The sequence below is a fragment of the Amycolatopsis sp. NPDC050768 genome (assembly GCF_040654155.1).
Classification (GTDB): domain Bacteria; phylum Actinomycetota; class Actinomycetes; order Mycobacteriales; family Pseudonocardiaceae; genus Amycolatopsis.
On sequence record NZ_JBFAHL010000013.1, the window covers coordinates 166,769 to 221,097 of the forward strand.

General features: G+C 70.4%; 56 protein-coding genes (1 of these 56 cut by a window edge). 31 read left to right on the plus strand and 25 right to left on the minus strand.

Annotation, left to right across the window (positions count from 1 at the left end; translation table 11 throughout):
• Window positions 1–123: 123 nt before the first annotated feature.
• The 7 genes from AB0H62_RS33230 to AB0H62_RS33260 all read left to right on the plus strand — a co-directional run bounded on the left by AB0H62_RS33230 (window position 124) and on the right by AB0H62_RS33260 (window position 6,753).
• Window positions 124–804 carry a transcriptional regulator gene (locus AB0H62_RS33230; RefSeq protein ID WP_360590496.1) on the plus strand — a complete coding sequence of 227 codons (681 nt, stop codon included), beginning with the start codon at window positions 124–126 and terminating at the stop codon, window positions 802–804.
• The gene (gene kynU, locus AB0H62_RS33235) at window positions 801–1,967 is read left to right on the plus strand and encodes a kynureninase (protein WP_360590498.1); all 1,167 of its coding nucleotides are present in this window, start codon (window positions 801–803) and stop codon (window positions 1,965–1,967) included. Before AB0H62_RS33230 ends, kynU begins: the two co-directional genes overlap by 4 nt.
• 218 nt (window positions 1,968–2,185) lie before the next feature.
• Complete coding sequence (locus AB0H62_RS33240; protein ID WP_360590500.1) at window positions 2,186–2,509, plus strand: hypothetical protein; 324 nt, start codon at window positions 2,186–2,188, stop codon at window positions 2,507–2,509.
• A gap of 462 nt (window positions 2,510–2,971) precedes the next feature.
• Entirely contained in the window at window positions 2,972–5,392 is a 2,421-nt protein-coding gene (locus tag AB0H62_RS33245; RefSeq protein WP_360590502.1) for a nitrate- and nitrite sensing domain-containing protein, read from the plus strand.
• On the plus strand, window positions 5,392–5,808 hold the full coding sequence (locus tag AB0H62_RS33250) for a roadblock/LC7 domain-containing protein (RefSeq protein ID WP_220243702.1): 417 nt from the start codon (window positions 5,392–5,394) through the stop codon (window positions 5,806–5,808). Before AB0H62_RS33245 ends, AB0H62_RS33250 begins: the two co-directional genes overlap by 1 nt.
• Window positions 5,805–6,176: a DUF742 domain-containing protein gene (locus AB0H62_RS33255; protein WP_220243701.1), complete on the plus strand. Its 372-nt coding sequence runs from the start codon at window positions 5,805–5,807 to the stop codon at window positions 6,174–6,176. Before AB0H62_RS33250 ends, AB0H62_RS33255 begins: the two co-directional genes overlap by 4 nt.
• Window positions 6,157–6,753, plus strand: a complete 597-nt coding sequence (locus AB0H62_RS33260; RefSeq protein ID WP_220243700.1) for an ATP/GTP-binding protein — start codon at window positions 6,157–6,159, stop codon at window positions 6,751–6,753. The genes AB0H62_RS33255 and AB0H62_RS33260 overlap by 20 nt, the downstream gene beginning before the upstream one ends.
• On the opposite strand, the gene AB0H62_RS33265 is transcribed toward AB0H62_RS33260, so the two are convergent.
• Window positions 6,747–7,214 carry a DoxX family protein gene (locus AB0H62_RS33265; RefSeq protein ID WP_220243699.1) on the minus strand — a complete coding sequence of 156 codons (468 nt, stop codon included), beginning with the start codon at window positions 7,212–7,214 and terminating at the stop codon, window positions 6,747–6,749. The genes AB0H62_RS33260 and AB0H62_RS33265 overlap by 7 nt on opposite strands.
• Before the next feature lie 112 nt (window positions 7,215–7,326).
• On the opposite strand from AB0H62_RS33265, the gene AB0H62_RS33270 reads away from it, so the two are divergent.
• Complete coding sequence (locus tag AB0H62_RS33270; RefSeq protein ID WP_360590505.1) at window positions 7,327–7,782, plus strand: NUDIX domain-containing protein; 456 nt, start codon at window positions 7,327–7,329, stop codon at window positions 7,780–7,782.
• Here AB0H62_RS33270 and AB0H62_RS33275 read toward each other — a convergent pair.
• The 3 genes from AB0H62_RS33275 to AB0H62_RS33285 all read right to left on the minus strand — a co-directional run bounded on the left by AB0H62_RS33275 (window position 7,779) and on the right by AB0H62_RS33285 (window position 10,945).
• Complete coding sequence (locus tag AB0H62_RS33275; RefSeq protein WP_354872339.1) at window positions 7,779–8,432, minus strand: HAD-IA family hydrolase; 654 nt, start codon at window positions 8,430–8,432, stop codon at window positions 7,779–7,781. The genes AB0H62_RS33270 and AB0H62_RS33275 overlap by 4 nt on opposite strands.
• A 32-nt stretch (window positions 8,433–8,464) precedes the next feature.
• Window positions 8,465–9,265, minus strand: coding sequence for an alpha/beta hydrolase (locus AB0H62_RS33280; protein ID WP_360590507.1), 801 nt, complete (start codon window positions 9,263–9,265; stop codon window positions 8,465–8,467).
• A gap of 543 nt (window positions 9,266–9,808) precedes the next feature.
• The gene (locus tag AB0H62_RS33285) at window positions 9,809–10,945 is read right to left on the minus strand and encodes a metallophosphoesterase (protein WP_220243695.1); all 1,137 of its coding nucleotides are present in this window, start codon (window positions 10,943–10,945) and stop codon (window positions 9,809–9,811) included.
• A gap of 562 nt (window positions 10,946–11,507) precedes the next feature.
• Between AB0H62_RS33285 and AB0H62_RS33290 the strand changes: the two genes are divergently transcribed.
• Window positions 11,508–11,840 carry a hypothetical protein gene (locus AB0H62_RS33290; protein WP_220243694.1) on the plus strand — a complete coding sequence of 111 codons (333 nt, stop codon included), beginning with the start codon at window positions 11,508–11,510 and terminating at the stop codon, window positions 11,838–11,840.
• 148 nt (window positions 11,841–11,988) lie between these two features.
• Here the strand turns inward: AB0H62_RS33290 and AB0H62_RS33295 are convergent, their stop codons facing one another.
• Genes AB0H62_RS33295 through AB0H62_RS33320 form a run of 6 tightly spaced genes read right to left on the minus strand, consistent with a single transcriptional unit; the run spans window position 11,989 to window position 18,394 of the window.
• Window positions 11,989–13,347 carry an FAD-dependent oxidoreductase gene (locus AB0H62_RS33295; protein WP_360590510.1) on the minus strand — a complete coding sequence of 453 codons (1,359 nt, stop codon included), beginning with the start codon at window positions 13,345–13,347 and terminating at the stop codon, window positions 11,989–11,991.
• Window positions 13,344–14,033, minus strand: a complete 690-nt coding sequence (locus AB0H62_RS33300; protein ID WP_220243692.1) for an isochorismatase family protein — start codon at window positions 14,031–14,033, stop codon at window positions 13,344–13,346. Before AB0H62_RS33300 ends, AB0H62_RS33295 begins: the two co-directional genes overlap by 4 nt.
• Entirely contained in the window at window positions 14,030–15,442 is a 1,413-nt protein-coding gene (locus AB0H62_RS33305; protein ID WP_360590512.1) for an amidohydrolase family protein, read from the minus strand. Before AB0H62_RS33305 ends, AB0H62_RS33300 begins: the two co-directional genes overlap by 4 nt.
• Window positions 15,439–16,326 carry an oxaloacetate decarboxylase gene (locus tag AB0H62_RS33310; protein ID WP_220243690.1) on the minus strand — a complete coding sequence of 296 codons (888 nt, stop codon included), beginning with the start codon at window positions 16,324–16,326 and terminating at the stop codon, window positions 15,439–15,441. Before AB0H62_RS33310 ends, AB0H62_RS33305 begins: the two co-directional genes overlap by 4 nt.
• A gap of 5 nt (window positions 16,327–16,331) precedes the next feature.
• Complete coding sequence (locus AB0H62_RS33315; RefSeq protein ID WP_220243689.1) at window positions 16,332–17,048, minus strand: GntR family transcriptional regulator; 717 nt, start codon at window positions 17,046–17,048, stop codon at window positions 16,332–16,334.
• Between the two features lie 26 nt (window positions 17,049–17,074).
• Window positions 17,075–18,394: an MFS transporter gene (locus AB0H62_RS33320; RefSeq protein ID WP_220243688.1), complete on the minus strand. Its 1,320-nt coding sequence runs from the start codon at window positions 18,392–18,394 to the stop codon at window positions 17,075–17,077.
• 274 nt (window positions 18,395–18,668) lie between these two features.
• Between AB0H62_RS33320 and AB0H62_RS33325 the strand changes: the two genes are divergently transcribed.
• A complete protein-coding gene (locus AB0H62_RS33325) occupies window positions 18,669–20,531 on the plus strand; it encodes a CocE/NonD family hydrolase (RefSeq protein WP_220243687.1) in 1,863 nt (620 codons plus the stop codon).
• On the opposite strand, the gene AB0H62_RS33330 is transcribed toward AB0H62_RS33325, so the two are convergent.
• Entirely contained in the window at window positions 20,521–20,925 is a 405-nt protein-coding gene (locus AB0H62_RS33330; protein WP_220243686.1) for a DUF1992 domain-containing protein, read from the minus strand. The two genes, AB0H62_RS33325 and AB0H62_RS33330, sit on opposite strands and share 11 nt — an antisense overlap.
• 128 nt (window positions 20,926–21,053) lie before the next feature.
• Between AB0H62_RS33330 and AB0H62_RS33335 the strand changes: the two genes are divergently transcribed.
• A complete protein-coding gene (locus AB0H62_RS33335) occupies window positions 21,054–21,872 on the plus strand; it encodes a TetR/AcrR family transcriptional regulator (RefSeq protein ID WP_220243685.1) in 819 nt (272 codons plus the stop codon).
• Here AB0H62_RS33335 and AB0H62_RS33340 read toward each other — a convergent pair.
• Complete coding sequence (locus AB0H62_RS33340; RefSeq protein ID WP_220243684.1) at window positions 21,838–22,995, minus strand: acyl-CoA dehydrogenase family protein; 1,158 nt, start codon at window positions 22,993–22,995, stop codon at window positions 21,838–21,840. The genes AB0H62_RS33335 and AB0H62_RS33340 overlap by 35 nt on opposite strands.
• Window positions 22,995–24,053, minus strand: a complete 1,059-nt coding sequence (locus tag AB0H62_RS33345; RefSeq protein ID WP_220243683.1) for an alcohol dehydrogenase catalytic domain-containing protein — start codon at window positions 24,051–24,053, stop codon at window positions 22,995–22,997. Before AB0H62_RS33345 ends, AB0H62_RS33340 begins: the two co-directional genes overlap by 1 nt.
• A gap of 115 nt (window positions 24,054–24,168) precedes the next feature.
• On the opposite strand from AB0H62_RS33345, the gene AB0H62_RS33350 reads away from it, so the two are divergent.
• Entirely contained in the window at window positions 24,169–26,157 is a 1,989-nt protein-coding gene (locus AB0H62_RS33350; RefSeq protein WP_360590516.1) for a dehydrogenase E1 component subunit alpha/beta, read from the plus strand.
• Window positions 26,158–26,170: 13 nt separating this feature from the next.
• Window positions 26,171–26,731: a hypothetical protein gene (locus tag AB0H62_RS33355; RefSeq protein WP_220243681.1), complete on the plus strand. Its 561-nt coding sequence runs from the start codon at window positions 26,171–26,173 to the stop codon at window positions 26,729–26,731.
• An 18-nt stretch (window positions 26,732–26,749) separates the two neighbouring features.
• On the opposite strand, the gene AB0H62_RS33360 is transcribed toward AB0H62_RS33355, so the two are convergent.
• Window positions 26,750–27,409 (minus strand): TetR/AcrR family transcriptional regulator, encoded by a 660-nt coding sequence (locus AB0H62_RS33360; protein ID WP_220243680.1) that lies wholly within the window; start codon window positions 27,407–27,409, stop codon window positions 26,750–26,752.
• 32 nt (window positions 27,410–27,441) lie between these two features.
• Entirely contained in the window at window positions 27,442–28,218 is a 777-nt protein-coding gene (locus tag AB0H62_RS33365) for an enoyl-CoA hydratase-related protein (RefSeq protein WP_360590519.1), read from the minus strand.
• Window positions 28,219–28,354: 136 nt separating this feature from the next.
• On the opposite strand from AB0H62_RS33365, the gene AB0H62_RS33370 reads away from it, so the two are divergent.
• The 8 genes from AB0H62_RS33370 to AB0H62_RS33405 are packed head-to-tail and all read left to right on the plus strand — an operon-like array spanning window position 28,355 to window position 36,830.
• Window positions 28,355–28,621, plus strand: coding sequence for a hypothetical protein (locus AB0H62_RS33370; protein WP_360590520.1), 267 nt, complete (start codon window positions 28,355–28,357; stop codon window positions 28,619–28,621).
• A 29-nt stretch (window positions 28,622–28,650) separates the two neighbouring features.
• Window positions 28,651–30,681 carry a hydantoinase/oxoprolinase family protein gene (locus AB0H62_RS33375; protein ID WP_220243677.1) on the plus strand — a complete coding sequence of 677 codons (2,031 nt, stop codon included), beginning with the start codon at window positions 28,651–28,653 and terminating at the stop codon, window positions 30,679–30,681.
• Window positions 30,682–30,684: 3 nt separating this feature from the next.
• On the plus strand, window positions 30,685–32,613 hold the full coding sequence (locus tag AB0H62_RS33380) for a hydantoinase B/oxoprolinase family protein (protein WP_360590521.1): 1,929 nt from the start codon (window positions 30,685–30,687) through the stop codon (window positions 32,611–32,613).
• A gap of 11 nt (window positions 32,614–32,624) precedes the next feature.
• Entirely contained in the window at window positions 32,625–33,020 is a 396-nt protein-coding gene (locus AB0H62_RS33385) for a carboxymuconolactone decarboxylase family protein (RefSeq protein ID WP_220243675.1), read from the plus strand.
• A complete protein-coding gene (locus tag AB0H62_RS33390) occupies window positions 33,017–33,775 on the plus strand; it encodes an SDR family oxidoreductase (protein ID WP_360590523.1) in 759 nt (252 codons plus the stop codon). Before AB0H62_RS33385 ends, AB0H62_RS33390 begins: the two co-directional genes overlap by 4 nt.
• A 24-nt stretch (window positions 33,776–33,799) precedes the next feature.
• Window positions 33,800–34,588 carry an SDR family NAD(P)-dependent oxidoreductase gene (locus AB0H62_RS33395; protein WP_360590525.1) on the plus strand — a complete coding sequence of 263 codons (789 nt, stop codon included), beginning with the start codon at window positions 33,800–33,802 and terminating at the stop codon, window positions 34,586–34,588.
• Complete coding sequence (locus AB0H62_RS33400; RefSeq protein ID WP_360590527.1) at window positions 34,588–36,093, plus strand: long-chain fatty acid--CoA ligase; 1,506 nt, start codon at window positions 34,588–34,590, stop codon at window positions 36,091–36,093. The genes AB0H62_RS33395 and AB0H62_RS33400 overlap by 1 nt, the downstream gene beginning before the upstream one ends.
• Complete coding sequence (locus AB0H62_RS33405; protein ID WP_360590529.1) at window positions 36,090–36,830, plus strand: SDR family oxidoreductase; 741 nt, start codon at window positions 36,090–36,092, stop codon at window positions 36,828–36,830. The genes AB0H62_RS33400 and AB0H62_RS33405 overlap by 4 nt, the downstream gene beginning before the upstream one ends.
• On the opposite strand, the gene AB0H62_RS33410 is transcribed toward AB0H62_RS33405, so the two are convergent.
• Window positions 36,802–38,136: a carboxypeptidase regulatory-like domain-containing protein gene (locus AB0H62_RS33410; RefSeq protein WP_360590531.1), complete on the minus strand. Its 1,335-nt coding sequence runs from the start codon at window positions 38,134–38,136 to the stop codon at window positions 36,802–36,804. The genes AB0H62_RS33405 and AB0H62_RS33410 overlap by 29 nt on opposite strands.
• A 50-nt stretch (window positions 38,137–38,186) precedes the next feature.
• Between AB0H62_RS33410 and AB0H62_RS33415 the strand changes: the two genes are divergently transcribed.
• On the plus strand, window positions 38,187–38,774 hold the full coding sequence (locus AB0H62_RS33415; protein WP_360590533.1) for a TetR/AcrR family transcriptional regulator: 588 nt from the start codon (window positions 38,187–38,189) through the stop codon (window positions 38,772–38,774).
• On the opposite strand, the gene AB0H62_RS33420 is transcribed toward AB0H62_RS33415, so the two are convergent.
• Window positions 38,775–39,683 carry an SDR family NAD(P)-dependent oxidoreductase gene (locus AB0H62_RS33420; protein ID WP_220243669.1) on the minus strand — a complete coding sequence of 303 codons (909 nt, stop codon included), beginning with the start codon at window positions 39,681–39,683 and terminating at the stop codon, window positions 38,775–38,777.
• Between the two features lie 82 nt (window positions 39,684–39,765).
• Window positions 39,766–40,617, minus strand: a complete 852-nt coding sequence (locus AB0H62_RS33425) for an SDR family oxidoreductase (RefSeq protein WP_266118150.1) — start codon at window positions 40,615–40,617, stop codon at window positions 39,766–39,768.
• A 114-nt stretch (window positions 40,618–40,731) separates the two neighbouring features.
• Here AB0H62_RS33425 and AB0H62_RS33430 point away from each other — a divergent pair, with 114 nt between their 5' ends.
• Window positions 40,732–41,112, plus strand: a complete 381-nt coding sequence (locus AB0H62_RS33430) for a helix-turn-helix domain-containing protein (RefSeq protein ID WP_220243667.1) — start codon at window positions 40,732–40,734, stop codon at window positions 41,110–41,112.
• 54 nt (window positions 41,113–41,166) lie between these two features.
• Here the strand turns inward: AB0H62_RS33430 and AB0H62_RS33435 are convergent, their stop codons facing one another.
• A complete protein-coding gene (locus AB0H62_RS33435) occupies window positions 41,167–42,453 on the minus strand; it encodes a lytic murein transglycosylase (RefSeq protein ID WP_360590535.1) in 1,287 nt (428 codons plus the stop codon).
• 145 nt (window positions 42,454–42,598) lie between these two features.
• Complete coding sequence (locus tag AB0H62_RS33440) at window positions 42,599–43,105, minus strand: GNAT family N-acetyltransferase (RefSeq protein WP_360590537.1); 507 nt, start codon at window positions 43,103–43,105, stop codon at window positions 42,599–42,601.
• A gap of 69 nt (window positions 43,106–43,174) precedes the next feature.
• On the opposite strand from AB0H62_RS33440, the gene AB0H62_RS33445 reads away from it, so the two are divergent.
• Window positions 43,175–43,759, plus strand: coding sequence for a TetR/AcrR family transcriptional regulator (locus tag AB0H62_RS33445; protein WP_220243664.1), 585 nt, complete (start codon window positions 43,175–43,177; stop codon window positions 43,757–43,759).
• On the opposite strand, the gene AB0H62_RS33450 is transcribed toward AB0H62_RS33445, so the two are convergent.
• Window positions 43,760–44,725 (minus strand): helix-turn-helix domain-containing protein, encoded by a 966-nt coding sequence (locus tag AB0H62_RS33450; RefSeq protein ID WP_360590539.1) that lies wholly within the window; start codon window positions 44,723–44,725, stop codon window positions 43,760–43,762.
• A gap of 52 nt (window positions 44,726–44,777) precedes the next feature.
• On the opposite strand from AB0H62_RS33450, the gene AB0H62_RS33455 reads away from it, so the two are divergent.
• The 5 genes from AB0H62_RS33455 to AB0H62_RS33475 all read left to right on the plus strand — a co-directional run bounded on the left by AB0H62_RS33455 (window position 44,778) and on the right by AB0H62_RS33475 (window position 47,998).
• Window positions 44,778–45,173: a cupin domain-containing protein gene (locus tag AB0H62_RS33455; RefSeq protein WP_220243662.1), complete on the plus strand. Its 396-nt coding sequence runs from the start codon at window positions 44,778–44,780 to the stop codon at window positions 45,171–45,173.
• Between the two features lie 52 nt (window positions 45,174–45,225).
• The gene (locus AB0H62_RS33460; protein WP_220243661.1) at window positions 45,226–45,738 is read left to right on the plus strand and encodes a helix-turn-helix domain-containing protein; all 513 of its coding nucleotides are present in this window, start codon (window positions 45,226–45,228) and stop codon (window positions 45,736–45,738) included.
• Between the two features lie 88 nt (window positions 45,739–45,826).
• A complete protein-coding gene (locus tag AB0H62_RS33465; protein ID WP_220243660.1) occupies window positions 45,827–46,339 on the plus strand; it encodes an SRPBCC family protein in 513 nt (170 codons plus the stop codon).
• The gene (locus AB0H62_RS33470; protein WP_220243659.1) at window positions 46,339–47,376 is read left to right on the plus strand and encodes an LLM class flavin-dependent oxidoreductase; all 1,038 of its coding nucleotides are present in this window, start codon (window positions 46,339–46,341) and stop codon (window positions 47,374–47,376) included. The genes AB0H62_RS33465 and AB0H62_RS33470 overlap by 1 nt, the downstream gene beginning before the upstream one ends.
• Before the next feature lie 70 nt (window positions 47,377–47,446).
• Window positions 47,447–47,998: a dihydrofolate reductase family protein gene (locus AB0H62_RS33475; protein WP_220243658.1), complete on the plus strand. Its 552-nt coding sequence runs from the start codon at window positions 47,447–47,449 to the stop codon at window positions 47,996–47,998.
• Between the two features lie 48 nt (window positions 47,999–48,046).
• Here the strand turns inward: AB0H62_RS33475 and AB0H62_RS33480 are convergent, their stop codons facing one another.
• Window positions 48,047–49,111: a pyridoxal-phosphate dependent enzyme gene (locus AB0H62_RS33480; protein WP_360590542.1), complete on the minus strand. Its 1,065-nt coding sequence runs from the start codon at window positions 49,109–49,111 to the stop codon at window positions 48,047–48,049.
• Window positions 49,112–49,217: 106 nt separating this feature from the next.
• Here AB0H62_RS33480 and AB0H62_RS33485 point away from each other — a divergent pair, with 106 nt between their 5' ends.
• On the plus strand, window positions 49,218–50,090 hold the full coding sequence (locus AB0H62_RS33485) for a LysR family transcriptional regulator (RefSeq protein WP_360590544.1): 873 nt from the start codon (window positions 49,218–49,220) through the stop codon (window positions 50,088–50,090).
• A 25-nt stretch (window positions 50,091–50,115) separates the two neighbouring features.
• Here the strand turns inward: AB0H62_RS33485 and AB0H62_RS33490 are convergent, their stop codons facing one another.
• Window positions 50,116–51,642, minus strand: a complete 1,527-nt coding sequence (locus tag AB0H62_RS33490) for an AMP-binding protein (RefSeq protein WP_360590546.1) — start codon at window positions 51,640–51,642, stop codon at window positions 50,116–50,118.
• Between the two features lie 91 nt (window positions 51,643–51,733).
• Entirely contained in the window at window positions 51,734–52,543 is an 810-nt protein-coding gene (locus AB0H62_RS33495; protein ID WP_220243654.1) for a helix-turn-helix transcriptional regulator, read from the minus strand.
• A gap of 110 nt (window positions 52,544–52,653) precedes the next feature.
• Between AB0H62_RS33495 and AB0H62_RS33500 the strand changes: the two genes are divergently transcribed.
• A complete protein-coding gene (locus AB0H62_RS33500; RefSeq protein ID WP_220243653.1) occupies window positions 52,654–53,526 on the plus strand; it encodes a hypothetical protein in 873 nt (290 codons plus the stop codon).
• Here AB0H62_RS33500 and AB0H62_RS33505 read toward each other — a convergent pair.
• Window positions 53,496–54,329, minus strand: partial view of an LLM class F420-dependent oxidoreductase gene (locus AB0H62_RS33505; protein WP_220243652.1) — the 3' portion only. It continues 6 nt past the right edge of the window; 834 of the gene's 840 nt are visible here — the last part of the coding sequence; its start codon lies off the right edge, out of view; it ends in the stop codon at window positions 53,496–53,498. The two genes, AB0H62_RS33500 and AB0H62_RS33505, sit on opposite strands and share 31 nt — an antisense overlap.

Here is a 54,329-nt window from a genome sequence, read left to right on the forward strand (position 1 = left end):
ACTCCGCGTGCCTGCGTGGACCTGACCGTGAACTACGCAAAACGGTCTATTCCTCACGCCTCGAGCAAAAGATCCACTTCGGCGGATCCTGCTTGAATGGAAGCCCCCGCCGAAGGAGAGCCTGTGCCCGCTCGTGATCAGTCCGCTCGTGAACTGCTGAGTGCGATCCAGCGCGAGCTCGCGCCGCGCGACGACGACAACCGGCTCGTGCCGCTCGTCGTGTCCGGCCGTGCACCGCGCGAGGTGTTCGCCGCGATCGCCGCCGAGGAGCGATGGATCGTGCGCAGCGACTGGCGCAGCTTCCACGCGCTGGCCGCCCGCGCCGACGAACCGCGGGCGCGCGAGTTCTTCGGTGGCCTCGCGCCGGGGGAGCAGCTCGCGCTGGGCAAGCTCGACGCGTTGGCGGCGGCGGCCGGAGATGATCCGGGGGCCGAGTTGCCGCGTGCGGGTTGTCAGGCATATCCGGCGTACTTCGCTTGGCTGGCGCTGAATGGCGAAGCGGCTGAAGTCGCCGTCGCGATCTTCGCGAACTTCACCGCGTGGAGCCGGTACTGCGCCGCCATCGCCGCGGGGATGCGTGAGCACTACTGTTTTGAGGACGGCGGCTTCTCCGACGACGCGTGCGCGTTCTTCGACTTCTTCGCCGCCGACGTCCCGGAAATCGAAGAGCAGGCGCTCGCCGCGATCCAGGCCGGGCTCGACGCCGGGCGGCTCGACGCGGATCGCGCGCGGACGTACGCCCGGCTGTTCCAGAGCTACGAGCTGATGTTCTGGGACACCCTCGCCGACGAGTTCCCGGCATGACCCTCGCCGAAGAAGCGGCCGAGCTCGACGCCGCCGACCCGCTGGCCGCCAAGCGCGCGGAGTTCGACCTGGACCCGGCCGTCGCGTACTTCGACGGCAACTCTCTCGGCGCACCGCCGAGGTACGTCGCGCAGCGGCTCGCCGACGTGGTCCGCGAGCAATGGGGCGGCCGGCTGATCCGGTCGTGGACCGACGGCTGGTGGGACGCGCCGGAGCGGGTCGGGATGCGCATCGCGCCGCTCGTCGGCGCGGCGCCCGGGCAGGTCGTGGTCGCCGACTCGACGAGTGTCGACCTGTTCAAGGTGCTCGTCGCCGCCGTGCGCGCGAACCCGGGCCGCAGCGAGATCCTGCTCGACGCCGCGACGTTCCCGACCGACGGTTACGTCACCGAGCAGGTCGGGCGCCTCACCGGACACGCCGTGCGGCGCGTGCCGGTCGCCGAGCTGCCCGCCGCGTGCGGTGGGGCGACGGCGGCGGTGCTCGTGAACCACGTCGACTACGTGTCGGGCCGGCTGCACGACATGGGCGCGATCACCGCCGCCGCGCACGCGGCCGGCGCCGCCGTCGTCTGGGACCTCTGCCACAGCGTCGGCGCGATCGAGGTGCGGCTCGACGAGCACGAGGTCGACTACGCGGTGGGCTGCACCTACAAGTTCCTCAACGGCGGGCCGGGCGCGCCCGCGTTCGTCTACGTCGCGAGCCGGCTCCAGGAGTCGTTCGACCAACCGCTCGCGGGCTGGGCCGGGCACGCCGACCCGTTCGCGATGGAGGCCGGCTACCGCGCGGGCGCGGGGATTTCGCGGGCGCGGGCAGGCACTCCGGACATCCTGTCGCTGCTCGCGCTCGACGCCGCGCTGGACGTGTGGGACGACGTCGATCTTGCCGTGTTGCGGGCGAAAGGCTTGGCACTGGGCGATTTCTTCCTGCGCTGCCTCGACGTACTGCTGCCCGGCGCCGACGTGCCGACGCCGCGCGACCACGCGCGCGGCCACCAGATTTCGGTGCGGGTGCCGGACGCGCCACGGACCATGGCGGCGTTGCACGAACGCGGCGTGCTCGGCGATTTCCGTCCGCCCGACGTGCTGAGGTTCGGGCTCGCGCCGCTCTACGCGAGGTACGAGGAAGTGCTGCGCGCAGTCACGGCGTTGCATGAGCTGAGCTGAACGAAAAGGCGAACTGAATTCACGGAAAATCGCGGTTTTCGTGGCTGAATGGATCCACGCATAGCCCCTTCGGGTGAGCGACCGGGACAGTTCCGCGTGGTTGCCCGCTATGATCGGACCCTGCTTTTCCGCTGGTGGGCGCACCGCGGACCGGCGCGATCCCGTGCTCGTGCGGCACGGGGAAACGTCGGCGCGGTTGCCGGGCGAAGGGGGCGGCGATGGCCGGTGCACGGGTTCGCGAGGTGCCGATTTCGTATGTCGGCACACTCCTGGTCGGGGTAATCATCGGAATTCTGCTCGCCGAATTCGGCGACCTGTTCGTGCGCTTCCCGGTGGAGTCGGTGCTCGTGCTGGTGCTGGTCTGCTCCGTGGCCGTGCTCGGCTGGGCGTGCCGGGAGATGCTGCACGACCTCCTCCGCCGGGGCCGGCGCGGCGGCTCCGCTCGCCGGGCCGACCACGAAGACGACCCCGACTGGCCCGACGTGCCGCGCTTGATCCTGCACCGCGACGGCGACTCGCATCCGAACGGCGTTCGGCGCTGAAAAGTGGTAATCGCGCCGGTGCGAACAGCGATTCCGCGGCCGGTGTAGTCCATTTCACGCCTTTTCGTCCTCGCGTGGAGTTCACGGCCGCGCGTAAGGTGACCGTCACGGACTGTCCGTGCCTTCCGTGATGGACCTCACCGAATGATTTCGGTGTTCCTCACGCGTCGATCACCTCGCCGATAGCGCGTTGCAGGTCGCGGCGACACCGCCGTCCGGCCCATTACCCGTGCGACCAAGCTCACCCTTCGCGTGGCGGATTTTCCAAAGTACTGCGGGAAGTTGTGAGTGGATCACGGGAACGTGACCTGGATTCGCATCCGGACTTGACGTGTCTGCCCGGCCTGCCTAACGTCGTCGCGGGCGATGGACCACGGTGAGTTGATCCGGCTGGTCGGAACCGGGTGAGAAAACCCTGGGAGACCCGAATACCTTGTACTGCCGGAAGGAAAACGGACCACGGTGAAGCAGAATTCTGTTCGTCGCAACCGCGGCTCGTCGATTCGATCACGCGTGCTCGCGATCGCGTTGATTCCGAGTCTCGCTCTCCTGATCGTCGGCGTCGCGCTAGCCGGCTACCTGATCACCGACGCGCTGCAGGCGCGCGACTACGCGCGGAAGATCCGCAGTTCGGAAGGCCCGGGCATCCCGTTCATCGTCGCCGCCGAGCAGGAGCGGCAGCTGTCGATGAGCCTGCTCGCCGGGCAGAGCGGCGCGCGTCAGGCGCTGCAGGCCGCGCGGCCGAAGACCGATGCGGCGGCCGCGCAGATCAGCTCGATCCTCGAAGGCAACTTCGCCGACGACGACACCGTGCCCGCGAGCGTGAAGCAGAACATCGCCACGTTCGCCGGGCTGTACTCGAAGGTGCCGCAGGTGCGTCAGCAGGTGGACGCGGGGCAGCTGCCGCTGCTGCAGACGTTCACCTTCTACAACCAGATCATCGACCAGTTCACGCAGGGCGTCGCCGGGCTCGCGCAGGCCGCGCGCGGTGCGGAGAACGCGTTCGCGCGCCTGTCGGCGATCCCGATCTTCAACGCCGCCGAGGAGATGCAGCGCAGCGACGCCCTGTCGGCGGCCGGGCTCGCCTCGGGCGGCCTGAACGGCGACGAGCAGCGCGCGTACATCGGGCAGATCGGCGCGTATCACGCGCAGCTGGAACAGTCCGTGCCGCAGATGCTGCCGCAGGTGCGCGCGAGCTACGACAAGCTCGTGGCCGGACCGGACTGGCGCACCGTCACGCAGGTCGAAAACGCGTTCCTGGCGGGCGAAAAGCAGCTGCCCGTGCCGCAGCAGCAGTGGCGCGACGCCGCGCACCAGGTCGCCACCACGTTGATGACGATGTTCGTGACGCAGAGCGCGGCCGCCACCAACGCGGCGATCGCCGACGCCGACACCACGCTCACCAACTCGATCATCGCCGGCGCCGCCGCGGTGCTCATCGCGATCATCGTGGTGCTCATCGCACTGCGCCTGTCGCGCCGGTTCATCGCGCGCCTCGCGCGGCTGCGGGAGGACACGCTCGACGCGGCCGAGGTCCGGCTGCCGGAGCTGGTGGAGCGCGTGCGGGCGGGCGAACCCGTGGACCTCGAGGAGGGCGGGCACTTCCTCGACCACGGTGACGACGAGATCGGCGAGGTCGCCGAGGCGTTCAACAAGGCACAGCAGGCGGCCATCGCCGCCGCGGTCGAAGAGGCGAAGACGAGGGAGGGCACCAAGACGGTGTTCCTCAACATCGCCCACCGCAGCCAGGTCATCGTGCACCGGCAGCTGAAGGTGCTCGACGCGGCCGAGCGCAAGCAGGAGGACCCGGACCAGCTGGACACGCTCTTCCAGCTCGACCACCTGTCCACGCGCGCCCGTCGCAACGCCGAGAACCTGATCATCCTCGGCGGTGGCCAGCCGGGCCGGCAGTGGCGCAACCCCGTCGGCCTGGCGGAGCTGGTGCGGGGCGCGGCGGCCGAGACCGAAGACTTCTCGCGCGTCAAGACGGCCGCGCTGCCGTCGATCGCCGTGCGCGGTCCGGTGGTCGGCGACCTCGTGCACCTGCTGGCGGAGCTGATCGACAACGCGACGTCGTTCTCGCCGCCCGAGGCGCGCGTCGAGCTGCGCGGCAACATCGTCGGCAAGGGCGTGGTGATCGAGGTCGAGGACCAGGGCCTCGGGCTGGAGAAGGAGCAGGCGGACGAGTTCAACGCGATGCTCGCCGACCCGCCGGACTTCGGGATCATGGCGCTGTCGGACGAGCCCCGGCTGGGCCTGTTCGTGGTCGCGCGGCTCGCGTCGCGCCACGGCGTCTCCGTGCACCTGCGGGAGTCGGCCTACGGCGGCACGCGCGCGATCGTGCTGGTGCGCCGGGATCTGCTGGCCCCACTGGCCGAGGCGGCGCCGGACGTCGCCGAGGAGCAGGCCCCGGTGCCGGTGCCCGAGCGGCCGGTACAGGACCCGGTGCGCATGAGCCGCGTCGGCCGGCGGGCGGCACGGTTGCGTCCCGAGCCGGCTCCGGTCGCGGCGGTGGAACAGCCCGCGTACGAACCGCCCGCGCCGCCGGTCGAGCAGCCCGCTCCGCCGCGTGCCGCCCGGCCGCCTCGCCCGCCCCAGCCGGCGTGGCCCGCGCACGAGCCGCGGCCGGCACCGGAGAACGGCCGCCCCCAGCAGCCGCACCGGCCGGAAGCACCCGGACGCCCGGCGCTGCCTCAGCGCCGGCGTCAGCAGAACCTCGTGCCCCAGCTGCGCGAGGACCGTCCGGCGCACGAGCTCCAGGATGCCCGGGAGGACACGCCGGAACTCGCCCGCAACCGCCTCACGGCGTTCCAGCAGGGCACCCGGCGCGCCCGGGAGACGGAAGTCGACTACGACGACAACAGGTACGGAGATCGCGACTGATGGCCAACAACGGCGTCAACGAGCTCGACTGGTTGCTCGACGACCTCGTCAAGCGGGTCGCCGGTGCCGAGCGGGCAGTGGTGCTTTCTTCCGACGGGCTGCTGATCGGCCGGTCGAGCAACCTGTCCGAAGAGGACGGTGAGCACCTGTCGGCGGTCGCTTCGGCGTTCCAGAGCCTCGCGAGGGGCACCGGACGTCACTTCGGCGGCGGCAACGTGCGGCAGACGATGGTGGAGATGGATCACGCGTTCCTCTTCGTGACGGCCGCCGGCCGCGGCGCGTGCCTCGCGCTGCTGGCGAGCGCCGACGCGGACATGGGGCTCGTGGCGTACGAGATGAACCTGATGGTCAAGCGGGTCGGCGCGGTGCTCACGGCGGCACCGCGGGCCGGAGTGGTCCAGCGGACCTCGCCATGAGCGGCCGGCACGAGTCCTGGTTCGACGACGAGGCCGGGCCGCTGGTCCGCTCCTACGCCGTCACGGGCGGGCGCACCCGCTCGGACACGCTCGGGCTGGACCTGATCACGCTCGTGGTCGCCATGCGCACCGCGCGCGAGGTGGCCGCGATCGAGCCGGAGTACGCGCAGATCCTGAGCCTGTGCCAGAAACCGACGTCGGTCGCCGAGGTGGCCGCGCGCGTGGACCTGCCCCTGCCTGTGGTCAAGGTTCTGCTGAGTGATCTGATCGAGCAGAACCTGGTGCTGTTCCGCACCGCTGCACCACCGACCGAAGCCCCGAACAAACACGTACTCCAGGCGGTTCTCGATGGCATCCGGAAACTCTGAACCCCGGCGCGCGCTGACCGCGACCGCGGTCAAAGTGCTGATCGCCGGCGGGTTCGGGGTCGGCAAGACCACGATGGTCGGGTCGGTCAGCGAGGTCCCCCCGCTGCGCACGGAAGAGGTGATCACCACCGCTTCCGAAGGCGTCGACGACCTCTCGGGCGTGGAGCAGAAGACCACCACCACCGTCGCGCTGGACTTCGGCCGCATCACCATCAACCCCGAGCTGATCCTGTACCTGTTCGGCACGCCCGGGCAGGACCGGTTCTGGTTCATGTGGGACGAGCTGGCCGAGGGGGCGCTGGGTGCCGTGGTGCTGGCCGACACGCGGCGGCTGGAATCGTGCTTCGCCGCGGTGGACTTCTTCGAGCGGCGCGGCCTGCCGTTCATCGTGGGTGTGAACTGCTTCGACGGCGCGTACCGCTACGGCACGGAAGAGGTCCGGGCCGCGTTGGACCTCGACCCGGACGTTCCCCTGTTGCTGTGCGACGCCCGTGAACGGGAGTCCACCAAGCAGGTGCTGACGATCCTCATGGAGCACGTGGTGAAGTACAGCGACCTGGCGGCCGCGGGCTACTGACGCGCTTTCTCGGCCCGGTTTCGCAGGCTGCCCAGGGCGAACGCGCCCGGACCGGTGAAGGCGATCGTCAGGAAGATCCACGAGTACAGCGCGGCCGGCTCGCCCATGTTCTGCATCGGCAGCAGGCCCAACGGCGCGTGGACGGTGAAGTAGGCGTAGGCCATCACACCGGACAGCACGATCGCGGCCGGTCGCGTCGCCACACCCAGCAGGATCAGTACGGCGCCGACGACCTCGATCGCGCTGGCCCAGAAGCCGGGGAAGCTGCCGAACGGCACGGCCCCGCCCTGCCCGTCGATGCCGCCGAAGAAGCCGAAGCCGGCCAGGCCGTGGATCAGGAACAGGGCGGACGTGACGACTCGGAACAGGGCCAGCACGATCGGGCGGACGCGCTCGACGAGCTGCGGCTTCGTGGCCGACGCGGTGGACGGGGTGGCCTGGGTGCGGGTGATGGTGGTCATTTTCCGGTTCCCTCCGAGTGTTTTTCCCTTTTGCCGATGCGTCGAACCGGCTCGACGCGGATCGACACGGGTGCGGAAACTTTTTTCGGAGGGGTTCCGGCAGACTGTCGCGATGGCTGCCAAACACAGCGCTGGGCTGCTGCTCTTCCGCCGGCGCGACGAGGTCGAGGTGCTGCTCGCGCACATGGGCGGGCCGTTCTGGGCAAAGAAGCACGAGGCCGCATGGTCGCTGCCCAAGGGCGAGCTCGAGGACGGCGAGGAGCCGGTGGCCGCCGCCCGGCGCGAGTTCGCGGAGGAGCTCGGCCTGCCCGCGCCCGACGGAGAGTGGCTCGCGCTGGGTGACGTGCGGCAGTCGGGGAAGGTCGTCACGGCGTGGGCCGTGGAGGCGGACCTGGCCCCGGCGGCGGTCGTGCCGGGGACGTTCGAGCTGGAGTGGCCGCCGCGCTCGGGGCGCAAGCAGGAGTTCCCGGAGGTGGACCGCGTCGAGTGGTTCGGGCTGGACGACGCGCGGGTGAAGCTCGTGAAGGGGCAGCGGGCGTTCCTCGACCGGCTGTCCGAATTGGTCTAGCCCAGGAGGTCGAGGACCTCGGCCAGCGGTTTGGCCGTGAACGACGGCAGCACCAGGTCGGCGTGACCGAAGTCGAGCACGGTGGTGATGGCGTTCGGCACGGCGACCGTCGGAATGCCCGCGGCCTTGGCGGCGCTGACGCCGTGGGGCGAGTCCTCGAAGGCGATGGCCTGGTCGGCCGGGACGTCGAGCGTGGCCAGCGCGGCGAGATAGGTGTCGGGGCGCGGTTTGGCGGCGTGGCGGTCGCCGGTCTCGACGGATCCGAACCGTTCGGCGAGGCCGAGGCGGGCGAGCTGGCCGTGGACCCAGGTGCCCGAGGAGCTGGACGCGACGCCGAGCTTGAGGTTCCGGCTCGCGGCTTCGTCGAGGTAGCCGAGCACGCCCTCGCGCGGGCCTTCGGCTTCCAGCAGCTGGTGGACGCGGGCGCGCATCCCCGGACGCAGCTGCTCGGGGTCGATGTTCGCGACGCGCTCGGCCAGCAGCTCGAACATCGTGGCGGCCGTGTTCTGCGTGCCGATCACGGTGTGCCAGACCTCCAGCGGGAGCTCCGTGCCGTGGTCGCGGAACATCTCCTGCCACGACTGCAGCACCGCGGCTTCCGTGTCGGCCAGCGTTCCGTCGAAGTCGAAGATCAGCGCTCGCGTGGCCACCCGGTCAGCTTGCCGTACGGCCGTTCGCGGTGTCAGCGAGGTGTGAAGAACTCCGCAAGCACGGGGGCGAGCGCCTTGGCCTTCACGAGGTGGGCCTGGCCCGGGAGAGTGCGGTAGGTGGCGCCCGGCAGGGTACGGGCGAGTTGCGAGACGCCGGCGCGCATCCACTGGGGACTCTTGCCACCGTCGATGACGAGTGTGGGCGCGGCGATGCCTGACCAGCGTCCTTCGGGGAGCGGCCGGCCGGCTTGGTTGCCGTCCATCAGGGCGTTGTCGTAGGGGAGCGTGTGGGCCACGCGCTTGAGCTTCGGCCACGCGGGCATGATGCGCATCATCGCGACCATGGGCGCGGGCAGTTCGACGCCGACGCGCATGAAGAGGCGGACGGCTTCCGCTCGGTTGTCGCCTTTGACGGCCTGCTCGAGCTTCTCGGTGTAGTCGCGTTCGAGGGGCTTGCGCGACCCGTCGACGACGAACGGCGGCTCGTACACGGCGAGTTTGTTCGTCGGCACCCCGCGCTGTGCTGCTTCGAGCGCGAGCACGGCTCCCGAGGAGATCCCGAAGAGGCCGGCTTCGCCACCCGCCTCCTTGACGACGGCGGCGACGTCTTCCACCTCGCGCTCCACGTCGTAGGGCAGCGTGTTCCCGCTTTCGCCCCGGCCGCGGCGGTCGAAGGTGAAGACGGTGAAGCGGCCGGCGAGTTCCTTCGCGATGGCGTCGTTGGGCGTCGAGCCGCGGTAACACATCGCCCCGTCGACGAGCACGAGCGACGGCCCGGTGCCGACGCGGGTGTAGCCGAGGGTGGTGCCGTCGGCGGAAGCGGTGGTGGGCATGGGTTTTGCCTCCTTCAGTGGTTGATGGTGCGCTTGGTGGGGACTCCTCGGTTGGTCGCTTGGGGAGAAGACTGTCACCGATCGTTGTTGTCGTCAAGACAAAAAAATTAGTCGGTTGGGCGAGCTGAAAGAGGTGCGGTGGGGGTCGGCGTTGGTGATTTCAGGCGAAAAGCGCCGGGGTTGAGCGTGACGAGGTCGCGTGCGGCGCGCCGAAGCTCTCGCCGGGCCTGTCGGTGATCGAGTCGGGCCGGGAGGTCGGGGGTCGGCGGTGCTCAGGTCAGGCGTGGTGGCCGGGTTGGGGTCAGGCCAGTTTTTGGGCGAGCGGGGCCGGTCGGGCGGCGCGGCGGATCGCTGGGTCGCGCGGAAACACTTGCCCGGCCTGCTGTTGCTCGCGTCAGGCCAGTCGGTCGGCCGTGCTCAGGTCAGGCGTGGTGGCCGGGTTGAGGTCGTCGACGGCGGGCCTGGCCGGGTCGCTTCGAAGCGCTCGCCCGGCCTGTCGTTGCTCGCGTCAGGCCGGGCGGTCGAGGGCCGGTGGTGCCCAGGTCAGGCGGCGCGGCGGAGGGTGAGGAGGCTGATCTCGTTGGGGGCGAACACGCGGAACGGAGGGCCCCAGAAGCCGGAGCCGCGGCTGTTGTAGAGCTGGGTGCGGGGGCCGTGGGGCGTGAGGCCGGAGAGGGTGGGCTGGTCGAGGCGGACGAGCAGGTGGAACGGCCAGATCTGGCCGCCGTGGGTGTGACCGGAGATCTGCAGGTCGACGCCGGCTTCGCGGGCCTGTTTGACCTGCTTGGGCTGGTGGGCGAGGAGGACGACGGGGACGTCCGGATCCGCGCCGGCGAGGGCGGCGGGCAGGTCGGGGCCGTGGCCGGGCAGCCCGGAGGCCGCGCCGGTGGGGTCGTCGATGCCGGCGAAGAGGATGCGGTCGCCGCCGCGTTCGACGAGGGTGCTGCGGTTGTGGAGGGTGTCCCAGCCGAGGCTCGCCATGTGGTCGAGCCAGGCCTGGGCTTCGCCGAAGTACTCGTGGTTGCCGGTGATGTAGAAACGGCCGAGGCCGGCCTGCACGCCGCCCAGCGGGTCGACCTGCTTGCGGCGCTTGGCGACCGACCCGTCGGCGAGGTCGCCCGCGTGGCAGACGACGTCTGCCTGCAGCCGGTTCACCTCGGCGACCAGCTTCTCCGACCACTTGGTGCGGTCGAGGGGGCCGTAGTGCGTGTCGGTGATGACCGCGACGCGCAGCCCGTCGACGCCCGCGCCCAGCCGCGGGATCACCACGTCCACTTCCTTCACCGGCGGCACCCGCATCGCGATCCGGTTGCCGACCACGAGCAACACCACCGACACCACCAGGCTCGCCGCCGCCACGATCCGCGGCCGCGCGGGGTCGTCGACACCCGCGACCAGCAGCGCCAGCCGCAACACGTGCCCGAGGACGCTCCAGGTGAACAGCACCCAGGCGGTGCCCAGCATGACGTCCCCGGCCCGCGCCGCCGCATCGCTCTGCCTCGGCCCGTGGCCCTGGAACATCAGCACCGGGAACGCCACCATCGCGCCCGCGAACACCACCGTCCCCGCGACGGTCCCCGCCACCGGCCACCCCGGCAACAACACGAACACCGACCAGGGCTCCCCGAACAACAACAGCAACGCAACAACCAGGGCGGCCGCCCGACGAACCCGACGCATCACGGTCGCCATCCCTTCGACATGGTCTACCCAGAGTAGCCGGACTCTTGAAGCTAACGGCCCAATGGGCTGTTAGGGCTGCTTCGAGTCGCCGAGCTGAGCTGGTCGAGTCGAGCGGAACCGGGTCGAGCTGGCCGAGTCGAGCTGGTTGAGTCGAACCGAACCAGGTCGGTCGAGTCCTGTGGCCGAGCCGGAGTCGAACTGAGCCGAGGCAGTCGAGCCGAGGCCGGCCGGCCTCGGCTCGACCTGGGGCAGGCTTGGCTCAGTGGATCCGGAAGTCGAACGGAGCCCGGCCGGGCGGGCCGAATCGAGCCGGGCCTGCCGAGTGCGGTAGCCGAGGCGAGTCGAGCTGAGTCCGTTGGCGGAACCGAGCCGGAGGACCGCGAGCCGAACGATTCGGCTTGACCGAGCTGGCAGCCAGAGCCGGGTTGGTCGAGCGAGCCGGGTTGGGCGAGCGGGCGAGCGGGCCGTGTCGGAGGACCCCGCTACTCGAACCGTGTCGGTGGGCCGAGTCAGGGCAGTCGTGAGAGTCGACTGCGCGATCGCCGTCGCTGCTGATTCAGTGACCCGCGCCGAGACCACCCGATTCAGCGACTGCGTTGTCGATCAGGTGTTCGATACAGTTTTTGGCATGAAGTCCTCCACTGCTCACACAGCCACCGAGATCTCCCGCCGTCTGGCCCTGTCCCATACCGAAACCGAAGCCGTCACGGCTCTTCACGCCGCCCTCGCGTCACATCTGCCGACCACTCTCACTGCCCTCCGCAACGGCACCATCGACATCATCACCGCCGCCGGCCTCGCCTATCTCGCCGGTTTCGTCTCGGCCACCCAAGCTCACCTCGCCACAGAAATACTCACCCCCGGCCGCCACGAATGGCGCTGGGTCACTTAGGTCCTGGCGCGGACACTCTCTTGTGGACACTTGGGCCCGGCCGCACTGTCCACACGGGAGTACCGAGCAGGTCCCGGGCCATCGCTCGCTCCGGGGCGGTGTCAGCAGGGGCAGGCCGAGCGGTGGGGAGGGAAGGCAGGCGAACTCCTCATCGCAGGAGGGAGCCGGCGTGGGTGCCGGCGAGGTGGCCGAGGCCGAGGGCGGCCAGGAGGCCGTTGCCGGAGCTGTAGCCGGCGCCGCCGGTGTGGCCGCTGATGCCGGTGGCGACGCCGCCGACGGCGTAGAGGCCCGGGATGGGGCCGGTGTCGGTGGTCGGCCGGGCGTGCCCGTCGACGAGCAGCCCGCCCTGGGTGTGGAAGAGACCGGGCACCGACCGGACGGCCACGTAGGGCGCGTGCAGCGGGCCGAAGCCCCAGTCCGTGCGGCCCCACTCGTCCTTGTCGTCGCCGGAGGCCACCGTCGCGGCGGAGGCCAGGGTGGTGGAGAGGGCCGAAGGGGAGACGCCGCAGAAGGTGGCCAGTTCCTCCACCGACGCGCACTCCCGCGCGCCGCCCATGGCGACGAGTTCCGCGAACTCCTCCTCGTGGCTCGCCACGTAGTCGCGGATCTTCGTGTCGAACACGACGTGCCACGGGCCGGGAGTGCCGAGCACGGCGTCGGCGTAGCCGGAGTAGCCGCGGGATTCGTCGCCGAAGCGCCGGCCGGCGCCATTCACGAGCACGCCGCCCATCTCCACCGTCGTCCACGAGGTGATGGAGCCGTGGGGATACGCGACGGCCGCGTATCCTTGGTACGCCGTCGGGTTGCCCAGCCGGGCGCCCAGGTCGAGGGCCCACTGCAGCGACTCGCCCGTGCTGCCGTGCGCGCCGAAGTACTCGAAGCCGGCGATCGCCGGGGCCCACTCGCGCAGGAGGGCGCGGTTGGCCGCGAAGCCGTTGCCGGCCAACACGACGGCGTGGGAGGTGATCTCGTAGGTGCCACTGCGCGGCCCGGAGACCCGCACGCCCGTGACCCGGCCCTCGTCGTAGAGCAACGCGGCCACCGGCGTGTGCACGAGCACCTCGGTGTCCGTCGCCCGCACCGCGCCGAGCAGGTCGGCGACGAGGTCGCGGCCCTTGCGCGAAGGCGGCGCGTGCAGCCGGGGCACGGAGTGGCCGACGTGCTTGTAGTCGGTGATCAGGCGCAGGTCGACGCCGTGCGTGTCGATCAGCCACTCCACCAGCCCGGCCGAACCGGCGGCGAGCAGGCGGGCGAGGTCGTCGGCGTCGTGGCTGCCCGACTGGGCCAGCAGGTCCGTCGCGAGGCGGGCGGCGGAGTCGTCGATGCCCGCCGCGGCCTGGAAGCGCGTGCCCGCGCCCGGCACGGAGCCCGTGGACAACGCGGTGTTCCCGCCCGCGTGCTCCGCCTTCTCCAACACGACCACGCTGGCGCCGGCGTCGTGGGCCGCCAGGGCGGCGGTGAGCCCGCCACCGCCGGCCCCGACCACGATCACGTCGACGTCGGTCACGCCGAGACCTCCGAAAGGGCCGCGAGGATCCGGTCCGTGCTGGCGACGTCCGCGTACTTCTGCGCCATGTCGAACAAGTTGGCCTGGTGCACGGTCGGCGTGCGGTCGTACACGGCGTCGTGCGGGACGGCGACGCGGAAGTTGTACGCGAACGCATCGACCACACTGGATCGCACGCAGCCGCTGGTGGTGCAGCCGGTGACCACGAGTGTGTCCACGGCCCGGTCGATCAAGTAGCTGACCAGCGGCGTCCCGAAGAACGCGCTCGGGTGCCGCTTCGGCAGCAGCACGTCACCCTCGGCCGGCGCGACCTCGGCCACGAACTCATATCCCTGCGAAGGAACGTCCATGATGGACGGCACCTTCGCCCCCAGCCGACCCGAGTCGTACGAGGCTTTCGGGGCCACATAAGGGTAGAGAACCGGCCAGCCCCGAGCCCGGAACGTCGTCAGCAGCCGGCTGATGTTCGCCACCGCGTCCCAGCCGGCCTGGCCGCAGCTCGTGCGGTAGTCCTCGGCCACCGACTCGAAGAACGGCTTCGGCGAGTTCCCGACGGTGCGGTACTGCACGTCGATGATCAGCAACGCCGGCCGCTCGCCGAGGCCGGCGGGCTTGCCGAACCCCGCGGCTTCGTAGCGGGCTTCGTCGTCGGCGGTGATCACGTCGGACCACGGACGGTCGCTCACGCCGAAACCTCCTGCTTCGCACTGGCAGCCAGCGCGGCACGCCCGCTGTTGCGCCGGGACAGGAACTGCCCGCGCGGACCCTGCACCTCACCGTCGCGCACGGTGAACTCGCCGCCGAGAATGGTGTGCTGCACGCTCACCTTCGACTCCCAGCCCTCCCACACCGAGTACTCGGCACCGGAATGCTGCGTCGCCGCGGCGACCGTGCTCGGCCGGTTCGGGTCGATGACAGCGAAATCGGCGTCCGCGCCGATCCGGATCGCGCCCTTGCGCGGCCACAGGCCGAACAGCCGCGCCGGACGCGTGGCCGTGAGGTCGACGAGCCGCTCCACCGGAATGCCCCGGTTGAAGTGACCTTCACTCAGCAGCAGCGGCAAAAGCGTTCCGGTGCCGGGGAAACCGGCCGAAGCGCTCCACAGGTCCTTGTCCTTCGCGCTGAAATGCCGCGGCACGTGGTCGGAGCCGATCACGTCGACGCGGCCGTCGGCCACGGCTTCCCACAACGCTTCGCGGTCGTCACGCGTACGCAGCGGCGGGTTCACCTTGCCGCGCGAGCCGAGCCCGGAGTCGATGCCGAGCGTGAGGTAGTGCGGGCACGTCTCCACGAACACGTCGGGGTACTCGGCCCGCTGGCGCTCCAACGCCGAAAGCGCTTCCCGGCTCGTCACGTGCACCGCATAGCTGGACGCGCCGACCACGCTCGCGAGGTACGCGACCCGCCCCTCGGCCTCGGCCTCCACATACGGCGGACGCACGGCGTGCCACGCGTCCAGGCCGGCGTCGGGGTCCTTGCTCAGCCGCTCGCGCAGCCGCCACACGAGCTCGATGTTCTCGGCGTGCTGCGCGATCATCGCGCCGGAGTCGGCGGCGGCCTGCAGCGCGTCGAACAGGAACGAGTCGTCGTTGCCGGGCAGGTTGAGGTACGCGCCCTCGTTGCCACGGAAGTTGGTGAACACCTTGAAGCTCGACACACCGAGGTCACGCGTGTAGTGCCCGATGGACTCGACGTGCTCGGGCGTCACCACGCAGAAGTGGAAGCCGAAGTCGGTGTGCGCGTGCTCGGCCATCAGGTCGCGCGCGGCCGGGAACAGCTCGTCGTAGGGCCGCGGGCTCATCAGGTACGCCAGCATCGTGGTGACGCCGCCCGCCGCGGCCGAAGCCGTCTCGAGTGCGGCGTCCTCCACGGTCTTGGGCACGGAGAGGTCCTGGCCAAGGTGCACGTGGGCGTCGATGGCGCCGGGCAGGACCCAGCGGCCGGTGACGTCGACGGTCTCGGTGGCGGGCAGTTCGTCGGACGGCGAGCAGATCGCGGCGATCTTCCCGTCGCGCACGCACACGTCGACCTCGCTCAGGCCGGTGCCGGGCAGCACGACCCGGCCGCCGTGGAGTCGCAGATCGTAGGGCTTCATTCGGTGGTCCTTCCCGCGTACTTCTCGTCGAGGGCGTCGAACAGCGGCTTGCGCACCAGGTTCTGCCGGTCGGCCCAGCTGATGATCTTGTCGCCGATCTCGGTGGTGTCGCCGTGTTCCTTGAGGTGGCGCAACGCGATCCGCATCCCCGCGACGGCGCCGCGCATGGCCGTGTTGGCGTAGAGGGCGACCGAGAAGCCCAGCGTGCGCAGCTCTTCCAGCGGCAGGATGGGCGTGAGCCCGCCCTCGACCATGTTGGCGATGTGCGGGCCGGGCACGGTGCGGGTGATCTCGGCCAGCTCCTCCGGCGAACCGGGCGCTTCGACGAACAGGATGTCGGCGCCGGCTTCGCGGTAGAGGTTCGCGCGCTCGCACGCGGCGGTGAGTCCCACCACCGCGCGCGCGTCGGTGCGCGCCACGATCAGGAAGTCCTCGGTGGCACGAGCGTCGACGGCGGCCTGGATCTTCCCGACCATCTCCGACGCTTCGATCACCTCTTTGCCGGTGAAGTGGCCGCACCGCTTGGGGGAGACCTGGTCTTCGAGCTGGATCGCGGTGGCGCCGGCGCGTTCGAGCGTGCGCACGGTGCGCTGCACGCCGAGCGCGTTGCCGAAGCCGGTGTCGGCGTCGACCACGAGCGGCAGGGACACCGCGTCACGCGTGGCCTCGACGTGGCCGGCCAGCTCGGGCAGGGACAGCAGGCCGACGTCGGGGGCACCGAGGTAGGTGTTGGTGATCCCGGCACCGGAGAGGTAGACGGCTTCGAACCCGGTCTCTTCCGCGACCCGGGCGGTGAGCGCGTTGGGCGCACCCGCCAGGAGCAACGGCGCCTGGTCGCGTGCCGCCACCCGCTCGCGCAACCGGGCACCCAGAGAGCTTGTCACAGGGCTTACAACTCCTCGTCTTCTCCCCGCCCCGCCAGCCCCTTCGGGCTGTCGGGCACGGTGTTTTCGAACAGGGACAGGGCATTTTCGAGCGAATGCTGCAGGTGCTCGTCCATCAGGCGCGCGGCCACGTCGGCGTCGCCGGCGGCCAGCGCGCGCAGGACCTCGCGGTGCTCCTTGAACGCGTCGCGGGCCCGGCGCGGCTGGCGACCGGAACGCGACCGGGCCAGCTGGATCTGGTTGTTGGCGTCGGCGAAGGCGCGCAGGATGGACTGGTTGCCCGACAGCGCGACCACGCGGTGGTGGAAGTCGAACTCGCCCGGGTACGCGGTGTCCACATCGGACTCCAGGACCTCTTCGGTGGCCCGCAGAAGGTCGTCGAGGTCCCGCAGGTCCTCGTTGTCCGCGCGCCGGGCCGCGAGCCGCACGGCGTGGGTCTCCAACGCGGTGCGCAGCTCGTAGAGATCGCGCAGCTCGTCGGCGTCGAACGTGCGCACGTAGGCACCGCGGTGGGGCACGACGTTGAGCAGGCCCTCACTGGCCAGCCGCTGGATCGCCTCGCGCAGCGGACCCCGGCTGATGCCGAGCGCGCGGGCGAGCTCGACCTCGTTGAGCCGCTGCCCGGGCTGCAACTGCCCGTCGCGCACCATGCCGCGCAGCACGTCGAGGCTGCGGCCGGCGTAGGTGTCGGTGCGTCGTTCCAGAGGGGGCGGTGTCGCCATGTCCTGCCTTCTTCGGTTGTCGTGGTTCAGCTGTCACGCAGCGCGGTGCCGCGGGTCTCCTTCATCCGCACTGCTGCCGCAAGTGTGATCAACGCTGTCACGAGGAGGAAACCGGCCGGGGCCAGGCTGCTGCCGGTGCGGGCGATCAGCCAGGTGCAGATGTAGGGCGCGGTGCCGCCCACGGCCGTGCTGGCCAGGTTGAACCCGAGCGCGATGCCGCTGTAGCGCACGCGGGTGGTGAACAGCTCCGCGAACGTCGAGAACGCCACCGCCATCAGCGCGGATTCGGGCAGCCCCAGCACGATCTGGGCGAACAGAGCCGGCACGTAGTGACCCGCGTTCATCACCATGAACACCGGCACGGTGAGGATCAGCGTCGCGATCGTCGCGCCGAGGAACATCGGGCGTCGCCCGATCCGGTCCGACAGCGCGCCGAAGAACGGCATGGCCGCGCACGAGACGATCAGCGTGACCGTGGTCGACCAGAAGGCCTGCTTCGGGCTGAACCCGCCCACGCGCTGCAGGTGGATCGACGCGTACACGTAGACCACGTAGTAGAGGGCGAACAGCAGGATCGACAGGCCGAGCGTGCGCACCAGTGCCCCGCGGTGCGAAGCGAACAGCTCGCGCACCGGCGCCTTCGCGACCTCACCCTGGGCAGCCAGGTTGTGGAACTGCTTCGAGTCTTCGAGCTTGAGCCGGATCCACACGCCGACCGCGCCCAGCGGCAGGCTGAGCAGGAACGGCAGGCGCCAGCCCCAGTCGGTCATCTGCTGCTTGGTGAGCACGGTCGTCAGCGTCGTGACCACGGCGGACGCGAGCAGTGCGCCGCCGAGTGCGCCGAACTGGACGGTGGAGCAGAGGAAGCCGCGGCGGTGGGCCGGGGCGTATTCGGCGACGTAGGACGCGGCACCGCCGACCTCGCCGCCGGCCGCGACACCCTGCACGCACCGGGCCGTGACCAGCAGGAACGCGGCCGCGCTGCCGATCGCCGCGTACGTGGGGAGCATGCCGACGGCGAACGTCGCGGCGCACATGGCGAGCACTGTGGTGGCCAGCATGCGCTTGCGGCCGAGTCGGTCGCCGAGGTGACCGAAGATCAGGCCGCCCAGCGGACGCAGCGCGAACGCGGCGGCGAAGGTCGCGAGCGTGGCCAGCAGGGACGCGGTGGGGTCGGCGCCGGAGGCGAAGAAGACGACGGCGAGCACGGTCGCGAGGTAGCCGTAGATGCCGAAGTCGAAGTACTCGACGATCGAGCCGACCAACCCGGCGGCCACGACCCGGCGGTCGATGCTCGCCGGGCCTGCGGGGGCGGCGACGCCGACCGCTGACGTGCGGTTTTCCATGATTTCCGCCTTCCAGGCAGAACCGGGGGGACTCGGATGCGAGAACGATAGGTAGCTGCCTGTCTGCTGTCAACAGTTTGCAGCCGACAGGCGGCGGGTTCGACAGGTGCTCGACGGGTGCTCGACCGGATGCCCGCCGGTCGACGGCGGGTGCGGTCGGGTGAAAAGCATCGGATCCGTTGCCCTGGCGGGAAAACTGCCGCCCACGATCGGTCGACGACGGCTCACCCCGGCGGCGGTGCCCCGTCGACGGGCGCCGGCGTTGACTGGCCGCATGCGGCGTTCGACGGCGTTCTTCGGCCTGCTCGTCCTCTTCCTGACCCAGCTCGTCTCCCCGGCACAAGCGGCCACCTGGTTACCGGGCCCGGCCCAGTTCGCCGTGACCGAGACGAACGATGTGCCGGTCACCATGGCGGACGGCACCGTGATCAAGGCCGACGTCCTGCGCCCCGACGCGCCCGGCACGTACCCGGTGCTGCTCGCGCAGACGCCGTATGGTCGCGCTGACCTGCACGAAGACCTGTCTTACTTCGTCCAGCGCGGGTATGTCGCCGTGATCTCCGACGTGCGCGGCACCGGCGGTTCGGGCGGGCAGTGGGTGCCGTTCGCGCCGATCGAACGCCAGGACGGCGCCGCCCTGGTCCGGTGGGCCGCGGCGCTGCCCGGCAGCGACGGCGACGTCGGCCTCAACGGCGGCTCCTACGTCGGCATCAACCAGCTGACAACCGCGGCCGCCGTCGGCCCTGGCTCACCGCTCAAGGCGATCTTCCCCGTGGTCGCGGGCAACGACCTCTACCGCGACCTCGCCGCGATGGGCGGGTTGCCCAACGCCGAGTTCATGCCGCTGTGGGAGCTGCTCACCGGTCTGCGCACGGTCACCCAGCCCGTGCTCGACGCACTGAACAGCGGTTCACCGGCCGCACTGCTGGCGGCGCTGACCACCGATCTGCAGCACCTCGGCGGCCTCGGCGCGGGCACGTTGCCCCTGCTCACGGGCGAGTTCACCGGCGGCGAGCAGGCGTTCGACGAGGACTACTGGCAGTCGCGCAACCCCGCCAACGTGCTGGGCGACGTCGTCGCGAACGGCATCCCCGCGTACCTCGTCGGCGGCTGGAACGACCTCTTCCAGCGCGGTGCCCTGATGAACTACGCGGCGCTGCAGAACGCGTGGGCCGGCCGTCCCGTGAACGCGCCGATGGCCGCCGGCCAGACGGCGACCAGCCGCTACCAGCTCATGATGGGCCCGTGGTACCACGATCCGACCGGCGACATCGACCTGCACCCGATCGAGCTGGCCTGGTACGACCACTGGCTCAAGGGCGTCGACACCGGGATCACCGACACCACGAAACCCTTGCACGCCAACGTGTTCGGCACCGACAACTGGGTCGACACCACGACGTACCCGTTCGCCGGCGCACAAGCCACCACCTACTACCTCGGCGGCGGACGCACCGGCACCGCACCGCGGTCGGCCAACGACGGCACGCTGACGACCAGCCCGCCCTCGGGCAGCGGCACCGACTGGATCACCTGGACGCCGACGTCGAGCACCTGCACGCGGTCCACCGCCCAGTGGCTGGGCGGATTCCTGCCGAACCCCGCGTGCGACACCACGAACCTCGACCGCGAACACGGTCCCGGCTCGCTCGTCTACACGTCCGCGCCGCTGACACAGCCGAGCGTGCTCGCCGGGCCGATCACCGCGTCGATCTCAGCGCAGGCCAACACCCTGGACACGATGTGGGTGGTGACCGTGACCGACGTCGGCCCGGACGGTTCGTCCAAGCCGCTCACCGAAGGCGCGCTGGTCGGTTCGCAGCGGGAAACCGACACGTCGCGCAGCTGGTACAGCCCCGACGGGAAGCTCCTGATGCCCTACCACCCGTACACGCGCCAGTCGGAGAAGTGGGTGGTACCCAACGAAATCACGCGTTACGACGTGGAGGTGTTCCCCACCTTCGCGCAGCTCGCGGCCGGGCACCGGATCCGCGTGGTGCTGACGACGGCCGACACCCCGCACCTCACGCCGACGCTCACCCAGCTGCCCCGCCTGCTCGGCGGCATCTACCAGGTCAAGACGCCCGCGTCGTCGATCACGCTGCCGCTGGCGCCGCTCACGGCGTTCACCGGGTGACGCGCCAGCTCTCCACGATCTCGTCGACGTCCAACGGCATCGCGCGCAACGGCGGGCCTTCCTGCGGCCGGCGGTGCGTTTCGCGGATGCGTTCGTTGAGGTCTTCCACGATCTCGCGCACGCGCTTCTCGGTGCGCACCGAGGCGAGTTTCGCCGGCAGGTCCTGGATCTCGCGCGGGATCGCGAGTGACGGCGGCAGGAACGAGCCCGTGTCCAGGTCGCCTTCGCGGGCGCGGCGCAGGGCCCAGTCCGTGGCGGCGTCGCGCCCCGTTGCGGGTGGCAGCGGCTTGCCGGCGCCGGGCAGGTCGTCGAACTCGCCGCGCGACTGGGCGGCGTTGATCAGGCGGTCGACCCACGAGCCGAAGGACACGCCGGGGGGTTTGCGCTCGGTCACTCCAACACCTCCGATCCCCACCCAGCGTAGCCGCGACCGGAGCCTCGCGGATGGGTCGAAGGTCCCGAACCGGCAGGTAGGATCCCCGGCAACCGATCACCGCCGGGGCAGGGGAGGGGGCTGCGACGATGACCGTCGAGCAGAACAGCGACGAACGCGCCGCGGAGGCTGAGCAGATCGACCGCACGCTCGCGTTGCTGTGGCGCGAACGTTCCACGCCCGCGGCCGAACCCGCGCGCGGGCGCCGGCCGACGCTCACCGTCGGGCAGATCGTGGCCGCGGCCATCACGGTCGCCGACGCCGACGGGCTTGTGGCCACGTCGATGCACCGGGTCGCCAAGGAGCTCGGCGCCGGGACCATGACGCTCTACACGTACGTGCCCGGCAAGACCGAGCTCGTCGACCTGATGGTGGACGACGTCCTCGTCGAGCGCGGCCTGCCCGGCCCCGGGCAGCCCCGGACGGGCGACTGGCGCGCGCAGATCCGGCTCTACTCCGAGCGCACGCGCGAAGCCCACCGCCGCCACCCGTGGCTGCGCGAGATGTCGCGAGTGCGCCCTGCGCTCGGCCCGGGTCAGCTCGCCGGCCAGGAGTACGTGCTGTCCACCGTGGACGGTCTGGGGCTCGCGCCGCGCGAAACCGTGGCCGCCGCGAACAGCATCACGGCCTACGTGGACGCCAACGCGGCGCTCGAAGCCGAGAGCATCCACCTCGAACGCAGTACCGGCCAGTCGAACGACGCGTGGTGGGACCAGCGTTCTTCCTTCTGGGGCAAGTACTTCGACCTGACCGCGCACCCGGCGATGAACCGCGCGTGGCTCGGCGGCGGCTTCGACCAGGGCGCGGGCGAGCAGGCGGCCGAGGCTTGGGAGTTCGGCCTCGACCGGCTGCTCGACGGCATCGAGCTGCAGGTCAAGCGGTGCCGCGCGCCAGAGCCCGGGCGATGACGTTGCGCTGCACCTCACTCGTGCCTTCGCCGATTTCGAGGATCTTCGCGTCGGCGTAGAAGCGCGAGATGGTGGACTCGCGGATGAAGCCGTAGCCGCCGTGGATCTGCACGCTCTGGCTGGCGGCGCGGTTCGCGACCTCCGACGCGTACAGCTTCGCCATCGCGGCCGCCGTGCTGAACGGCCGGCCCTGGTCGCCGAGCCACGCCGCGTTGTACACGAGCCAGCGCGCCGCCGCGATCTCCGTGGCCATGTCCGCGAGCTTGTGCCCCACGGCCTGGAACCGCGTGAGCGGCTGGCCGAACTGCTCGCGTTCGCCCGCGTGGCGCACCGCGAGGTCGAGGGCCTTCTGCGCCAGCGACAACGACAGCGCGGCCACGCTGATGCGCCCGCCGTCGAGGACTTCCAGGAACTGGCGCAGGCCGTTGCCCTCCTCGCCGATCAGGTGGTCGTCGGGCACCCAGCAGCCGGAGAACACGAGCTCACGCGTGTCGAGCGCGTGCCAGCCGAGCTTCTTCAGCGGCTGTCCCTTGGTGTAGCCGGGGGTGCCTTCGGGAATGAAGAAGGTGCCGTAGCGCTTCGCACCGCCGTCGTTCTCGCCGGTGAGGGCCAGCACGGTGACGCCGAGGCTCATCTCGGTGCCGGCGTTGCTGATGAACATCTTCGTGCCGTCGAGCAGCCAGCCGCCGTCGGCTTGTCGCGCGCGCGTGCGGATACCGGCCGCGTCCGAGCCGGCCGTGGGTTCGGTGAGGCCGAAGGCACCGATCGCTTCTCCCGAGGCGAGCGGCCGCAGCCAGCGTTCCTTCTGCTCGTGGGTGCCGAACGTGGCGAGCGGCAGCGTCGCGATCGTCGAGTGCGCGTTCCACGCCGACGCGATCGACTGGTCGGCCGCGCCCAGCTCCTCCATCGCGGCCACATAGGACACGAAGCCGGCGTCGGCACCGCCGTACTTTTCGTCCACGAGCATGCCCATCAGCCCGAGCTTGCCCAGGTCGTGGAACACCTCCGTGGGGAAGTGGCTGCGCTCGGACCAATCTGCGGCGTACGGCGCGATCTCCTTCGCGGCGAAATCCCGGCAGAGCTGCTTCAGTGCGACGGTTTCCTCGGGCAGGTCGAAGTCCATCAGTGCTCCTCCGGCTTCAGCAGGATCTTGAGGTGGCTGCCGCGGTCGGCTTCGAGCTCGGCGAACGCGTCGCGCCCGGCCGAGAGCGGCCGCACCCCGGTGAGCATCGGCGTCGCGTCGAGCCGGCCGGTGGCCATGAGGTCGAGCACGCGCGGGATGTCGAAGTTGTAGCCCAGCGAGCCCAGCACCGTGCGCTCGAACGGCACGATCTGCGTGATCGGCAAGGACGCGCTCGCACCGCTGATCCCGCACAGCACCGCGCGCCCGCCCCGGCGCACGGTGTTCACGGCCAGCTCCACCAGCTCCGGACGGCCGGTCGCCTCCACCACCACGTCGGGCCCGACGCGGCCGGTGCGCAGGAAGACCTCACGCCGCACGTCGGTCTTCGCCGGGTCGTAGACCTCGGTCGCGCCGATCTCGGCGGCCTTGCGCGCGCGGTCGGGCACGGGCTCGCTCACATACAGGCCCGCGGCGCCCGCGAGCTTCGCGGCCAGCAGCGCGGCGATCCCGATCGGACCCGCGCCGAGCAACAGGACGTGGTCACCCGGCTGGACGCCGGCGCGGCGGATGGCGTGCAGGCCCACGGCGAGCGGCTCGGCCAGGGCGGCCAGCTCGTCGGAGACACCGTCGGGGATCGGCACGAGGCCCTCGACGGGCACGGTCACCTTCGACGCGAACCCGCCGTCGGCGGCGAGGCCGATCGAGCCGCCCTTGGCGCAGATGTGGTACTCGCCGTGGGTGCACCAGCGGCACACGCCGCAGCGCAGGCACGGGTCGACGGCCACGCGTGTGCCGACGTTCACACCGGGCACGTCGGAACCGAGCGCCAGGACCGTGCCGCTCATCTCGTGGCCGAGGGTGAACGGCGGTTCGAGGCCGGTCAACGGGTGTGGCCCCGTGCGGATGAGATTGGGGCCGTGCGCGAACTCGTGCAGGTCGGTGCCGCAGATGCCGCAGTACGACACGGCGATCACCGCTTGACCCGGCGCCGGTGCCGGCGGTTCCGGCACGTCGTCGAGGCGCAGCTCGCCCTTGGCGTGCCAGCGCAGCGCGTGCACGCGACCACCTCCGAACTGGAGTTGTTTTTTCGAACAGTCGGTACAAGAATCGTGGTTCCCGGCGCGATGTCAAGGGCCGGGGAGAAAACCGGTGAACGGCAAGGGCAGGAGCGTGATGACTTCCACCCGGGTGAGCGACCTGGCAACGGCATTCGACGGTGACCCGAGCGCATTGGCCGAGATGTACCGGCGGATGCGGCTGATCCGGCAGTTCGAGGACCGGGCGTCGAGGCTGTACCGGAACAACGAGATCCCCGGCTTCCTGCACCTGTCCATCGGGCAGGAAGCCTCGGCCGTCGGCGCGTGCCGGCCGCTGGACGACCGCGACGTGATCACGTCCACACACCGCGGGCACGGCCACTGCATCGCGAAAGGCCTCGACGTCGAGGGCATGTTCGCGGAGCTGATGGGCAAGGAGACCGGCACGTGCCGGGGCCGCGGCGGGTCGATGCACATCGCCGACCCGCGCAAGGGGATCTTCGGGGCCAACGGGATCGTCGCCGCGGGGCTGCCGATCGCCGTCGGCGCGGGTACGGCCGCGCAGCTGCGTGCCCAGGGCGGTGTGGTGCTGGCGTTCTTCGGCGACGGCGCCGTGGCCCAGGGCATGTTCCACGAAGCGGCGAACCTCGCTTCGGTGTGGCGGCTTCCGGTCATCTTCTTCTGCGAGAACAACAAGTACGCCGAATTCTCGCCGATCGCCACGCAGACGCGCGCTTCGCTCGAAGATCGCGCGCCGGGGTACGCGATGGACTACCACCACGTGGACGGCAACGACGTCGCCGCCGTTGCCTCGCTCGTCGACGGTTTGGTGCGCGAGCTGCGTGAGGGCGGCGGGCCCGTGCTGGTCGAGGCCGACACGTACCGCTGGCACGGCCACTACGAGGGCGACCCGGAGAAGTACCGGGAGCCGGAGGAGCTGGCGGAGTGGAAGGAACGCGACCCGCTGGTGCGGCTGGCGGCGCGGCTGCGTGAGCTGGGCACGGACGTCGCCCCGATCGATTCCGAGGTGGACGCCCGGATCGAGGCGGCGGTCGAGGCCGCGCGCGCCGCGGCCGAACCGTCGCCGGACACGCTGCACCACTACGTCGGCGTGCCGCGGGAGCCCGTGCCGGAGCCGGCCGAGGCGACGGGCGAGATCTTCCGGACCATGGACGCGATCCGCGGGGCGCTGGAGTACGAGCTGTCTCACGACGAGTCGGTGTTCCTGGCGGGCATCGACGTCGGCGCCGGCGGCAACGTCTTCGGCCTGACCAGGGGACTCGCCGAGAAGTACCCCGGCCGCGTGCGTGACACGCCGATCTCGGAAAGCGCCATCATCGGCGCCGGCGTGGGCGCCGCGATGGCCGGGCTGCGGCCCGTGGTGGAGCTGATGTACTTCGACTTCGTCGGCGTGTGCCTCGACCAGCTCATGAACCAGGCCGCGAAGCTCCGCTTCATGACCGGCGGCGCCGTCAGCCTGCCCATGGTCGTGCGCACGCAGTTCGGCGCGGGGAAGTCGTCGGGGAGCCAGCATTCGCAGAGCCTGGAGGCGCTGCTCGCGCACATTCCCGGCCTGACCGTGGTGATGCCGTCGACGCCTGCGGACACGTACGGCCTCCTGCGGGCCGCCATTCGCGATCCGAATCCGGTGGTGTTCGTGGAGAACCGCCTGATGTACGGGCGAAAGGGACCGCAGCCACCGCCCACGCACCTGGTTCCGCTGGGCCGCGCCGCCATCCGCCGACCGGGAACAGACGTGACGCTGGTGTCCTACTCGAAGCTGGTGCACGACTGTGTCGACGTGGCTGAGGAGCTGGCGGCCGAGGGGATCAGCGTCGAGGTGATCGACCTGCGGACCATCGCACCGCTGGACACCGCCACGGTCCTGCAGTCGCTGGCCAAGACGGGCCGGCTTGTGGTGGCACACCAGGCGGTCGGCGACTTCGGCGTGGGCGCCGAGCTGGCAGCCGTGGCCGCCCGCGAGGGCTTCTGGACGCTGGACGCGCCCGTGATCCGGGTGGGTGCGGCGGGGACGCCGGCGCCTTATGCGCCTTCGCTGGAACGGGTGTGGCTGCCGTCGAAGGAACGGATCGTTGCCGCTGTCCGGGAATCCGCCCGCGCGTGACTACGCTGCCCGCATGGAGTCCGGCCAGGTCTCGGTGTGGGTCCCGATCGTCGTCGCGGTGCTCGGCATCCTGGGGGTGGTGAGCGGTCAGCTGATCAACGTCTGGCGAGAGGAGCGCCGGTGGGCGCGCGAAGCCGTGCGCGAAGACCAGCGCTGGGCGCGGGAACGCCGGCGCGACCTCGACGCCCACTGGCGCGAGAAGCGCTTCGACGTGCACATCGCGGTGCTCACCGCCTTCCGCGACTGGGAACGCGCGCTGGAGAAGCCGGTCGCGGCGCGCGAGGCCGGCCACGAGCCGGCCGGCGTCGACGAACTGCGCGCACTCGACGAGCAGGTACAGCAGGTGCTGTCCGGACTGATGATCTTCGGTCCGCAGGCTCTCGCCGCCGCGGCCGACGAGGTCTACCTCGAGTTCCGCCAGAGCCACGACTACGCGCTGGGCCTGCGGGACCTGGGTGCGGCCGTGAAGAAGCAGCGCTACCTGGGTGTGCTGCTGCTCGGGCTGCGCCAGCAAGTCCGCGAGGCCTTGCAGATCACGGCGGGGCCGGATGAGGAGGCACCCGCCCGCGCGTGACCGAGCGAACCGAGCAGGTCAGACCGGCACCCGCGCTCTGAACGCGGCCACCCGTTCCTCCAGATCAGCCACGTCGTAACCCGGACTGCAGAACCCTGAGATCAACGTCGCGCAGTACTCCCGCGACAGGAACGCCGCGTCCCACGGTCCGTCCGGGCGTGCCCACTGGTAGGTGTGGTTGTGCAAGTTCAGGAACTGCAGCATCGCCAGCCGCGGGTCCAGCCGGCGGAACGCGCCGGTGTCCATCGCGGCCGTCAACAGCTCCAGCACGATGCGCTCGAACTCGCGGCGCTGGCGCAGCAGGCGGGCGCGGTTGGCGCCGCGCAGGTGGCGGTAGTCGTGTTCGTACACCCAGATGTGGTCGAGGCGCTCGAGGATGATGTCGAGCAGCGTCTCGGACAGCAGGCGCAGCCGCAGGACCGGGTCCTCGTCGAGGGTGGCGATGCGGCGGGCTGCGGTGAGCAGCGGGCGCAGCACGCGGTCCTGGATCTCGACCAGGAGGTTCTCCTTGGACCCGATGTAGTAGTACAGCGCGCCCTTCGCGAGGCCCGCGACCTGACCGATCTCGGCGATCCCGGTGGCGGCATAGCCCTGCTTGGCGAACAGCGCGGCGGCCTGGTCGATGATCTCCTGGCGCTTGACCTCGTAGCCGGGGCCGTGTCCCGGTGGTCTCGGCATTTTTCCCCTCCGCTGCTGGCAGACACACCACTCTAGGCGTCACGGTCGAACGTGGCCTTGCCCGGTCCGTCGCGCAGGAACGACGCCATGCCGGTGTCGCGGTCGCGCGTGGCGAACAGGCCGGCGATGAGCGAGCGTTCCAGGGCCAGGCCCGCGGCGATCGACGAATCCAGCCCGTGGTCCACGGCCTCCTTCACCGCCTGGATCGCGAACCGGGGTCCCGCCGCGAGAACCTGTGCGTACTCCAGAGCCGCGGCAAGGGGATCCGGAGCGATCCGATCCACGAGCCCCAGGGAGAGCGCTTCCGGGGCACGCACCCGCCGTCCGGTCATCAGCAGCTCCTTCGCCCGCGCCGGACCGATCAAGCGCGCCAGCCGTTGCGTGCCGCCGGAACCCGGGATGATGCCGAGCAGCACCTCCGGCTGGCCGAACACCGCGTCGGGAGCCGCGACGCGGTAGTCGGCCGCGAGCGCGAGTTCCATGCCGCCGCCGAGGGCGTATCCGTTGACCGCCGCGACAACCGGCATCGGGAGTTCGGCGAACCGGGTGAACGCCTTCTGCAGCGCGCGGTTCCAGCCGAGTACCTCCTCGAACGAGAACCCGGCCAGCTGCTTGATGTCCGCGCCCGCAGCGAACACCCGCGAGCCGCCGTGGAGCACCACCGCGTGGACGTCGTCGGAGTCCGCCAAGCGCGCCGCGGTGTCGGCCAGCGCGTGGCGCATCTCGGTGTCGAAGGCGTTGAGGGGCGGGTGGTCCAGGCGGACCGTCACGACCCGGCCGGTGGTTTCGACGTGTAGCCGTTCCGTCATCACTGAAGCTCCTCACCTCACCCGGTCCGGGCTTGTCAGGCCGCGATCAGGGTCCTACAGTGCTTCCCATCACGGTTTCTTAGACCGATTGGTACACGAAACTCGGCAGCGGCACAACACACCGGAGTGATGGCCCATGGACGCAGTCGAATCATCCGTCCCCGAAGGACTTTCGGTAGCCCGGGAAGAGGTCACCGACGCCGATCTGCAGGCGCTCGGCGTGAACCTCGAGCGGGATTTCCCCGGTTCCACCGCAGCGGATTTCCGCCGCTACCCGGTGCTCTCGGAAGGCGGTTGGTTCACCGTCGTCAAGCACCAGAAAACGCTCGAATCGGTGAGCCGTGAAACCGGCCCGCTGCTCGGTCCCATCATCCTCACCTCCGACGGCCTCGACGTTTACTGACCACGAATCACCGAAAGGCGGGTAGTTCCATGATCGGAGTAGACGTCGGCGGCACGTTCACGGACGTGGTGGCGATCGCCGATGGCGAGATCAAGACCGTCAAGGTCGCCACGGACGTGCGCACCACCGAACGCGGTGTGCTGCGCGGTGCCGAAGAAGTCGGCGTGAGCGCGTCCGCGGTCTTCAACCACGCCAGCACCCACGGCCTCAACGCGATCATCACGCGGCGGCTGCCGAAGATCGCTTTCCTGACCACGCTGGGACACCGGGACATCCTCGACATCGGCCGCACCTGGCGCCCGGTCGAAGGCCTGACGAACCCGGCGTGGCGCCGCTCCTACGGCGACGCGAACCGGCCGCTCGTGCCCCGGTACCTCCGGCGCGGCATCCGCGAGCGGCTGACCGCCGACGGCGGCATCCTGATCCAGCTCGACGAGGACCACGCGCGCGAAGAGCTCGCGGTGCTGCGCAAGTGCGGCGTCGAAGGTGTGGCCATCTGCCTCATCAACGCATACGTGAACAACCATCACGAAGAGCGCCTGCGCCAGCTCGTGCACGAGGAGCTCGGCGACATCCCGGTGTCGATCTCCAGTGAGGTCTCCCCGCTCGCCAAGGAGTTCGCGCGCGCGTCGACCACGGTCATCGACGTCTTCATGCGCCTGACTTACGACGCCTACACCAAGCGCCTCGACGCCGGCCTGCGCGACCTCGGCTTCACCGGAGACCTCAACTTCGCCGACTGCGCCGCGCAGCTGGTGCGCTCCGATGTCGCGATGGAGCACCCGTTCCGCATCGTGTTCGCCGGTCCCGCGGCGGGAACCGTGTCCAGCGCCCACTTCGGCGGCCTGATCGGCGCCGGCAACCTGCTGTGCGCGGACGTCGGCGGCACCTCGTGCGACATCAGCATGGTCAGCGACGGCAAGCCGTTCGTGAACACGACGTTCGAACTCGAACACGACCTGATCGTGAACGCACTGTCCAACGAGGTCTCCAGCATCGGCGCCGGCGGCGGCAGCCTCGTCACGATCAACCCGGCGGGCGAGCTGAAGGTCGGCCCGGGCAGCGCGGGCGCCGACCCCGGCCCGGCCTGCTACGGCCTGGGCGGCCGGCAGCCGACAACCACCGACACCTGCCTGCTGATGGGCATCATCGACCCCGACGGGTTCGCCGGTGGCCGCATGAAGCTCGACCCGGACCTCTCCCGGCAAGCCTTCGAGGCGCTCGACTCGAAGCTGTCGTTCGAGCAGCGCGTGAGCTACGCGTTCAACATCGGCGTGAACAACATCGCCGAGGGCGTCGTGAACATCGCCATCCAGCACGGTGTCGACCCGCGCGACTACAGCCTCGTCGCCTACGGCGCGGCCGGCCCGATGCTGCTGCCCGCGGTGCTCGACCTGGTGCACGCGGCCGAGGTCATCGTGCCGCCGCACCCGGGCCTGTTCTCCGCGCTGGGCCTTGTCAGCTCCGACCTCGTCTACGCCGACAGCCGCAGCGCCTACACGCTGCTCACGTCCGAGGCGGCCGAACAGGTCGACAAGGTCTACCACTCCATGGAGGAGCGGCTGCGCGAACGTCTGCAGGAGAAGGACCGCGACAACATCGAGTTCGTCCGCAGCTTCGACGGACGGCTGGCCGGCCAGACGTGGGAAACGCCGTTCATCGGCGTGCCCGCCGGCACGATCGACGCGGAGGCCGTCGCCACGATGGTCGCGAACTTCCACGAGGCCTACGCCGAGCGCTCGGGCAACAAGTTCGAGGCCCTGCCCGTGCAGGGCGTCACCTACCGCGTCCAGGCCGTCGCGAAGGCCGACAAGGTCGAGTACCCGAAGATCCCGGAGCGCGCGTCGGGCGACACCCTGCAGCCGACGCGCACGCTGAAGATCCGCTACCTCACCGACGACGTCCTCGACGCCGGCGAGTACCAGCGCGCCGACCTCCGCGTCGGCGACAAGGTCCCCGGCCCCGCGGTCGTCCGCGAACCGCTGTCCACCACGTTCCTCGTCCCGGGTCAGGTCGCGACCGTCGGGACCTACGGCGAGCTGCGCATCCGGAAGGCGTGAACCATGACCTCTCTGAAGGACCTCGACGACGCCCAGTTCGCCGAGCTGTACGGCTCCGACCGCTTCACCGCGTCGGTCCTGTCGAGCCGCATGCGCTACATCGTGCAGCACATGTGCACCGGCCTGCTCAACAACGCGTTCTCGCTCATCCTGCGTGACTGGTACGACTTCGCGGCGACGATCTCCGGCCCGCCGGAACAGAACTACCCGATGTCCTCGGTGAGCAACAGCCTCGCGATGTTCCTCGGCACCATGTCCGAGGCCGTGCGCAACACCATCGAGGAGTACGGCCCGGAGAACCTCGAACCGGGTGACGTGGTGATCTGCAACGACCCGTACCGCGCGGGCAACCACGTGAACGACATCTGCTTCATCCGCCCGGTGTTCCACGAGGGCAAGCTGATCTCGCTCGTCACGCTGCGCGCGCACCAGCTCGACATGGGCGGCGTGATCCCGGCGGGCTTCTCCGGCACCAAGCGCAACGTGTACGAGAACGGCCTCGTGATCGCGCCGATGCAGCTGTACAAGAAAGACAAGCCGGTGAAGTCGGCGTTCAACCTGATCTTCGACAACGCCCGTTACTGCGCGCTGCTGCTGCCCGACATCAAGACGATCTACCAGAACCTGCTGCTGGGTGAGAAGCTGATCAACGAGAGCGTGGAGCGCTACGGCGTCGACGCGTACCTCGGCGCGATCCGCTACTCCACCGACGTGTCGGCCGAGTCCATGAGCACCGCGCTGGCCGAGCTGCCCGACGGCGTGTACGAGGCCGAGGAAGGCATCGACTGCGACGGCGTCGACGACACCGTCGAGTACAAGATCCGGCTGAAGATCACCAAGGCCGCCGACCGGATGGAGCTCGATTTCTCGGGCACCTCGCCGCAGGCGCGCACGTCGATCAACGCCGGCATCCTCGACACGAAGACCGCCGTCGGTGTCGCGTTGAAGTTCCTCGTCGACCCGGCCACGCCGTTCACCTCCGGCGCGTACCGGCCGATCGACATCGTCCTGCCGGCCGGCACGTTCATCAGCGCCACGCCACCGGACGGCGCGGTGTTCCTGTACTGGGAAAGCACCGGGCCGGTACTGCTCGCGGTGTTCCGCGCGCTGGAGAAGGCGCTGGGCCGCAAGGCCGTCGGCGGCGACTACGGCTCGCTGAACATCCACAACGCCAACGGAGTCCTGCCCGATGGCACCCCGTGGGTCACCACCGCGCAGTGCGGCGGCGAGCACGGGCCTTGGGGCGCGACGCAGGACGGCGACGCCGACAGCTACTCCGTGGTCTACCAGGCCAACAACCTGGACCCGGCCACGGAAGCCATCGAGTCCGAGCTGCCGGCCGTGGTGCTGCGCAAGGAGTACGCGCCGGACAGCGGCGGCGCGGGCGACAACCGCGGTGGCGCGGCCGTGCTCAAGGACACGCTGTACCTGACGGACGCGGAACACTGGTCGAGCCCGCTGCACACCAAAACCGCGAGTGGCGTCGGCGTCTACGGCGGTGAGGCCGGCGCGCTCGGCGCGACCTGGGTGTTCCACCCGGACTACAAGAACGTCACGAAGGACAAGGACCTCATCGGCACCGAACCCGAGGTCTACTCGGGCGCGACGCCCGTCGCCGGGATGCTCGACCCGAAGACCAAGACCGTGGACCCGAACGGCGAGTACTTCTACTTCGCCAGCACCCCGGTGTGGCACACCAAGCCCAACGCGGTGTTCCGCTACCTCACCAACGGCGGCGGCGGCTGGGGTTCACCGCTGCAGCGCGATCCCGAGCGCGTGTGCCGCGACGTGCGCGACGAGTACGTGACCATCGAGGGCGCGTACCGCGACTACGGCGTGGTGATCTCCGGCGACCCGCACGGCGACCCGGAGAACCTGAAGATCGACCAGGAAGCCACCGCCGAGCGCCGCGCCGAGCTGGCCGCGAAGTAGGGGAGGAACCGTTGTCCGAGAACGGGACGGACGTCGACCGGCAGAACAAGCTGCGGGAGACGTTCCTCGCCGAGCGCGGGTACTGGAACACGTTCTGGGAAGGGCTGCTGAGCCTCGACCCGGACTTCTTCGAGGCGTACCTGAACTTCTCGGCGGTGCCGTGGCGCAAGGGGGTGCTGGAGCCGAAGGTCAAGGAGCTGATCTACACCGCGATCGACGCCTCCACCACGCACCTCTACGAGCCCGGGCTGCGCCAGCACATCCGCAATGCCCTCGGCTACGGGGCCACCAAGGAGGAGATCATGGAGGTGCTGGAGCTCACGAGCGTGCTCGGGATCCACACCTGTACCCTCGGGGTCCCCGTGCTGATGGAGGAACTGGCGGCGCACGAGCAGAAGTCGGCGTGAGCCACGGAGTTCTCGACCCGCGTGGCCCGGCATCCCTGGCCGGGGCGCGTGCGGTCGTGACCGGTGCGGCGCGCGGGATCGGCAGTCGGATCGCCGTCGAGCTCGCGCTCGCCGGGGCCCACGTCACGGTGCTCGACGCCCGGGATCCCGCCGCGACCGTCGCCGAGATCACCGAGGCCGGCGGTTCCGCCGGGGGTCTGGTCCTCGACGTCACCGACCGCACCGCCGCCGCCTCGGCCATGGCCGAGGCGGCGGGGCCGGGCAACCGGCTCGACGCCTTGGTGACGTGCGCGGCCGTCTACGGCGAGACGATGCGGCTCGACGAGCTGCCGGAGTCCGAAGTGGACGCGGTGCTCGGCGTGAACGTCAAGGGCACGCTGTGGTGCATCGGCGGCGCGCTGCCGTTCCTGCGCGGTCACGACGCGCGGGTCGTCTGCATCGGCTCGGTGGCGGGCAAGGTCGGCGGCGTGCTCGCCGGCCCGCACTACGTGGCCAGCAAGGGCGCGGTCCACGCGGTGGTGAAGTGGCTCGCGAAAACCGAGGCCCGCAACGGGATCGTCGCCAACGCCGTGGCTCCTGGCGTGGTGGACACGGACATGATCGTGGGCAAGGGGTATTCCGACGACTACAACCCGCTCGGCCGCCTGGCGCGGCCCGAGGAGATCGCGCGCGTGGCGGCCTTCCTGGCCTCGCCCGCGGCGAGCTACATGACGGGTGCGGTGGTCGACGTCAACGGGGGTTACGCGACGGGCTGAGCGCCCCGCGGAAGGAGGTCCACTGTGGACAAGACAGGCTGCGCGGTCGTCACCGGGGCGGGCTCCGGGATCGGCCGCGCCTGCGCGCTGCGGCTCGCCGAGGACGGCCGGCCGCTCGTGCTGCTCGACTCCGACGGAGCCGCGGCCGAGCGCACGGCGAAGGAACTTTCCGTGGCCGCGGTGGCGTTCGCGGTCGACGTCACCGACGAAGACGCCGTGGCCGACGCGGTGAGCGAGGCCGTCGAACGGTTCGGTCCGCCGAAGGTGCTGGTGAACGCCGCGGGGATCATCATCCGCAAGAAGCTGCTGGAGTCCACTGTGGGCGAGTGGCGGCGGGTGCTCGATGTGAACCTCACCGGGTACTTCATCCTGCTCAAGCAGGTGATTCCGGCGATGGCCGCGGGTGGCGGCGGCTCGATCGTGCAGATCGCGTCGATCGCCGGGCACACCGGGTACGGCTTTTCCTCCTATACGGCGGCGAAGGGCGGGGTGCTGGCGTTGACGAAGCAGCTGGCCGCGGAGCTGGCCGTGGACGGGATCCGCATCAACTCCGTGAGCCCCGGCGTCGTCCACAGCGGACTGAACCGCGACACACTGGGCAACGAGAACATCCGCGCGGCAACGGTGGCGAACACACCGCTGGGCCGCATCGGCGAGCCGGACGACATCGCGCGCGTGGTGGCGTTCCTGGCCGGGCCGGGCGCGGACTACGTCACCGGCACCGATCTGGTCGCCGACGGCGGCATGATCAGCACCATCCACTGGGGATCGGCCGGGGGCGAGCTGCACAGCTTCCACGCACAGGAGCGCTGATGTCGAACTTCGCCACGATCCTCGACCACAACACCGGCCGGTATCCGGACAAGGTGGTGCTCAGCCAGGGTTCGCGGTCCTTGACCAACCGCGAGCTGCTCGCCCGGGTCGACGCGCTGGCGTCCGGGCTCACGGAGCTGGGCATCGGCCGCGGTGACGTCGTCGGGCTGCTGCTGTACAACCACCTCGAGTTCCTGGAGGCGGTCTTCGCGGTGAACCGGATCGGGGCCGCGTTCCTGCCACTCAACTACCGGCTCTCGCCCGAGGAATGGCGTTACATCCTCGACCACTCGGGCGCGGTGGCACTGCTGACGGAGCCGGAGTTCCAGTCCGCCGTGGACACCCTGCCGTTGCCCGGCCTGAAACAGCGGCTGTTGCTGGGTGGAAGTGCTTCGGGCTGGACGTCGTACCAAGACCTGGTGGGCTCGAACCTCGGCCGTTCCGTGACGCCGGCGTCGGTCGGCGCGGATGACCTGCAGCGGCTGATGTACACGTCCGGCACGACGTCGCGGCCGAAGGGCGTGCAGATCACGCACGGGAACCTGGCGTGGAAGAACCTCGGCCACCTCGTCGAGTTCGGCATCACCGCCGAGGACGCGACGTTGGTGTGCGGGCCGCTGTACCACGTCGGCGGGTTCGACCTGCCCGGCGTCGGCACGCTGCACGCGGGCGGCTCACTGATCGTGCTGCGGAAGTTCGACGCGGCCGAGGTCGTGGACACGATCGAGCGCGAGCGGCCGAGCAACATCTGGCTGGCGCCCTCGATGATGAACGCGATCCTGCAACTACCAGACATTCTTGAGCGCGACACATCGTCGATCCGGTTCATCATCGGCGGCGGGGAGAAGATGCCGGTGCCGCTGGTGGAGAAGATCCTCGCCGCGTTCCCGAAGGCGTGGTTCTCCGACGCGTACGGGCTCACCGAGACCGTGTCGGGCGACACCTTCAACGACCCCGAGCACATGCTGGCCAAGGTGGGTTCCGTCGGGCGGCCGGTGGTGCACCTGGAAGTCCGGATCGTCGACGAGACCGGGGCGCCGCTGCCCACCGGCGAGCTGGGCGAGATCGCGTTGCGCGGGCCCAAGGTGAGCATCGGGTACTGGCGCGACGAGGCCGCGACGGCGAAGGCGTTCCGCGACGGCTGGTTCCACACCGGCGACGTCGGGCGGCTCGACGAGGACGGGTACCTCTACGTCGAGGACCGCAAGAAGGACATGATCGTGTCGGGCGGCGAGAACATCGCGACGCCAGAGGTGGAGCGCGTGCTGTACGAGCACCCCGACGTCGTCGAGGCGGCGGTGGTCGGCATGGGCCACCCGCGGTGGGGTGAGGTGCCGCAGGCTTTCGTCGTGCTGCGCCCGGGCGCGGCACAGGACCGCGACGCGCTGGTGGCGTTCTGCCGCGAACGGCTGGCGAAGTTCAAGGTGCCGGCGGATCTCGTGTTCCTCGACGAGCTGCCGCGGACGCCGTCGGGCAAGGTGCTGAAGAGGAACCTTCGCGGATGAGCTTCGATCTGACGGGCAAGGTCGTCTGGGTCACGGGCGCGGGCAAGGGCCTGGGCCGGGCGATCGCGGTGGCGTTGGCCGCGGCCGGGGCGACGCTGGCCGTGACGTCGCGGACGGAGGACGACCTGACGTCGTTGGCGGCGGAGGTCGGTGGTGCTCTGGTGCTCCCGGGTTCGGTGTCGGATCCGTCCTTTGCGGACAGTGCGGTATCGGGGATCGTGGCTTCGCACGGGCGGTTGGACGTGTGCGTGACCGCGGCCGGGATCAGCCCGACGTTCCGGCGCAGCGAGCAGGGCAGCGACGACGACTGGGCGCACGTGCTCGACGTCAACCTGTCGGGCACGTACTACTGCGCCCGCGCGGCCGGGCGGCAGATGCTCACGCAGGGAGCGGGGTCGATCATCACGGTGTCGTCGGTGCACGCGCGCACCGGGTTCGACCGCATTGCCGCGTACGCCGCGAGCAAGGGTGGTGTCGAGGCGCTGTCGCGCGTGCTTGCTGTGGAGTGGGCGCCGAAGGGCGTGCGCGTGAACGTGCTGGCGCCGGGCTATTTCCACACCGAGCTGTCCGAGGGCCTGGTCACGAGCAAGTGGGGCGAGCGGATCCTGGCGAACATCCCGCAGAACCGCGTGGCCTCGCCGCCGGAGCTCGGTGGTGCGGCGGTGTATCTGGCGTCGGACGCGTCTTCGTACACGACCGGCTCGACGCTCACTGTGGACGGTGGCTGGACGGCGTGAGCGCCGGCTCCGGGGCGAGCACGAAGTCTTCGCGCCGGAAGACGCCTTCGCGGAAGAACGTCCGGCGTGCGGTGGGTTGGCGGCCGGGCGCGGTCACCACGAGGTCCACGAACTGCTCGGGCAGTCCGCCGACGGCGAAAGCACCCTCGTCGTCGGCGGTGGTCCGCACGAGCTGCCGGCCTTTTCCGTCGGTGACGGTGAGGATCGCGCCGCCGACGCGGTCACCGGTGGTTGAGCGGACGGTGCCGATCAGCATGGGCACGAGCTCGCCGAACCGGTGGCCGTGGGTCGGGAGCGCGGTGGGCCGCGGCATCTCGAGCACGGGATCTTCCACGGGCGGTGCTTCGTCTTGCGTGTGCTTCCGGCGAAGCCACAGCGCGTGGCCCACGTTGAGGGCGATGCCGAGCGCGAGCCAGGCGCACAACACCAGGACGTTCCCGCCGACGCCGGCGCCGTGGAAGTAGAAGACGCCGCGCAGTGCGTCGTTGAGGTTGCCCATCGGCAGGATCGGGTGCAGGGCGCGGAACAGCGCGGGCTGCATCTGCGGCGGGACGGTGCCGCCGCTGGACGCGGAGCTGAGGATGACGAACAGCATGACCGCGACGCCGGGGAAGAACTGCTTGAAGATCGGCACGAGGCCTTGGGAGACCAGGGAAACCACGAGGCTCGACAGGAACGCGAGCGGGATCGCGACCGGGTTGCCGGGGATCACGTCCATGGCGTGGGCGATGAGGAAACCCGCCACGGAGAGGAACGCGGCCCAGCCGACGAACGTGACCATCCGCGCGCGACGGCTGAGCCCGACCGCGCGCAGCAGCATCATGACGGCGAAGTAGCTCGGCAGGCCCCACGCGAGGAGCAGGTAGAACAGCCCGTTGCCCAGCGGGTCGCCGGCGACGGTCGGGGCGAGGTCGACGACGGTGAGCTTCCCGTTGGCCAGCGGCGTGAAGGTCTGGGTCAGCAGGGACTGGAGGGTGAAGCCGTTGGCTTTGGCGACGTAGAGCACGGGGTGCTTTGCGTCCGGGGTGAAGGCCCCGCTGGTGGTGCGGTCCAGCACGGCTTCACGGGCCGCTTGCGCGTCGGGCACGGCGACGACGTGGAACCCGCCGGGGCTGACCTCGTCGAGCCGGCTTTGGACCCGGGTCGCGGCCACCGGGTCGGCGAAGGCCACCGGCACCTCGTGCGGCTGCGGCCGGTGGAAGGCGGCGAGGTAGACCAGGGCAAAACCGAGAAAAAGGACAACAGGGAACCAAAGGTTCTCGGCGAGGGTGCGGGTGGTCGAGGGTTTGCCCAGTTCGTCCGCCATGGCGGTCACGTTATCTTGCAGTACTGCAAAAGTGCAGTAGTGTAAGAAAGATGACAGGGGCGGGACTTCGCGAGCGCAAGAAGGAAGCAACGCGACAGGCGATCCGCGCGGCGGCCGTCGCGCTGTACCGATCGCGCGGGCCGCACGAGGTGACCGTCGACCAGATCTGCGACAAGGCCGGCGTCTCGGCGCGCACGTTCTTCAACTACTTCGACAGCAAGGAAGCCGCGGTCTTCTCCCTGGCGCTCACCCCCGACGGCATCCGGTCGGGCGTCGCCGCGCGGCCTGCCTCGGAACGTCCACTCGCGACCCTGCGCGCGGTCTTCACGGAGCGCTTCACGGAAGCCTCCGCCGACCCCACCTTCGGCGAGCGGGCCCTGATGCTGCGCGAATACCCCGAGTTGTGGGGCCGGCTCGCGCACGTCAACAAGCTCGTGGAGGAGGCCGCCCTGGAGTCCATCGCGGCGCGGACCGGCCAACCTGTCGACGACCTCTACGTGCGGCTCACGGTGGAGACCGCGTTCGCCGCGAACCGGGCGGCGTTCAAGTGCTGGTACCCGGGGAGCGACCCGGACCTGGTGGCGCTGCTGAATCGGGCGATGGACGCGCTCGACTCGGGGCTTGAGCCGCCGGGTTGATCAGTGGACGTCGAACGTCGTGCCCGTCAGCTTTTCCGACAGGGCCCACAGCTTGGCCGCGCGTTCGGGGTCGCGGTCGACCTTGACGGCCGTCTTCGGTGCGGGGCGGCCGACGCCGCCGCGGGCGGGGCCGTAGAACTGGCCCCCGGTGGCTTCCGGGTCGACGGCGGCGCGGACGGCGGGCCAGGCGCCGCGGTCCTTGCCCTGCGTGAGGGGCGCGAACAGGCGCATCAGCGGCTTCGGGTCGGTGATGCCGTCGCGGCGCGGGCTGGCGCTGTCGAGGCTGAAGCCGGGGTGGGCCACCACGCACGTGACCTTCGAGCCGGCCGCGCGCAGCCGCCGGTCGAGTTCGAAGCCGAAGGACTGCACGGCGTGCTTGGACTGGGCGTAGGCGCGGAACTCGGAGTACTTGCGTTCGGTCTGCAGGTCGTCGAGGTCGAACGGCTGCAGCCGGGTGATCAGGCTGCCCATGGGCACGACGCGGGCGTGGGACGCGGTGAGCACCGGCATCGCGAGCGCGGTGAGGGCGAAGTGGCCGAGGTGGTTGGTGCCGACGGCGAGTTCGAAGCCCTGGCGCGTGGTCCGGCGTCGGCGGCCGGGGGAGGTCGAGCCGGCGTTCTCGACCAGCCCGTCCACGTGCCCGAGACGATTGAGCGAATCGGCGGCTTCCGCGACGGACTCGAGGTCGGCCAGATCCAGGCGGATCGTGCTGATTTCGGCCTGCGCGTGGCGGTTTTTGATCGCGTCGGCCGCGGTCGCCAGCCGGGCCGGGGTGCGTCCGAGGATCACCACGTGTGCGCCGGCGCCGGCGAGCTGTTCGGAGATGAAGTAGCCGATCCCCGCGTTCCCGCCCGTCACGGCATAGGTGCGACCGGACAGATCGGGCAGCGCTTGGGGGTTCCAGGACACGTTCGCTCCTCGGGCTCGGACCGCCTGCAGCTTATAGCGCGATCTCGGCCGGTCCCCGAGGCGGGAGCGCGGGGAATCGGGCTCAGCCGAGCAGCTTCGCGATCGTCTCGCTGATCGGTGCCGGCGGGCGGCCGAGGAGCTTCGCCAGCTCGCCCGGGGTGCCGGCGAGGCGGCCGCGCGAGATGGCGTCGTCGACGTCGACCAGGACCGTCGCCATCAATGCCGGCACACCGGCGCCGGTCAGGATTGCTTCGTACTCCGCGCCGGGGATGGTGGTATGGACCACCGGGCGGCCGCCGAGGCGCGCGAGCTCCGCGGCGAACTCGCCGTACGTGAACGCGGTGTCGCCGCCGAGCTCGTAGGCGACGCCGAGGTGACCGTCGGTACGGAGGACCGTGGCGGCGGCCGCGGCGTAGTCCTCGCGCGGCGCGCTGGCGATGCGCGCGTCGGCGGAGATGCTGTTCACGACGGCACCGCGGGCGAGCGACCCGGCGACGTCGAGGACCACCATCTCGGAGTACCAGTTGTTGCGCAGGAACGTGTACGGCAGCCCGGAGTCAAGGATGCGCTGCTCGGTCTCGAGGTGGTCGTCGGCGAGGGTGAAGTCGGCGTCCTGGCCGCCGAAGACGCTCGTGTACGCGATTTGTGCGACGTCGGCGGCCTTCGCGGCGTCGATGACGGCGGTGTGCTGGCCGACGCGCTTGCCGAGCTCGGTGCCGGACACCAGCAGCACGCGGTCCCCGGCGGCGAACGCCCCGGCCAGCGTCTCCGGCCGGTCGTAGTCGCCGACGTGCACGCGCACACCCAGGTCGGCCGCCTTCTCCGCACTGCGCGCCACGGCCGTGATCTCACCCGCGGGCACGCCGGCCGCGAGGAGGTCGGCGACGACCTGCCGGCCCAGCTGCCCGGTGGCGCCGGTGATGACGATGCTCATGTTCTTCCTTCGGGTCGGTGGATCTTCCGCCACTCACCGTAGGACTGTTACTTTCTCTCGGAAAGTACCCACTTCAGAGTAAGGTACTGGTGTTCGAGTAACCAGGAGGGTGACATGACCGCAGCACTGCCCGAGGCGCCCAACGTCAACCGCGCGACTTGCCCGTCGCGCATCGTGCTGGAACACGTGACGAGCCGCTGGGGCATCCTCGTGCTCGCCGCCCTGCTCGAACGCTCATACCGCTTCAGCGAGCTCCGCCGCGAAATCGGCGGCGTGAGTGAAAAAATGCTGGCGCAGACGCTGCAAACCCTCGAACGCGACGGTTTCCTCGACCGCGACGCCAAACCCGTCATCCCGCCCCGCGTCGACTACTCGCTCACCCCGATGGGCCGCGAGGCCGCCGAACAGGTCCGCGGCCTGGCCCACTGGGTCGAGCGCAGGCTCCCCGCCGTAACCGAAGCCCGCGACGCCTACGACGAGGCCCGCGCTTCCTGACGCAGCCGGACGCGTGAGTGGTGGAGCCCGGCTTCACCACTCACGCCACGGGAATCAGCTGGTCGGCGTGGTGCTCGTCGTCTCCGGGGGCGAGGTGGTGTCCGAGCCCGTGGAGGAAGACGAGTCCGAGCCGGACGACGACGAGTCCGAGCCGGACGACGACGGGGTGGTGGTGGTCGGCGTCGTCGAGTCGGCCGGTGGGGTCGAGCCGGCCGGTGGGGTCGAGCCGGCCGGTGGGGTCGAGCTCTCGGCAGGCGGCGGAGTCGAGCTGTCCGAAGACGGCGGGGTCGACCCGTCGGACGGCGGCGGCGTGGTACTGGAGTCCGACGGGGTGGTGCTGGATTCCGCCGGAGTCGTGGGGGTTGAGCTCGGCGTCGTCGACGCCGGGAGCTGCGTGGGGGAGCCCGGCGGGGTGACGACCGGGGGCGGCGGCGGGGCCGGGTCGCCGAGGGGGCTGCCGGCGGCGGCCGCGATGGCGCCGGGGCCCGGGGGCGCGCCGATGGGGACCTGGCTGTCGGGCAGCTGCGACACGCCGCCGCGGTAGGCCGCCGCGTAGGCCATGACCGTGTCCACATAGGACTGCGAGTTGTTGTAGCGCCGCACGGCCACGCGCTGCATCGCGTCGCTGGAAAGGTCCAAGCCGCCGGAGCACAGGTAGCGCGCCGTGGCGAGGGTTTCGTCGTAGATGTTGTTCGGGTTGGACACGCCGTCGCCATTGCCGTCGGAGGCGTAGCCCGCCCAGGTCGACGGGATGAACTGCGTGGCGCCCACGGCGCGGTCCCACACCGCGTTGCCGTCGTACTTGCCGCCGTCGGTGTCGCCGATGGCGGCGAACGGGCCGGAACCGTCGAGCACCGGCCCGAGGATGGGCTCGAGCGTGTTGCCTTGCGCGTCGACGTAACCGCCGCGCGCGTGGTTGGACTCGATGCGCCCGATGGCCGCGATGAGCTCCCAGTCGAGGTGACAGCCGGGCTGCTCGCGGGACATGATGTCGGCCGCGTTCTGGTACGCCTTCAGCATGCTGCCCGGAATCCCCAGTGGACCGGACGGCGTGGCCGAACCCGTGCTCACCTGAAAGCCCGGCACGGTCAGCGGCAACGGGGTCGGCGGCTGCGGCAGGCTGCCGTCCACGGCGACCGGCGGGAGCTCGATGTTCGGCGGGAGCCACGGCGCGGCGATCGGCGACTGCGAGGTGCCCGCGGCCGTGGGGGCCGGGGCGGCGGCGAGCGGAATAGGCAGACCCGACGCGGCCATCGTCGGCAGCACCACGAGCGCGCCACCCGCGAGGGCGGCCGCCGCCTTGCCGCGGACAGACCTCCGGCGTGGCCGGTGTTTCGCCATCGTCGCTCCCCGTTTCGCCTTTCGGACCCTCTCTTCCGTCAAGCTAGCCGAAGACGGCCGCCTTTTGTGAGCCTGCGCCAAATCTGTCGAGACGGCGAGGTCTCGTCCATCCACGCTAAATCCGTAGTTGGCCGATCGGACATTTTCACCGGGGTTTAACAGGAGGTGCGGACTGGTTTTCCAACGACTGCGCCGAATGGAGTAATCGCGCGAAGCATCGGGCCAGTGGATCACTGTCGTACGCGCCGAAGGCCGGGATCGGTTCGTAGCCTTCCCGCTGGTAGAAGCGCATCGCGTCCGGCTGGCGGACGCCGGTTTCCAGCAGTAGCCGCGTGAGGCCGTGCGACACGGCCTCCTCTTCGAGCGCTCGCAACAACGCCGTCGAAACGCCGGTGCCGCGCGAGGCCGGCACCACGTACATGCGTTTGATCTCCGCCTCACCCGGCCCGAGGAACCGCAGGCCACCGCAGCCGACCGCGGTGCCGTCGGACCACGCGATGACAAAAACGGCCATACTTTCGGCGGTTGGCGCCGGGCCGGCTTCGTGATCACTGGTCGCGTACCGGGTGTCCAATTCGGCCCGTTGTGCCGTCCGCAGGGCCACCGCCTCCGGCGCGTCCCACTCCGAACGCAGGATCTCGATCACCGCCACCCCCCAAAAATTCACGCGTGGTTTCGGAACAAGTGTTACCGTAACCGATGTTACGGAAAGGAGGCTCGCATGCCAAGACAGCGCGACGTCGACGCTCAGCGCGAACTGCTCTCCGGCGCGGTGTGGCAAGTGCTGGCCGTCGACGGGCTGCCCGGTCTCACCGTGCGCGCCGTCGCCGAGCGCGCGGGCTGCACCACGGGCCTGGTCATGCACGCGTTCCCGACCAAGCGGGCCCTGCTGCTGCACGCCCGCGACCAGCTGCACCAGCGCACCGCCGAACGCGCCGACGCCACCGAAGCCGTCGGCGGCCCACCCACCGCCGTGTTGCGCGACGTCCTCTGCCACGCCGCCACTCTCACCGAAGAAGCCGCCGACGAGGCCCGGGTCTGGGTCGGCTTCCTCGCCGCCGCCCTGGCAGACCCCGAGCTGGCAGACCGCCACCGCGCGCACAACCGCTCGTTCGTCATCCGCGTGACGCGGCTCGTCGGCGCCTGCCACCCCCGCTGGGCTCACCCGCGCCGCGAACGGACCGCGAAACGCCTGATCGCCCTGGTCGAAGGCCTCAACGCCCTGACCGCGGCCGACCCTGCCACCTACCCGCCGGCCGTTCACCGCGACGCGATCGCCGCCGCCCTGCGCGAGCTCGAGAACTGATCAGGCCGCCGGCCCGAACCGCCGCCGGTACTCCGACGGGCTCAGCCCCGTGTGCCGCCGCAGCTGCGCCCGCAGGTTGGCGGCCGTCCCGAACCCGCATTCGGTGGCGACGCGGTCCAGCCGCAGCTCGCCGCGTTCCAGCAGTCGGCACGCGAGGCTCACCCGCTCCGTCGTCAGCCAGGCCAGCGGCGTCGTGCCCAGCTCGCCGCGGAACCGCCGGTGCAGCGTCGCCTGGCTGGTCGCCGCCCGCGTGGCCAGGTCCGCGACGGTCAACGCCCGGTCGAGATTGGCGCGCGCCCACTCCAGCAACGGCGCCAGCGACGCGTCCGGCACCACGGGCACCGGCCGTTCCACGAACTGCTGCTGACCGCCGTCGCGGTGGCCGGGGAAGACCAGGCGGCGGCTCACGGCGTTGGCGATCTCCGCGCCGTGGTCGCGCTGGATCACGTACAGGCCAAGGTCCATCGCCGCCGCGCTGCCCGCCGCCGTGAGCACCGTGCCCTCGTCGACGAACAGGACGTCGGGCTCCAACCGCACGTCGGGGTAGCGCTCGGTGAACTCGGCCGCCCACCGCCAGTGCGTCGTCGCGCGCAGCCCGTCCAGCACACCCGCCTCGGCCAGCGTGAACGCGCCGGTGCAGAAGCTCATCAGCCGCGCGCCGCGCGCGTGCGCCCGCCGGATCGCCGACAGCACCGAGGCATCCGCCGGCACCTGCGGATCCGGCCGGTTCGGCACGATCACCGTGTCCGCCTCGTCGACCGCGCCGAGCCCCGCGATGCCCGAGAGCGTGAACATCCCCAGGTGCATGCCCACGCGCTCGCGCGCCGAGGCCAGCGTGAACTCGTACCAGGGCCGCCCGAGCTCGGGCCGGCGCAGGCCGAACAGCTCCGTCGCGACGCCCATCTCGAACGGATTCGAGCCGTCGTCCACGACCATCACCACGCGGTGCGAGGATCCTTGCGACATATGCTATTCCTAGCACTCCCGGTGGCCTGGCGACAGGACGACGATCGATCGCATGAACCAGCCCATCGATCTGCAGACCGTGCTCGACGGCTTCGACGCAGTGTGGAGCCCGCGCATCGTCGCGAACATCAACGACTACGACGTCCGCCTCGCCCGCTTCTCCGGCGAGCACGTGTGGCACGTCCACGAGAACACCGACGAGTTCTTCCTGGTCCTCGACGGCGAGATCCGGATCGGCCTGCGGGAGCCCGCCGGTGAGCGCGTGGTCACCGTGGGGCGCGGCTCGGTGTTCGTGGTGCCGCGCGGGACGTTCCACAAGCCGTCTTCGAAGGAAGGCGCGGCCGTGCTGCTCGTGGAGCCCGCGGGCACGCTCTCGGTCGGCGACGAGCACGACGAGGTGCCCGATCACGTGGACGTGACCGTCGGCCACCGCGTGGAAATCGCCTGATCACAGCTTCCAACAGCTGAGTTTCAGACTGAGACGGCGTAGTCTCCCGTCCATGAAACGGACTTCCTTCGCGCAGTGGCCGTGCTCCATCGCGCGGACCATGGACCTGCTCGGGGACTGGTGGACGCCGCTCGTGCTGCGCGACGCGTTCTACGGCGTCACGCGCTTCGACGAGTTCCAGCAGGCGCTCGGCATCGCGCGCAACACCCTCGCCGACCGGCTGCGCCGGCTGGTCGACGAGGGTCTGCTGGAGAAGGTGGCCTACCAGACCGAGCCGGTGCGCTACGACTACGTGCTCACCGACAAGGGCAAGGACTTCTTCGGGGTCCTCATCGCGATGACGGCGTGGGGGGACCGCTGGCTCGCCGGTGAGGCCGGCCCGCCGATCACGACGCACCACGAGAAGTGCGGCCACGACACGCACGCCGAGGTCGTCTGCGCGCACTGCGGCGAGCCGCTCACCTCCGAGGACACGCGGATGCGCCGCGGCCCCGGCTTCCCCGAGAAGATCGCGCACCGGCCCGACGTCGAGGCGCGGTTCGCGAAGCAGGAAGCCGCGCACTGAGCCGACCTCGCGTTGACACGAGGGTCTCACTACGAAACTATCGTGGTCAGAGGCACCTTGACGGTCGAAGCTGAGGAGGCGCACCACGATGGAGTGGACCGGCGCGCGGTACGCGGACAAGCCCACGGCCGAGGCGGCCACCTGGATCGACAGCGCTCCCGAGACGGTGTGGCCGTTCGTGTCCGACGTGCAGCGCATGCCCGAGATGAGCGCTGAGCTTCAGCGTGTCGAGTGGTGCGACGGGGCGACCGGCCCGAAGCTCGGCGTCTCCTTCGTGGGCTACAGCAAGCACGACGCGCTCGGCGAGTGGTCGACGACGTCGTTCATCGTCGAGTACGACGAGCCGCGCGTGTTCGCGTGGGCGGTGGCGGACGCGGAGACGCCCACGGCGACCTGGCGCTTCACGCTCGAGCCCGAGAACGGCGGCACGAAGCTCACGCAGTGGATGCAGATGGGGCCGGCGCGATCGGGTCTGTCGTTCGCCATCGACCGCATGCCGGACAAGGAGGAGAAGATCGTTTTCGTGCGCATGCGCGAGTTCGAGAACGCGATGATCGCGACCGTCGCGGCGATCAAGGACCGGGTCGAGGCGGCGCGCTGATGCGCACCGCGACCACGGTCGAGGCCTCGGGCGGCTGGGCGGAGACGCTGGAGTTCGTGCTGGAGGCTGAAAAACTCGGTCTCGACGTGTGCTGGGTCGCCGAGGCGTGGGGTTCGGACGCGCCGTCGGTGCTCGGCTTCCTGGCGGGGCGCACTTCGCGGCTGCAGCTCGGCTCCGGAATCATGCAGGTCGGTGTGCGCACGCCCGTCGCGGTGGCGCAGGCGGCGTTGACACTCGCCGACATGTCCGGCGGCCGGTTCTCACTGGGCCTCGGACCGAGTGGGCCGCAGGTGATGGAGGGACTGCACGGCGTGCCGTTCGCGAAGCCGCTCACGCGGATGCGCGAGACGGTGCAGATCGTGCGCAGCGCGTTCGCGGGGGAGAAGATCTCCTTCTCCGGCAAGGCTTTCGAGATCCCGCTGCCGGGCGAGGCGCGGCCGATGCGGCTGTCGTCGAAAGCATGCGAGGACATCCCCATCTACTTGGCCACGCTGTCGCCGAAGATGCTGGAGCTCACCGGCGAAGTCGCCGACGGCTGGCTCGGCACCAGCTTCGTGCCCGAAGGCGCTTCGGCGTACTTCAGCCACCTCGACGCCGGCCTCGCGAAGTCCGGCCGCGTGCGGGGCGACCTCGACGTGTGCCAGGGCGCGGAAGTCGCGTTCGCCGCAAATGATGACGAGTTGCGCGACATGGTGGGATCTCGGAAGAAGGAACTCGCGTTTTCCTTGGGGGGTATGGGTTCCGCGAGCACCAACTTCTACAACGACGCCTACAGCCGCCAGGGCTGGGCCGAGGTCGCCGCGGAGGTCCGCGACCGCTGGCAGTCCGGCGACCGCGACGGCGCCGCTTCGCTCGTGACGGACGAGATGGTCCTGGGCACCACGCTCATCGGCACCGAGGACATGGTCCGCACGCGGCTGCGCGTCTGGCGCGACGCCGGCGTCGACACGGTCCGCCTCTACCCGGCGGGCGACTCGCTCGACGCGCGGCTGTCGACGCTCGGCCGCGCGCTCGACCTGGTGCGGCAAGTGGGTTGATCGTTCGGTTTGTCTGCGCGATCCCGGTCGTCTCCGGGATAGTGGGGCTCCCCGAACGAGGAGCCCTCCGATGCGCAAGATCGTGTCCACGTTGTTCGTGTCGCTGGACGGCGTCGTCGAAGCGCCGGACCGCTGGTCGCTTTCGCACTGGACGCCCGAGCTCGAACGCATCGTCGGCGCCGGCATGTCCGACGCCGACGCGATGCTGCTGGGCCGCGTGACGTTCGAGGGCTTCGCCGAAGCGTGGCCCGGCCGCACGGACGACCCCGGCGCGGAGTTCATGAACAACGTCCGCAAGTACGTCGCCTCCACCACGCTCACCGCCGTCGGCTGGCAGCACACCACCCTCCTGCCGCGCGACCTCGAACCCGCGATCCGCGACCTCAAGGCCGCCCCCGGCGGCACCATCCTCACCAGCGGCAGCGCGACGCTCGTGCGCTGGCTGCTCGCCCGCCGCCTCGTCGACGAGCTGGTCCTCCTGCAACACCCCGTCGTCGTCGGCGCGGGCCGCCGCCTGTTCCCGGCCGACGGTCCGCACCTGGACTTCGCGCTGGAACGATCGAAGGTGTTCGGCAACGGGGTGGTGCAGCTCGTCTACCGGCCGGCCGAGCCGCGCGGCTAGTTCACCTGCCGCTCCGATCGAACTCGCCGACATCGGGGGGCCACGGGGTCAATCGGTGATGTGGCCGACGACTTGGGGGATTTCGAACAGGTTGCCGGTGTCTCCGGTGTGCAGGAACGCGACGTTGCTGTCGGCGGGGATCCGCCCGCTGCGGGCGTGGTCGAGCAATCCCGCGAGTCCCTTGCCGGTGTAGACGGGGCCGACGAAGACGCCCTCTGCTCGGGCCAGCTCGCGGATGGCTGCCGAGCTTTCGGGGGACGCGACGGCGTAGTCCTCGCCGATGAAGCGCTGGTCGATGTCGATCTCGGCACGGATCGTCGCGTCGTCGGGTACGGGCGCACCCAAGGTGGCCAGAACCGCCTTGGTCCGTTCGACGATCACGCCGGGGTTCATCCAGTCTTCGTCGTTGTACTTCAGGATGGAGATCGACCGGAACTTCACCGGGTGGCCCAGGCTCAGCTTGGCTGCCAGCATCCCCGGCAGCGCGGTCCCGGTACCGATCGTGTGGTAGACGAAGTCGAGCTCGGCCCCTGCGGCGTCGGACTGTTCGAGCATCTCCCGGAAGGTCAGGGCGTGCGCGATGAAGCCGTCGGGGTGTGCACCGCCGGCTCCGACGACGAGGACCTTGTGCCCCTGTGCCTCGAGCTCGGCCTTGCGGTTCGCGATGGTGCCGGTGATCCGCGGGGCGTCTCCGGTGCTGCCGGTGACGTTGATGACGTGGGTTTCGACCCCCATTGTTTTGTTGAGCAGGTAGTTGCCGCGGAGCTCGCCGAGTTCACCGTGCCGGGGCACGTTCCGCGTCAGCACCAGGATCGGCGTGATTCGTGCGCTCAGGCAGGCGGCGGCGAACTGCAGCCCCGAGTTGGTCAAGTACGCGCCCTGGGTGATCACGTGCGTCACCCCGTCCTCGATCGCCCGCCCCAGGATGAACTCGGCCAGACGCATCTTGCTTCCGCTGATCGCACCGGGGCCGGCCAGGTCCTCGCGTTTCAAGAAGAAGTTGATCCCGTACGCCGCCGACAGGTTGGGCAAGGCGTGGAACGGAGTGGGATAGAACCCGACCCGACGTCGGGGGAGTGTGTCGATGGCGGTGTCGAAGTGCGTGAAGTCCATGCGTCCAGCGTCACCGACGCCTCTGGATTAGCGCAAGCGATGATCTCTTCTCGTTCGATAAGCTACGCTTAACTTCATGTCTTGGCTGTTCGATCCGCGGCATCTGGTGACCCTTGCGGCCGTCGTACGGCTCGGCTCGTTCGCCGCTGCCGCCGACGAGCTGGGCTACACCCAGTCCGCGGTCTCGCAGCAGATCGCGGAACTGGAACGACGAGTCGGTGCGCGAGTCGTGGTCCGGCGGCCCGTCCGTGCGACCGAGGCCGGGAAAGTTCTTCTCGACACCGAGGCCGCGATCACCACCTCGATGAGCCACGCCGCCACCGAGCTCGCGGCGCTCGCGGACGGAACCGTCGGCGAGGTGCGGCTCGGCGCGTTCATCTCCGCCGCAGCCTCCATCGTTCCTGCTGCGCTCGCGCGCCTGCGGTCGACCCGTCCGGCAGTTCACATCACACTCCGCGAACTCGAGCAGCGCGAAACGCATGCGCTGCTGTTCCGGGGTGAGATCGACCTGGCCATCACCTTCGACTACGAACACGCTCCCGAGCCAGTGCCCGCCGGGCTCAGGCAAGAGCACCTCATGGACGATCCGATCATGGTCGTCGTTCCCGTCGGTCATCCCCTGGCCGGAGCCGACAGCGTCACCCCGGCCGACCTGCCGTCGGACGCGTGGATCAACACCGCGGTCGACGTCCGCGACTTGGCCGCGTCGCCCGTCAGCGGCGTCCGGGGAAGCGGACATCGTTTGGACTTCGACGGCATGGACTTCCGTACCGCACTCAATCTTGTCGCGGCGGGCCTCGGCGTCGCACTGCTGCCGCGGTTGTTGCTGTCGGACGCTCCCCCGAGCGTGGTGGTTATCCCGATGCGGCAGCCCACGCTCGTCCGTCGTCTGTACACCTGCCGACTCGATACGCGAGGTGTGACCGCGCCGATCAGACGGCTCGAGACGTACCTGCGGGAAGCCGCAACGGAACTCTGAAACAAAAGGCTTTTTCAGAGATTCCCTAGTGCACCTGCCGGTCCTGGCCTTCCCAGAACGGCTTGCGCAGCTTGAACTTCTGGATCTTGCCCGTCGCCGTGCGGGGGAGCTCGTCGAGGAAGTCCACACGCTTCGGGCACTTGTAGCCGGCCAGGTGGCCGCGGCAGTGCGTGATCAGGTCCTCCGCCGTCACGGGGGTGCCGTCCGTGACGACCAGGGCCGTGACGAGCTCGCCCCACTTCGTGTCGGGGATGCCGATCACGGCGGCCTCGCGCACGGCCGGGTGGGAGTTCAGGGCGTCTTCCACCTCGATGGAGGACACGTTCTCGCCGCCGGTGATGATCACGTCCTTCTTGCGGTCGGCGATGGAGAGGTAGCCGTCCTCGAAGCGGCCGCCGTCGCCGGTGTGGAACCAGTTGCCCGCCTGCACGCGGGCGGTTTCGTCCGGGTTCTCCCAGTAGCCGTCGAGGTTCATGTTCGACTGGACGAGCACCTCGCCGTCGGTGTCGATCGACACGCGCACGCCCAGCGCCGGCGCGCCCGCGCGGCCCAGGAGCTTCGCCTGCTCGTGAGTGTCGAGGTCTTCCCACTCCGAGCGGAAGCGGTTGACCGTGAGCAGCGGCGACGTCTCGGTGAGGCCGTAGATCTGGATGAACTCCCAGCCCAGCTCGGCGCGCACGCGTTCGATGGTGCGGGTCGGCGGCGGCGCGCCCGCCACGACGATTCGCACGCGGTCGCGGCCGGGGATCTCGCCGTCCCACTTCGCGGCGCCGTCGAGCGCCGCGGTGACCACGGCGGGGGCGGCGCACATGATCGTGACGCCGTGTTCCTCCACGCGGCGCAGGATCTCCGTGCCGTCGACCTTGCGCAGCACGATGTGGCGCGCGCCGAGACCGGTGACGCCGTAGGGCATGCCCCAGCCGTTGCAGTGGAACATCGGCAGGGTGTGCAGCAGCACGTCGTTGTCGTTGAGCGTGGTGTGCAAGGCGAACGTGGTGGCGTTGAGCCAGAGGTTGCGGTGCGTCAGCTGCACGCCCTTGGGCCGCGCGGTGGTGCCCGAGGTGTAGTTGAGCGTGGCGGTGGCCGATTCGTCGGGCGTCCACGGGCGCGGTTCGCCGTCGCCGCCGAAGATCTGCTCGTCGTGCTCGCCGAGCACGAACACGTGCTTCGCGGTGACCGAGTCCAGCAGCGGCTTCAGCTCCGGGTCGACCATCACGACCTCGGCGCCCGAGTGCTCCACGATGTAGCGCACCTCCGCCGGGGCGAGCCGGAAGTTCACCGGCACCAGGATGCGGCCCCACCCAGAAACCCCGAAGAACGACGTGAGCAGCCGCGCCGAGTTGTGCGAAACGATCGCGACGCGCCCGCCGACGGGCACGCCCAGCGCGTCGAGGTTCGCGGCCTGCTTGCGGGCCCGCCGGGCCAGCTCGCGGTAGGTGATCGCGCCCCACGAGGCCGCGGGCTGGTCGGGTTCGTCCACCACCGCGATCCGGTCCGGGTACACCGTTTCCGCGCGGTCGAGGAAATCGCGGACAGCGAGGTCGTAGAACACGTGCCGATCCCTTCGCGTCGAACGGGCAGCGCTGCCCGTGCGGCGATGATGCCCGCGCGGTGACCACCCGGCCACCCCACAAAGGGGGTGCTCAGCCGAACAGGCCGGCCGCGCGGGCCCGGTTCACCGCCTGGATCCGGTTGCTGACGTCGAGCTTGCGCATGGCGTGCTTGAGGTACGACTTGACCGTGTTGGGCAGCAGCCCGAGCCGCTCGGAGATCTCGTCGTTGGTGCAGCCCTCGCGCACGAGCCGCAGCACGTCGAGCTCGCGCGGCGACAGCGTGATCCCCGGCGGTGCCTCGGCCGGACGCAGGCGTTCGCACACTTCGAGCAGCCGCGCGCGGGCCTCGTCGTCGTGCATCGAACCGGCGATCGCGAGGAGCTCGGCGTGCAGGTCGTGGCGCTCACCCGGCGGCGGTGTCGCCACCCGGCGCCGGACTTCCTCCTCCACCTCGATGTCGCGCTCCAGCCGTGCGACGACCGCGCTCGCCGCGCGCAGGATCCGGTCGCCGAAGGTGATCGAATCGCGCGTCGCCGCGTACAGCACCGCGCGCGTCGACGCGCCCACGCGCACCGGCAGCGCGACCATCGCCCGCAGCTGCTCCGGCGCAACGGCTCGGTCGTACTTGTGGGTGATGCCCTGCGCGTTGAGATAGTCGATGACCGTCGACGGCCGCCCGAGCGCCACGGCCTTGCCGCCCAGCCCGGCGCCGGTGTCGACGCGCAGGTGCTGCAGCGAGCCCGTGGCCGTGCCGCGCAGCTGGTCGATCACGAGCGTCCTCGACCCCGCCGACACGGGCCCGCCCATCGCGACCGGCAGCCCGGTCACGCGCTGGAGCGCCTGCAGCGCGCCGGCGACCAGGGGGCTGGCCGTCAGCGCGAGCCTGCCCGATGGCGTCATGGGCACCGTCCCTGGACCTGTCTCGCTTGACCTGCGGCTTTCGGCTTTGCCGAGGCGTCCACCGTACGTGATACGTCGCGTTCGGACTACCGGTGTGGTTCCGTGGTGCGGTGGCAGCACCGGATTTCGACACCGTCGCCGATGACCTCTACGCGGGCGAGCCCGCGGACTTCGTCGCGTCGCGCTCAGCCGCGGCCCGTGCGGCCAAACAAGCGGGCGACGCCGAGCTCGCGCGCCGCATCCAGGCACTGCGCAAGCCGACGACCGCGGCCTTCTTCGTCAACCGGCTGGCTCGCGACGGTTCCTCGGCGCTCGAGGAGCTGGCCGAGCTGGGCGACCGGCTGCGTGCCGCGCACGCGAGCCTCGCCGGCGAGCAGCTGCGGGAGCTGGCGCAGCGGCGGGCCGAGCTGGTGCGCGGGGTCCTGCGCGACGCGCCGGACCTGAGCGACTCCGTCGCGCGTGAGGTGGAGGAGACGCTGGAGACGGTCGTGGCGGACCCGGACGTCGCGCGGCTCGTGCTGGCGGGGCGGCTGACGTCGGTGGCGCACCAGGATGTGGACCAGTGGCTGTCGTTGCCCGCTGCTTCGGGTCCACGGAAGAAGAAGCCCGCTCCGGAGCGGAAAACCGCGCCGGCCAAGGAAAACACCCGCCGCAAGCAGGCCGACGAGAAGGCCGCGCGCGAGAAGTCCGAAAAGGACCATGCGGACCGCGAACGGGAACGCGTCGCCCGCGAAGAGTGGCAGCGCAAGGCTTCCGCCGCCACGCGCGAACGAGCCGAAGCCTCACGAACCCTGGTCCGCACCGAACGCATCGCCGAACTGGCCGACGCTCGCCTGGCCGAGCTACGCGAACGCCTGGCGGACGCGGAAACCCGAGCCGCCCGCGCGGCCGAGGACCTCTCGGCGGCGCGGGCGGCGTTCGACAAGGCCGACGAGGCCGTGCAGCAGTTCGCTCACAAAAGCACTTCGGCGAGCCGGCGGTAGCCCGTCAACGGGTCGGGCCCCAGCACGTGGACCCCGACGTGGTCGGCGCCGGCGTTCAGGTGTTGGGCCAGCCGGCCGTGGATCGCGGCGGGCGTGCCGTGGAGGACGAGGTCGTCGATGAGGCGGTCGCTGCCCTCACCGGAGACGTCGGCATCGGTGTAGCCGAGGCGGCGCAGGTTGTTCACGTAGTTGCGCAGGCCGAGGTAGGGCTTGTGCACGAACGGACGGCCGATCGCGCGGGCGGCCACGGGATCGTCGTCCACCACGACCTTGTGCTCCGGCGCCAGCAGCGCGCTCGGGCCGAGGACCGCCCGCGCGTGCTCGGTGTGCTTCGGCACGACGAGGTACGGGTGCGCGCCGCGCGTCCGCGTGGCGGCGAGTTCGAGCGAACGGTCCCCCAGCGCCGCGAGCACGCGGGCTTCGGCGGGCACGCCTTCGGCGTCGAGCTGGTCCAGGTAGGCGACCATCTTCTGGTACGGACTCTGGTACGTCGTGATCGACTCCGGGTGCCCGACGCCGACGCCGAGAACGAACCGCTCACCGTGCCGCTCGGTGAGGCGGTGGTAGGCGGCGGCGATGCGACCGGCGTCGTTGGTCCACATGTTCACGATCGCGGTGGCGACGGTGATCCGGTCAGTGGCGTCGAGGACTTCCTCGAAGTAGCCCAGATCCTCGACGGAGCTCGCGCCGATGCCGAACCACACCGTGGCGTAGCCCAGTTTTTCGGCTTCCACGGCCACTTTCTTGCGGGTCTTGTCGTCGGTGGCGGGGCTCATCCACGCGCCGTACCGGCCGAGTGCTGC

Excerpts from the sequence above, each read along its gene's own strand:
- AB0H62_RS33430 (WP_220243667.1), top strand. The coding sequence starts at position 40,732 with ATGACCGCAGCACTGCCCGAGGCGCCCAACGTCAACCGCGCGACTTGC.
- AB0H62_RS33470 (WP_220243659.1), top strand. The coding sequence starts at position 46,339 with ATGCGCACCGCGACCACGGTCGAGGCCTCGGGCGGCTGGGCGGAGACG.
- AB0H62_RS33415 (WP_360590533.1), top strand. The coding sequence starts at position 38,187 with ATGACAGGGGCGGGACTTCGCGAGCGCAAGAAGGAAGCAACGCGACAG.
- AB0H62_RS33270 (WP_360590505.1), top strand. The coding sequence starts at position 7,327 with ATGGCTGCCAAACACAGCGCTGGGCTGCTGCTCTTCCGCCGGCGCGAC.
- AB0H62_RS33320 (WP_220243688.1), bottom strand. The coding sequence starts at position 18,394 with ATGGAAAACCGCACGTCAGCGGTCGGCGTCGCCGCCCCCGCAGGCCCG.
- AB0H62_RS33265 (WP_220243699.1), bottom strand. The coding sequence starts at position 7,214 with ATGACCACCATCACCCGCACCCAGGCCACCCCGTCCACCGCGTCGGCC.
- kynU (WP_360590498.1), top strand. The coding sequence starts at position 801 with ATGACCCTCGCCGAAGAAGCGGCCGAGCTCGACGCCGCCGACCCGCTG.
- AB0H62_RS33285 (WP_220243695.1), bottom strand. The coding sequence starts at position 10,945 with ATGCGTCGGGTTCGTCGGGCGGCCGCCCTGGTTGTTGCGTTGCTGTTG.
- AB0H62_RS33240 (WP_360590500.1), top strand. The coding sequence starts at position 2,186 with ATGGCCGGTGCACGGGTTCGCGAGGTGCCGATTTCGTATGTCGGCACA.
- AB0H62_RS33405 (WP_360590529.1), top strand. The coding sequence starts at position 36,090 with ATGAGCTTCGATCTGACGGGCAAGGTCGTCTGGGTCACGGGCGCGGGC.
- AB0H62_RS33410 (WP_360590531.1), bottom strand. The coding sequence starts at position 38,136 with ATGGCGGACGAACTGGGCAAACCCTCGACCACCCGCACCCTCGCCGAG.
- AB0H62_RS33325 (WP_220243687.1), top strand. The coding sequence starts at position 18,669 with ATGCGGCGTTCGACGGCGTTCTTCGGCCTGCTCGTCCTCTTCCTGACC.
- AB0H62_RS33475 (WP_220243658.1), top strand. The coding sequence starts at position 47,447 with ATGCGCAAGATCGTGTCCACGTTGTTCGTGTCGCTGGACGGCGTCGTC.
- AB0H62_RS33365 (WP_360590519.1), bottom strand. The coding sequence starts at position 28,218 with ATGACGGAACGGCTACACGTCGAAACCACCGGCCGGGTCGTGACGGTC.
- AB0H62_RS33460 (WP_220243661.1), top strand. The coding sequence starts at position 45,226 with ATGAAACGGACTTCCTTCGCGCAGTGGCCGTGCTCCATCGCGCGGACC.
- AB0H62_RS33360 (WP_220243680.1), bottom strand. The coding sequence starts at position 27,409 with ATGCCGAGACCACCGGGACACGGCCCCGGCTACGAGGTCAAGCGCCAG.
- AB0H62_RS33280 (WP_360590507.1), bottom strand. The coding sequence starts at position 9,265 with ATGCCCACCACCGCTTCCGCCGACGGCACCACCCTCGGCTACACCCGC.
- AB0H62_RS33400 (WP_360590527.1), top strand. The coding sequence starts at position 34,588 with ATGTCGAACTTCGCCACGATCCTCGACCACAACACCGGCCGGTATCCG.
- AB0H62_RS33340 (WP_220243684.1), bottom strand. The coding sequence starts at position 22,995 with ATGGACTTCGACCTGCCCGAGGAAACCGTCGCACTGAAGCAGCTCTGC.
- AB0H62_RS33305 (WP_360590512.1), bottom strand. The coding sequence starts at position 15,442 with ATGAAGCCCTACGATCTGCGACTCCACGGCGGCCGGGTCGTGCTGCCC.
- AB0H62_RS33375 (WP_220243677.1), top strand. The coding sequence starts at position 28,651 with ATGATCGGAGTAGACGTCGGCGGCACGTTCACGGACGTGGTGGCGATC.
- AB0H62_RS33480 (WP_360590542.1), bottom strand. The coding sequence starts at position 49,111 with ATGGACTTCACGCACTTCGACACCGCCATCGACACACTCCCCCGACGT.
- AB0H62_RS33445 (WP_220243664.1), top strand. The coding sequence starts at position 43,175 with ATGCCAAGACAGCGCGACGTCGACGCTCAGCGCGAACTGCTCTCCGGC.
- AB0H62_RS33315 (WP_220243689.1), bottom strand. The coding sequence starts at position 17,048 with ATGGCGACACCGCCCCCTCTGGAACGACGCACCGACACCTACGCCGGC.
- AB0H62_RS33370 (WP_360590520.1), top strand. The coding sequence starts at position 28,355 with ATGGACGCAGTCGAATCATCCGTCCCCGAAGGACTTTCGGTAGCCCGG.
- AB0H62_RS33425 (WP_266118150.1), bottom strand. The coding sequence starts at position 40,617 with ATGAGCATCGTCATCACCGGCGCCACCGGGCAGCTGGGCCGGCAGGTC.
- AB0H62_RS33335 (WP_220243685.1), top strand. The coding sequence starts at position 21,054 with ATGACCGTCGAGCAGAACAGCGACGAACGCGCCGCGGAGGCTGAGCAG.
- AB0H62_RS33250 (WP_220243702.1), top strand. The coding sequence starts at position 5,392 with ATGGCCAACAACGGCGTCAACGAGCTCGACTGGTTGCTCGACGACCTC.
- AB0H62_RS33255 (WP_220243701.1), top strand. The coding sequence starts at position 5,805 with ATGAGCGGCCGGCACGAGTCCTGGTTCGACGACGAGGCCGGGCCGCTG.
- AB0H62_RS33350 (WP_360590516.1), top strand. The coding sequence starts at position 24,169 with ATGACTTCCACCCGGGTGAGCGACCTGGCAACGGCATTCGACGGTGAC.
- AB0H62_RS33260 (WP_220243700.1), top strand. The coding sequence starts at position 6,157 with ATGGCATCCGGAAACTCTGAACCCCGGCGCGCGCTGACCGCGACCGCG.
- AB0H62_RS33465 (WP_220243660.1), top strand. The coding sequence starts at position 45,827 with ATGGAGTGGACCGGCGCGCGGTACGCGGACAAGCCCACGGCCGAGGCG.
- AB0H62_RS33450 (WP_360590539.1), bottom strand. The coding sequence starts at position 44,725 with ATGTCGCAAGGATCCTCGCACCGCGTGGTGATGGTCGTGGACGACGGC.
- AB0H62_RS33455 (WP_220243662.1), top strand. The coding sequence starts at position 44,778 with ATGAACCAGCCCATCGATCTGCAGACCGTGCTCGACGGCTTCGACGCA.
- AB0H62_RS33380 (WP_360590521.1), top strand. The coding sequence starts at position 30,685 with ATGACCTCTCTGAAGGACCTCGACGACGCCCAGTTCGCCGAGCTGTAC.
- AB0H62_RS33435 (WP_360590535.1), bottom strand. The coding sequence starts at position 42,453 with ATGGCGAAACACCGGCCACGCCGGAGGTCTGTCCGCGGCAAGGCGGCG.
- AB0H62_RS33495 (WP_220243654.1), bottom strand. The coding sequence starts at position 52,543 with ATGACGCCATCGGGCAGGCTCGCGCTGACGGCCAGCCCCCTGGTCGCC.
- AB0H62_RS33355 (WP_220243681.1), top strand. The coding sequence starts at position 26,171 with ATGGAGTCCGGCCAGGTCTCGGTGTGGGTCCCGATCGTCGTCGCGGTG.